We start from the raw sequence: 43,511 nt of genomic DNA on the forward strand, positions 1-43,511 counted from the left end.
ACTACAAACCTTTAATTATTTACCCTGTTCTACTTACTTCTATTTCCTGATCACACGCAAAGCTTAAAACTTCCTTTCACGTATGTATAATGGGCTAACTTCCAGGAAGGCTAACAACACTCACAACTTTTGCTCAAGTTAAGTGCATAAACACCATTTTTAACAATTCTGCACGGGTAAATGGTTTCGTTAAATATCCCGATGCACCCACTAATCTAGCTTTTACTTTATCTACTATTCCTTTAGACCCGGTAACGAAAATAATTGGCGTATTTTTAAACATAGAATTATTGCGGATAATGCGGCACAATTCATAACCATCAATCCCCGCCATATTTAGATCCAGCAAAATTAAGTCTGGTTTGTGCCTAATAATTGACATAGCAGCTTTTAAGGGGTCATTAATGGCTATGACAGTAAAATTCTCATTTTCTAAAAAATAAGTAATTTCTTTTAAAATTGTGGGGCTATCATCTACAGAAACAATTTTGTAAAGTTTTTCTGGGGTGACGGTAGCAGGGGTTACTCTTTGAGGAACAGAGTTCGTGTTATTTAATTCTTTATTGGTTGTTTTTGTATGAGTGGAAATTTGTGGCGATCGCTTGACAATAGCGACATTTTCTATCTCTATAATTGGGGTGATGGGTGTAGCGTTGCTACTGAGTTCTATGACTCTATCGACTAGCTTTTTCTCTAATAAAGCGGTTGTGTATTGAGGCGTTGATGGTAATTCTGCCACTATCTTGGGTAACTGATCAAATGGTGGATCTGGTTCATGTAAGATAATCTCTCCAGTCACAATGTAAGGGTATAAATATTGTGCTAGTTGTAGTTCATCTTGATTCATAATCACGGACAGATGACGCAGACTAAAACCCTTCATCCAGTAAGTTAATGTTGGCTGGAGTTCAGTTGAATTTTTACCAGGGATTGTATTATTTAGTAGTAAATAAGGACGTTGATGAGGAGAGGTAATCCTAGGTACATAAGTCTGCCAATTTTGCAATCTCGTTTGACACCTTTCTATAACTTTATCAACATCTAGGAGGCAAATTACAGGTAATCTCTGTAACGAATCGCTTAATTGATAATTACCAGTTTTAATGAGCAGAAATGATTCAATTACTTCTTTGACTAATTGTTGAATCAGTACAGTAGCTTGTTCAGTATCTATATATCTTTGATTAACAAGCCATTGGATAGCTTGATAATCCTGTGGCTGAATAATATCAAGATTTTGATTTTCGTTGATTTGATTGTATAAGTCAGTTTCAAATAGCAAGCGTAACTGTACCCGGACTTCCACAGTTACTAGGGGTAATTGTTGACTCAGGCGACGCAGATGACGTTCTAATCTGTCAAAGGGTTCTACAGAATGGGTAGCATAACTAATTGTCCCATTTTCTACATAAATTGACCAAGTAACGAAGTTACTTACAGCTTGCAAACAAGTGGTGTCTAAACAACTCGATAGTTGTCTTAATAAATTCTGAGGACGTATTGCTGCAAACGTACCGAAATAATTCATATGAAGAAGAGGACATGGGACAGGTGACAGGTGACAGGTGACAGGTGATAGGGGATTGGGGACTGGGAGATAATTTGTAGAATTAAGTCTGTCTGAGTGCTTAATTAATAGTTGGTAAAATTGCGAACTCTATATTTGAGGGTAATATTTTTTTAACAAATTTGGCTTTTAAGTTCTCTTAATCACAACAGGTGTTTTTAAACATGGTAGTTAATATGATTTTGAATTTAATTTCTATATAGAAAAATAAAAATCCCACACAAAATCTTTAAAAATTTATGTAGGCAAATGCTAATTATTTATTATATTCTGTGTTTGCTCTATATAAATTTTGGTAGATGATTAATGTCTTCAATTAGAACCCTTCATCATATCTTTATTTCATCTACATCCTGATTAAGATTTCCTTAAATATGTAGAACTTGCGGTAAAAATGGTCTGTTTAATGAAGAGTGAACCAGCTACCATCAAACATCTACCTGTGGTCTTGTCGGCTGCGGCTGTGGAAAATATATACTTTGAAAAAAGGAACATAGAGCTTTGGACTATAACATAACACAAAACGTTATGAGTGATACATTAACACTAGATGAAGTAGTAGAGTTTGCGGAAAATCCAGAACCACGTTGTCCTTGTGTGTTGTTACTCGATACATCTGGTTCGATGCAAGGGGTGGCAATAGAAGCTCTCAACCAGGGCTTGCTGAGTTTGAAGGATGAATTAGTCAAAAATTCCATAGCAGCCAGACGGGTAGAAATTGCGATCGTTACCTTTGATAGTCATATTAATGTCGTACAAGATTTTGTCACAGCCGATCAATTTAACCCCCCCATTTTGACAGCGCAAGGATTAACCAGTATGGGTGCGGGCATTCATAAAGCCTTGGATATGGTGCAAGAGCGTAAATCTTTGTATCGTGCCAATGGTATTGCCTATTATCGCCCTTGGGTGTTTATGATTACAGATGGTGAGCCACAAGGTGAACTAGACCATTTAGTAGAACAAGCAGCAATCCGCCTGCAAGGAGATGAAACCAACAAACGCGTTGCCTTTTTTAGCGTGGGTGTAGAAAACGCGAATATGATGCGCCTCAATCAAATCGCTGTACGGACACCCTTAAAACTGAAAGGACTGAACTTTATTGAGATGTTTGTTTGGTTATCGACTAGTATGTCAGCAGTTTCCCATTCGCAGATAGATGAGCAAATCGCACTACCGCCCATTGGCTGGGGTTCTATCTAAAATAGCTTGCGGATTGCGGCTTGACACTTTCACAGCTAGCTGACAAAACAAATATATGAAAACATCAAAACAGAACCCTCATTGGCAGGTAGTCGCCGCCTCTGTCTGTGGTACAAGCCACGTCAAAAATAAGCAGCTGTGTCAGGATGCTCACCACTGGCAACTTTTGCCTGATAACGTGTTGATAGCAGCGGCCGCAGATGGCGCAGGTTCTGCCAGCCAGGGGAAAGTCGGCGCGATGGTAGCTGTAGAAACAGCCATAGAAAACCTATCGCTCAAAGATATAACTAGAGATTCCCTAGCTGATGATGAAACTGTGCAATTGTTGTTAACTGATGCCTTGCTAGCCGCTAAAAAAGCCGTGGAAGACGAAGCCGAGGCTTGCCAAAAACCGCCCCAGGATTTAGCAACTACCTTAATTATTGCGATCGCCTCACCCGAAATGGTAGCAGCCGCACAAATTGGTGACGGTTTAGCAGTGGCTAAGGATCACATGGGCAACTTACTAGCACTGACCATACCTAACAACGGCGAATATATCAACGAAACGACTTTTTTAACTTCACCAGGTGCTTTAGATACAGCGCAGATGAGACTATGGCGCGAAACCATAGTCAACATTGGACTCCTCACCGATGGACTACAAATGCTGGCTTTAAATATGGTTGTTGGTGAACCTCACAAACCCTTCTTTTTTCCTTTATTCGATTTTGTTGAAAAAGTAGAGGATAAAACAGAAGCGAAAGAACAGTTAGTCAGGTTTTTAGGTTCTGAGCGAATTACACAACGTACTGACGATGATTTGACGCTGATTTTAGCTGCCTTCAACCATTTGTGAGGCAAAGGGGGCAGGGTAGATTTTTCACCAGTCCCCAGTCCCCAATTCTCAATTCTCAATAAAACCCTTAACCGTGATTGCTCATGAAGGTACTACGTTATCTTCCCCAGGAAGAAATTTCCAGCCTCAGCGTCAGTTTAGGCCGTGGTGGTGAAGCCTGTATTTATGCCGTGCCATCCGCAGGCGATTTAGTAGCGAAGGTTTATCATAAACCTACAGTTGCTCATGCCCATAAACTACGGGCGATGCTTGCCAATCCACCAGAAAACCCAACGGCGAATTTGGGGCATATTTCCATTGCTTGGCCTCAAGAATTATTGTGGGGGACAGATGAAAATAAAGGCATTGTTGGCTTTTTAATGCCTCGCATTCGCGGAATGCGTCCCATTATCGATTTCTATAACCCCAAGACTCGCCGCCAACACTGTCCATTATTCAGCTATCAGTATCTTCTCCGCACAGCTCGCAATTTAGCGGCAGCTTTTGCATCTCTACATAATAGTGGTTACTGTGTGGGTGATGTTAACGAGTCTAATATCCTCGTCAGCGATACAGCCCTAGTCACCTTGGTAGATACAGATTCTTTCCAAGTGCGTGATCCAGAAAACGATGTGGTTTATCGTTGTCCGGTGGGTAAACCAGAGTTCACCCCACCAGAGTTACAGAATAAAATCTTTGCTCACCACGATCGCGATCTGAGTCATGATTTATTTGGTTTAGGGGTACTGATTTTTCAATTATTAATGGAAGGAACACATCCTTTCTCTGGCATTTATCAAGGTATTCCCGAACCACCGCCCTACGAAGTCAGAATTGCCGCCGGACATTTCACCTACAGTAAAAAGCGAAAAGTCCCCTATCTACCTACACCCATTGCACCACCTTGGGAAATCCTCCATCCCAGGTTACAAGAACTGTTTGTGCAGTGTTTTGAGGATGGACACTATGCCCGCCAACAGCGTCCCCATGCTCAAGCTTGGTTGTCTGCCCTCGCGGAAGCTGAAGACTCCCTAACTACTTGTAGTGTTCATCCCCAGCATCGCTATAGCAACCACCTACACAGCTGCCCTTGGTGTGAAAGGGCGGTACGCTTGGGTGGTAGAGATCCATTCCCTTCAGTACAGGCAATAGAAAAAAAGGAACATTTGCGTCCCCGCGTCACAACCAAAAAAAGACGCTACACTCAACCGACTCCACCGATTGGCTTACCCCTGCCAGTCATGCCTTTGTATCAAACAAACTGGCAGATACCCACCTCTAGCTTTGCACCTCAACGCCACCGACGCAGAAAAAGACTGTATCCGATAGTATGTTGTTTGTTGGGATTTGGGGCTTTGGGATATTTGGACGTGATGATGAAATTGACGCGTCCCTTGGTGTCTCAGAATAACTATGCCCAGCAAAGCTTCATGACAAAGCCAGCAACTAGTGACATTACCTTGAGTTTTGCTGATTATTACCAGCAAGGTCATGCTGCTTACCAAGTGCGAGACTATAAACAGGCAGTAGAAAAATTTACCGAAGCCATCCAACAAGAACCCAACAACGCTAAAGCCTATGTTAACCGAGGTAATGCCCGCTATAACCTGAAAGACTACGACGGCGCATTAATAGACTACAGTGCCGCTTTGCAACTAAATCCCCAAGAAACCAAAGCTTTTGTGAATCGGGGTAATGCTCGCTATATGCTGGCAGAATATAGCAACGACCCTGATAAAGAATATAAACTAGCGATCGCAGATTTTAACCAAGCCCTCAGTATTAACGAGAAAGAAGCTGAAGCCTATATCAGAAGGGGCATTGTCTACTCTCAGATAGCTAAATATAGCAGCGACACTCTCAAAGAATATCAAGAAGCGATCGCAGATTTTGATCAAGCACTTAAACTTAATGCGGCCAAATCCGAAGCTTATTTTCAGCGTGGTTCTGTCCGCTATCTCATCGCTCAATATAGTAGCGAGTCTCTGCAACAATACCAACAGGCGATCGTTGACTTTGACCAAGCATTAAAAATTAACGACAAACTCGCCAAAGTTTACCTAAAAAGGGGTATGGTTCGCTATGAACTTGTCCAACTAATGGATAATAAATCTAAACCAGATTATGTCCAAGCTGTTGAAGATTTAAAAATAGCTGCCCAACTTTCCTTAGAACAAGAAGATACAGAAGTTTATCAGCAAGCACTCAGTAGCATCTGTATCGTTGAAGAAAGCAAATGTAATGCTTTATTGCAAAGTTCTGTCATGTTGGGATATGCCAGCAACAATTAGGAATTGAGGATTGGGGACTGGGTATTGGTAATGCCTTCTATTCAAAGACTAGAAGACCAATTCACTCATCCTCAATTTTCAGAAACTGACAATTATTTTTTATAGAGTGTGTTGCGGCGACAACGCACCCTCAGACGTTTCCAGTGCGTTATAGACGTTAGTGGACTGTCTAGACTAAGAGGATGTTTGAAAAGTCCGAGAAGGTATAATTTGTCATTTTGAGCGGAGCGAAGAATCTAGGTTTCAGGCGCATACTGAGATATTTCACTTCGTTCAATATGACACAGAAAGACCCTTTTCAAACAAGCTCTAAGTAGAATAGGGTAAATAATTAAAGGTTTGTAGTAAGAACTTTAGTTCTCTCCGTTCCCTGCGGGACGCTCCGCGAACAAAAAAGGACTAAAGTCCTTACTACGAACTCAATCCTAGTTTTTTTACATTACTTAACATAGTTTGGTTTTTTCAAGTCGCGCCACTTATTCTAGCCTTACCACACCATTTTTAGTGGATATTTTATTTTTTGGCGGACTCAATCTCTGGTGCAATGTATAAGTTAAGAAAGTAGTAAATTTGTCTTTATAGATGCAATTTATCAAATCTCCAACTCAAAGATTATCTGAATTCTATTAAATTATGTCTTAATTCCGCTTGAATTTTTATTACTATATTTATTGTTGAATCGTATTTTAAAAAGACATAAATACCGGAGTTATTGCTAGGTAAAGTTTAATGGTGTTGCATGAAAACATTCATTAAATTTCTCTTTTGTCTGATTAATTTGTATTTATTAAGCTTTTACATATCTCAGACTTTTATTTACTATTTCTTTATTTAATTACCTCGAATAAAAGTTAGATTATGTACGGAGAAAGATACAAAATAAATGAATTTTTCTCCCATCCATGTGCATCCTCTTCATTCTGATAAATTTTCCATAATACTTGACCTGCACATCTCCGAGGTAATTGCATGAAAGCGGTAATTTTGGCCGGAGGGCTGGGTACACGCCTCAGTGAAGAAACCAGCATCAGACCCAAGCCAATGGTTGAGATTGGTGGTAAACCAATTCTCTGGCACATTATGAAAACTTATTCTTCCCACGGCATTAACGACTTTATTATTTGTTGTGGTTACAAAGGTTACATCATCAAAGAGTATTTTGCTAACTACTTCTTGCATATGTCTGATGTAACTTTTGATATGCGTTTTAATCAGATGAATGTTCATTCTGGTTATGCTGAACCTTGGCGTGTCACCCTAGTTAATACAGGTGATAACACTATGACAGGTGGACGCTTAAAGCGCGTTCGAGAACATCTTGGTAATGAAACTTTTTGCTTTACTTATGGCGATGGTGTCAGTAATGTTAATATTACCGAACTAATTAAGTTACACCAAGAACAAAAGACCCTAGCAACACTCACAGCCGTTCAACCAGCAGGTCGTTTTGGGGCAATTTCCCTAGGACAAGAACAAACTAAAATTACTAGTTTCCGAGAAAAGCAAGACGGTGATGGTGCTTGGATTAATGGTGGTTATTTCATATTAGAACCAGCCGTCATTGATTTTATTGCTGATGATGCTACAGCTTGGGAGAAAGAACCATTAGAAAAGTTAGCAGATTTAGACCAGCTATCTGCTTTTAAACATAATGGTTTTTGGCAACCAATGGATACATTAAGAGATAAAAATTACTTAGAAGAGCTATGGAAAAATAATCAAGCTCCTTGGAAAGTTTGGTAATACCGCAAAGGGAAATTCAAAATTCAAAAATAATTTAATTTTGAGGTTTTGATTTTCATCAAGTTATACTTTTTACCTATATGAGTAGAAAGGCACATACACAGAGAAGTAGACAAAAGTCAAAAGTGAGAGAAATTTTTACTTTTCCCTTTTTATTTCCTGAGCTGCCTTCTGCCTTATTTCAACATTAATGCAGTAATACCAATGTACGATTTTGCTATTGTCGGTGGGGGAATAGTGGGGCTATCTACGGGGATGGCTTTAGGTCAACGCTATCCCCACGCGCGGATTCTAGTGTTAGAAAAAGAAAGCCAATGGGCATTTCACCAAACTGGCAATAATAGTGGTGTGATTCACTCTGGAATTTACTACAAACCAGGGAGTTTCAAAGCAAAGTTTTGCCGTGATGGTAGAGACTCAATGGTGGCATTCTGTCAAGAACATGGCATTGAGCATGAGATTTGTGGCAAGGTAATTGTAGCTACAGATGAGCAAGAATTACCACGCCTAGAAAACCTCTATAAACGTGGTGTAGATAACGGCATTAAAGTCCAAAAAATTAGCCCCGAAGCAGTCAAAGAAATTGAACCTCATGTTAGTTGTGTAGGTGGAATTAAAGTTTTTTCAACTGGGATTGTTAATTACAAGCAAGTTTGTTTAAAGTACGCCGAATTAATTCAACAGCAGGGAGGAGAGTTACGGCTTAATACCAAAGTGCTGAAAATTGCCCCCAGTGGTGACAATCATGTACTGGAAACCAACCAAGGTAACTTTGAAACCCGTTTTGTCATTAATTGTGCCGGATTGCATAGCGATCGCATTGCTAAATTAGGTGGAGTCAACCCCAAAGCAAAAATCGTACCCTTCCGGGGCGAATATTACGAACTCACCCCAGAAAAACGGTATCTGGTGAAAACTCTGATTTACCCAGTTCCCAACCCCGATTTTCCTTTCTTGGGCGTTCACTTTACCAAAATGATTGATGGTAGCGTCCATGCAGGGCCGAACGCCGTTCTCAGCCTCAAACGTGAAGGCTACCACAAAACCGACTTCGACCTGAAAGACTTTGCTGAGGTGATGACTTACCCTGGTTTTTGGAGACTCGCCGCCAAACACGCCGATGAAGGTATCCAAGAAATCATTCGTTCCTTTAGTAAAGCGGCTTTTACCAGAAGTTTGCAAAAACTCATTCCCGAAGTACAAGAGTCGGATTTAGTTCCCACCCATGCAGGGGTACGCGCCCAAGCCTTAATGGATGACGGCAGACTAGTAGATGACTTTTTGATTGTACCTAGTCAAAATGCGATCCATGTTTGCAATGCACCCTCCCCGGCTGCCACCTCTTCCCTAGAAATTGGCAAAGCGATCGCCGCACAAGTTCCAGAGCGATCGCACTTAGAGAATGTAGTTATTGCATAGATAAGAAACAGGGGAAAGGCTGAAGGACAAAGGAAAAATTTTCCCCAGTCCCCAGTCCTCTGTCTCTAGTTATTTAATTGTGACTTTTGACTTTTGACTTTTGACTTGATTTGTCCCCAATATACAGAAATTGACACAAATGAAAATCTTAGTAACTGGAACAGAAGGCTATCTTGGTTGTTTATTACCCTCTTTGTTAGCCGGACGAGGACACGAAGTAATTGGTATAGATACTGGGTTTTATAAAGTTGGCTGGCTATACAATGGAACTGAAATCACAGCCAAAACCCTTAACAAAGATATTCGCAACATCACCCCTGAAGACTTAGAGGGTGTAGAAGCGATCGTCCACATGGCGGAACTCTCCAACGACCCCACAGGACAACTATCACCCAACATTACCTACGACATTAATCATTTAGGTTCTGTACGTCTGGCAAACCTAGCGAAAACAATGGGTGTGCGCCGCTTCGTCTATATGTCTTCTTGTAGTGTCTATGGAGTAGCTACCGAAGGTGATGTCACAGAAGCATCCCCTGTTAATCCCCAAACAGCCTACGCAGAGTGCAAAACTTTAGTAGAACGAGATGTCACACTCCTGGCTGATGACGACTTCTCTCCTACCTTCATGCGGAACGCCACAGCCTTTGGTGCTTCCCCCAGAATGCGCTTCGACATTGTGTTGAACAACTTGTCTGGCTTGGCTTGGACTACTAAAGAAATCAAAATGATCAGTGATGGTACACCTTGGCGGCCATTAGTTCACGCCTTGGATATTTGCAAAGCCATAGCTTGCGCCTTAGAAGCACCCCGCGATATTATTCACAACCAAATTTTTAACGTTGGTGATACAGCCAACAACTACCGCGTTAAAGAAATAGCCCAAATCATTGCTGATACCTTCCCCGGATGCAAATTATCCTTTGGTGATAACGGCGCAGATAACCGCAGTTATCGGGTATCCTTCGAGAAAATCAACACCATCTTACCTGGATTTAAGTGTGATTGGGACGCTCAACGCGGCGCGAGACAGCTATTCGATTTGTTCAGTCAAATTGATATGACTGAAGATACTTTCTTATTTAGAGGATTTACACGTTTAAAACAACTAGAGTATTTGATTCGTACTGAACAAATCGACCAAGATTTCTTCTGGAATATCAAGTAACTACCAATTCTGATTGTTTAAGGTCTTGATCCCTGATTTCTGGAGGCAATCAGGGATCTCACAACCCACAAAAATCAATCATTGTATGAGCAAATTGTTGACTATTGCCATTCCTACTTATAATCGGGCTGAGTTACTTGATAAACAGTTAACATGGCTAGCCAAAGCTATCAAAGGTTTTGAATCAGATTGTGAAATCTTAGTTTCTGATAATTGTTCTAGTGATAATACTGGAAACATCATCGAAAAATGGCAAAATCAGCTAAATAACATTACATTTAAAGCTAATAAGCATCCAGAGAATTTAGGCGTAATGAACAATATTATGTACTGCCTAAATTCAGCAGAAACTCAATATGTCTGGGCTATTAGTGATGATGACATTATTCAAGAGAGAGCCATCGCATATGTTATCAATAAGCTGAAACAACAGCATAAATTATCATTATTGTTTCTCAATTTTTCAGGACATAATAAAATCACTGGTCAACCAGTCTACCCTCCAACTATCATCGGTAATCGCTGGTTTGATGCTGACTGTGAAGATGGTTGTGCAGATGGTAAAGCAATTTTTGAACATTGTTTTGCTAAAAGCGTTGGGACAGTAATTTTCCTGGCGGCTAGTATCTATCGTACTGATTTAGTCAAACAAGCACTACAAAATTGGCCGGATGCTGCTAGTAATTGGATATCTTTAGCATATTTATCTGGTTATTGTGCAGCGCATGGTGATGTAATTGTCACTAAAGATAACTTTTTAGAATTCATTATTGGTGTGACTTATTGGAAAAAAGAATCAAAAGCTGCACTATTAATGCAATACAAACACATACCTGAAGTAATTTTAAAGCTGCAAAAATGTGGATATTCTCAGCATTTTTGCCGACAGATGCTTTTACGCATTTCTCAAAATGTGGATACTAAGGTATTTTTAAGTGCATTTAGAAAATGGCCTGTATCTGCTCTCAAAACAGTTATTCCATTGCTAGCTATAGTTGGTTTATCTGTTTTTGATATTATGGCTTTTCCAGAAGTGAGAGTTGTTGAAGCCAGTCAAGCATTTACGCAAGAAGTGCGAACTAATACTGACCACCCCTAAAGAGTCAGAACTAATGAAATGAACTAATAAACCAAATGTAGGTAAACTTCCTGTTGCAGAATTTATCTAGTGTAAATACTAAATGATTAGTCAAATAAGGTCAGAAGCCGGGTAAAAGTATAACCTTATTCAACAAGGTTTTACTGCCCACTATGGTAACAACACTCATTACTCATTACTCAATTTTTATTCCAGCCAACTATGATTTTTACAACTACAGAACTCAAAGACGCATTTATTATTGACTTAGAAGAAAAATCAGACAACCGAGGCTTTTTTGCTCGGACTTTTTGCGCCCAAGAATTTGCCGCCCACGGTTTAAAACCAGTAGTTTCTCAGTGTAACCTTTCTTATAACTATCAAAAAGGTACATTACGGGGGATGCACTATCAACTCAAACCCGCAGCCGAAACTAAATTAATTCGTTGTATTAAGGGTGCTATTTATGACGTAATTATTGATATGCGTCCTGAATCACCAACATTTTTATCGCACATTGGTGTAGAACTGACTTCAGATAATCACAGAGCTTTGTACGTACCAGAAATGTTTGCTCATGGTTATCAAGCTCTGACTGATGATGCAGAAATTGTCTATCAAGTAGGTGAATTTTACACACCTGGATACGAAAGAGGACTACGTTATAACGACCCATTTTTTAATATTGATTGGCCTTTAGAAGTCACAGTCATCTCTGAGAAAGATGCTAACTGGCCGTTATTAGAAAATATCCCTATTGGTAGCCCTGACCCAGTGGAAGTAGTTTGTTAAATAAAAGAAATTAACGGAGATTTTTAGATGATTATTATCGATCGCGCTTTACAAGCTCGTGCTGCTGCTGGTAATCCCGTAAGAGTGGGGATGATTGGTGCTGGTTTTATGGGTCGGGGAATTGCCAACCAAATCATCAATTCCGTTCCTGGGATGGAGTTGGTGGCAATTTCTAACCGTAGTATTGATTTAGCTCAACGAGCTTATACAGAAGCGGGTATTGAAGAAATCCATGTTGTTAATAGTGTAGGTGCATTAGAAACTGCGATCGCTCACGGTCAGTATGCCATTACCGAAGATGCTAAACTTATCTGTCAAGCGGAAGGCATCGATGCCATTATTGAAGTGACTGGTGCAGTGGAATTTGGCGCACATATTGTCATGGAAGCGATCGCTCATCGCAAACATATTATTATGATGAATGCCGAACTTGACGGCACTGTAGGCTCTATTATCAAAGTCTACGCTGATAAAGCCGGCGTGATTCTCTCCGCTTGTGATGGCGACCAGCCAGGGGTAGAGATGAATCTTTACCGCTTTGTGAAGAGTATTGGTCTGACTCCTCTATTGTGCGGTAACATCAAAGGCTTACAAGACCCCTACCGCAACCCCACCACCCAAGAAGGATTCGCCAAGCGTTGGGGACAAAAAGCCCACATGGTGACAAGCTTTGCCGATGGGACAAAGATATCATTCGAGCAGGCGATCGTTGCTAACGCCACAGGGATGAAAGTTGCTAAACGGGGAATGTTGGGCTATGACTACACAGGTCATGTGGATGAAATGACCAATATGTACGATGTCGAACAACTCAAAGAACTAGGTGGGATTGTCGATTATGTAGTCGGAGCAAAACCCGGCCCTGGGGTATTCGTCTTTGCAACCCATGACGATCCTAAACAACAGCACTATCTCAACCTCTACAAATTAGGTGAAGGCCCCCTCTATAGCTTCTACACCCCCTATCACCTCTGCCATTTTGAAGTTCCCCTCTCTGTAGCCCGTGCGGTGCTATTCCAAGATGCGGTGATGTCTCCTTTAGGTGAACCCATCGTAGACGTAGTGGCCACTGCAAAAATTGACCTCAAAGCTGGGGAAACTCTTGATGGCATCGGCTACTATATGACCTATGGACAATGTGAAAATTCCCCTATCGTCCAACAACAAAACCTTCTACCTATGGGTTTAGCAGAAGGCTGCCGCCTGAAACGAGATATTCCTAAAGATCAAGTCCTCACCTACGATGATGTAGAACTACCAGAAGGCAGACTTTGCGACCAACTCAGAGCCGAACAAAACAAATATTTTGCCCCAGAAAAAGTTTTGGCAACAGTTAGCTAGCATCTAGATTTAATTGGCAGTATTAAGTCCAAAAAATAGCCCCCCTTTGTACAAGGGGGGTTCAGGGCATCTTAATATCATTTTCTTTTCCAATAAATGTATTTTATTGGTGATTAATTAATAAGTTTAGAGAAACTATGAAAATCGCTCTAGTGCATGATTATTTAACCCAGCGTGGTGGAGCAGAGCGGGTCTTTGAATTGCTTTGTAAACGCTACCCAGAAGCAGATATTTTTACATCTTTATATGACCCACAAAAAACTATCGACGTTGGCGATCGCATAGTTAATACAACTTTTTTGCAAAAAATTCCTGGTGCAACCAAATATTTTCGCTTAATAGCCCCTTTATATTTTCCAGCCTTTCGGGCGTTAGATTTACAAGACTACGATTTAATTATTAGTAGTAGTACCAGTTTCGCTAAAGCAGTTAGAAAACGGCAAGATGCAAAACACGTTTGCTTTTGTCATAACGTCACCCGCTTTTTATGGGATACAGAAACTTATTTACGAGAGTATAGTGATTATCGCTATTTTGCTCCATTAATTACAAAAGTATTCCAATTAATGAGAGATGTAGACCTGAAATATGCTCAAGAACCTGATATCTACATTGCCAATTCCAGCACTGTGGCTCGCCGGATTGAAAAGATTTATGGTAAACCAGCAATGATGGTTAACTATCCCATTGATACCAGTAACTTTGTTTTTTCTGATACCAAAGATGAATACTATTTAGCATCAGCACGAATGATTAGTTATAAGCGACTCGATGTTATAGTTGAGGCATTTAACTGGTTAGGATGGCCGCTATTAATCTCAGGTGATGGGCCAGAAAGAGAACGATTAGAAGCTAAAGCATTAGATAACATTAAATTTTTAGGTCATGTGAGTGACAGTCAACGTAAAGACTTATTTTCTAGAGCAAAATCTGTCATAGTTGCCGCCCTAGAAGATTATGGTTTAGTGCCGGTAGAGTCTAATGCTAGTGGTACACCAGTCATTGCTTATGGTGCAGGTGGTGTATTAGACACCCAAATACATGGGGAAACTGGAGTCTTCTTTAAAAGACAAACTCCCGAATCATTACAAACTGCGTTAATAGAGTCCGGAGGAATCTCCTGGAATTATGAAAATATCCGTAATCATGCCGTGAATAATTTTTCAGAACAAGTTTTCTTTAGCAAAGTTGAACGAATTATTGCCCAAGTTCAGTACGGAGTAATGAGTGCTGAGTGCTGAGTAATGAGTAATGAGTTTTGAGTAATGAGTAATGAGTAATGAGTTTTGAGTTTTGAGTAATGAATGAGTGTACTCTTACTCGGTACTAATGCACTTCCTACAAACCCAGTTTTGAAACTAGGCGGCCTTTCAACTCAGCACTCAGCACTCAGCACTCATCACTCACAAGTAGTTGGTGTAGCGTCTCACAGATAAGGATAGTAAACGTGGTTCAAACTAGTCTCAGTACCAATATAGTCAATTCCGCTAATGACACAGAACCAAGTTATGGACAGATTATTGCTGTATTTATTCGCAGATTTCCTTGGTTCTTAGGAGCATTTGTCACCACCATTGCTCTAGCGGCTGTCATCACTTCTAGAACCAAGCCAACCTACAGAAGTAGTATGCAGCTATTGGTAGAACCAAACTATCAAGGTAAAAAAGATGGAACTAAAGCTGACAATCTATTTCTCGAACCTGATGTGCAGATAGATACTGCCACTCAACTTAACCTGATGCAAAGTTCAGGGTTGATTCAAAAAGCAGTTGATAAACTCAAATCTGAATATCCAGATATTAGCATTGCTGAGATTAAAAGTGCTTTAGCCTTAGAGCAACTCAGAGCTAAAGACGATAATGTGGCTACAAAAATTTTCCAAGTAGACTATACAGACGAAGACCCAGAAAAGACTCAAAAAGTATTAACTGCTATTCGTCAAGTGTATGTGCAATATAACAAAGAACAGCAGGATTTTCGCCTCAAAAAAGGGTTGCAAGTTGTTAGAGAACAGTTGAGTAAAGCCAGCGAAGAAGTTAATGCAGCTGAAACTAACTTACAAAGATTTCGCAGAAATCAAAACTTAATTGACCCAGAGGCACAAGCAAAAGCTCTAGAAGATAGTTTAAACAATATTGAGCAAGAACGTCGCACTACTCGTTCTCAGTATCAAGAGGCTGTGGCCAAGCAAAAATCTTTGGAAGAACAACTTAATCGTTCTCCTAGAAATGCTTTAGTAGCTTCTCGTCTGAGTCAGTCTACTCGCTACCAAGGCTTACTCAACGAAATTCAAAAAACTGAACTGTTGTTGGCTCAAGAACGCTTACGTTTTACAGATGAGACTCCTAGCGTGCAGAAGCTGAAAGAACAACTGCAAAGCCAAAAAGAATTATTGCAACAGGAAGTAGGCAGAACATTAGGTGTTAGGTCTGCTAGTGCTTTTAATTCTGGAGAACCGCTTCTAGAACAGGGACAGTTTGGTGACATTGACCTGAACCTTGCTAGTCAACTAGTAGATACCCAGACAACTATAGTTTCTTTAACTGCCCGTGACCAAACTTTGGCACAGAAAGAAAATCAGATACGTCTGGAAATTAGACGCTTTCCGCCTCTATTGGCTTATTACAATCGGATTAAACCACAGTTACAATTTAGCCGGGAAAGGTTAGAGCAGTTGTTGCGGGCAGAACAACAACTACGGCAAGAACTAGCCAAGGGTGGTTTTAACTGGGAAGTTGTAGAAGACCCCCAAGTAGGCATGAAGTTGGGGCCAAACCTGAAGCAAAATCTCTTGCTAGGTGCAGTAGTTGGACTAATGTTAGGAGGCATCGCTGCCTTTATTCGAGAAGCATCTGATGATTCTGTTCATACTACGGCTGAGTTAGAGAAACAGGCTGCTTTGCCTTTGTTGGGAACTACGCCTAAACTACCCCCTGCTAGAACCAGAGAATCTATCATTAAATTACCTTTTGGTAAGCCAGAAATACCTGCACCTTGGACTGTTGAGGTTTTACAATCTCCTCCCCGTTGGGAATCATTGGATCTGATTTACAAAAATATCGAACTTTTAAATTCTGTCACTAGCTTAAAGTCTTTGATGATTTCCTCCCCTATGATGGATGAGGGTAAATCAGGTTTTGCGTTGGGTTTAGCGATGAGTGCAGCGCGGTTACACAAACGGGTACTGCTAATTGATGCTAACTTACGCCATCCCAGTTTGCATGAACAGCTAAATCTGCCCAATGAGCAAGGACTTTCTACCCTATTGGCTAGTGAAATCACCTTACCTCATCAGATTGGCACTCATTCTCTTGGCTCAACCTATATCGATATTTTGACTGCTGGTCCTAAACCTGCTGACCCCGCAAATCTTTTGAGTTCACCCCGGATGATGGAATTGATGAACGCATTTGAGGAGAACTATGATTTGGTAATTATCGATGCGTCACCTGTTCTGGGTTTAGTAGATGCGATGCTTACCGCTTCTTCTTGTCGGAGTGTGGTGTTGGTAGCCAGTATGGGTAAGGTCACGCGCACCCAAATTGCTGAAGCTACAGCTATGTTGACTAGGTTAAACCTCATTGGGATTGTCGCTAATGGGGTAGCTAACTCTGGTAGTACGTATGTACAGTACGCCAAAGAATATCGATTTGCACTGCAACAAGCGGTGGAGAAGTAGGGGAGTTACATCAGTTAACTGTTAACTGATGATGCCCATTAATAGTTTTGCTAGTGCGATCGCCTATTCATGGGTGCGATCGCACATATTTTTTGTTTGGGTATTGATATAAATCAAAACGAAATTACTAAAATACAGTCATATAATTTTTAGCCTTTTATGTTAATAAAACATTTCCCAAATTGACTGTTTTATTTGTAATAATTAAACTTTTTTAGTGTTAAAAATAAATCTATTTTAACTACTCAATCATTAGGTATATTTATATCAGCTTTATATTTAGCTGAAAAAATACTATCTATTTAAAGAATAAATAAAGAATTAGCCTAGATATATAGTCATTTCCACAGAGTCTTATATCCTAGAAATTGAAATTGATATCAGGTGGCTCAAAGGTGATAGTGCAATAGCTTTCTTAGATTTATTAAACCAAGTAGATAGACCTAATTAAACACAATTACAAAGTTATGAAGGTCGTAATGGGGTAAATTACCTCTACATCTCCCCAACATCCCTTATTTGTATGAGAGAAATCTAAATTTACCAGTGAACTTTCTAATTATGTTTACTACTAACATAAGTAGCTCGTTATCAAGTCATAACTGGTAGTTAGCAACTTGGGTGACTACCTATCTACTTAAAATCTAGGTTGTTTGTACATCTCAAACCCAGCAGAATTACTAAACTGAGATACTTACTGTTCATTTAATTTAAACCAGGATATTTTTACACGCAAGTATCTACAGCTTTGAGCAAAACACCAAATTACCATCGAAGTCTTTGGCATTGATAGCCTTTGATATTAGCTCAGTGATTTAATTTGTATAAATCCAAAGACATATGACAAGCACAATAGTTCCAACTTTTGATCATTACTATCCTGTAAACCCACAACAACAAGAGCCTCGTTCTTCACAATACACGCTTCAATGGCGGCGAGGTCAACTGTTGGTAAAGTCTTTCAGCAAATTACCACAGCCATATTTTCCCTCTCTCAATAATCAGCAATTATTAATAGAGTGTTTAAAACATTCACCAGTCGATTTGGTAAGTATAGATGCCAAACTTGGTAAAACTGTGTTAAGTTTCTGGGCTGAGTCTTGTGAACAAGCTCATAAACCCATATTTCTCCGCATATCCTCTGGCTCTAAATTATTCAAACGAGGTAGCCAAGGTGCAATGTGGTTGCAATTAATAGACAGAGTAATTGCTGGCGTATTGCTGCTGTTTTTGAGTCCAATCATGGCAGTATTAATGATACTCACGCAGGTTTACTCACCAGAGTCACTATTTACTCGTGAATGGCGTGTGGGAGAGAAAGGCAAATTATTTCGTGCAATCAAATTTTCCATCCCGACTCAGGAGAATAGCAAAGCTTTTGGGCTTTGGCTGCGTAAATCTGGTTTAGAACATCTACCAAAATTATGGAATGTACTGCGGGGTGAAATGAGTTTGATAGGAACGCGTTGTTGGACTTTGGAAGAGGTCATAACTCTAACAGTAATTACCAAGTCATGGGAAATGGAGACAGAATCCCAGATATTACAACTAGATAGCCAAACTCTTTAAAAGTTATCAGTTGCATTCAGTAATTCGGCGCAAATCGATCGAACTATGTTCAGTAATGTAACATTATTGTAATCGATTTCGTAGTAAGGACTTTAGTCCTTACTACAGAACTTTAATTATTTACAAAGACTTACTTATCTCAGTGAATAACTCGGTTATTTTTGTGTTTATCGTCTGATACTTTATCGCATCTTTAAATATACAAGTTTTCTTGAGAATACGTCTAGTAATTGGTAAATCTTACTGTTGCAATTAATTACGGCAGAAATTAGTTAACTAGTACAGGCTGTACATATAGCGTTTCCTACATCAGTTAGGTGAAAGCAGACAAATTTGGGTATCAGCAGACAAAGAAACGCTATATAGCAAAATTATTTTTAGAAAATACTCATGATTTTGAAAATACCTAAACCACTCGGAAATCTATTGAAGGCTACTAGCTTGTGGAAAGATAATTATTTAATTTTGCAAGAGTTAAAAAAGTTTCGCAAAATAGCAATTTTAGCCGTGATATTTTCTGTGCTAGCGGCGGCGTTTGAAGGTGTGAGTATCGGATTTTTACTTTCGTTTTTACAAAGTTTAACTAGCCCTGATACTCCACCAGTCAAGACTGGTATAGAATGGTTTGATATTTTAGTATTGGGTGCTAAAGAAGCGCAAATTAATCGCTTATATCGGATATCCTTCCTAATTTTATTCAGCACTTGGTTACGAGCAGCCTTTAATTATTTTAGCCAAGTATATACAGAATTAGCACAATTACATCTTGGCGATCGCCTGCGAAAGAGTATTTTTGAGCAACTGCAAGCTATGCAGTTGAGTTACTTTGCTAAAACTCGCTCTGGTGAACTAGTTAACACCATTACCACAGAAATTGAAAGAGTCAAGCAAGCTTTTGGCGGTTCAGCATTTTTATTCACTAGGGGGTTGACAGTCATTGTTTATTTAATCTCAATGTTTGTCATGTCCTGGCAGTTAACAATACTTTCGATTTTGTTATTTTCATTGTTAGCAGTTGGCTTATCTAATTTGAATGCCAGAGTCAGAGAAAGCAGTTTTGGGTTGTCAGTAGCCAATGGTAATTTTACATCCTCAGCCGTAGAATTTATTAATGGGATTCGTACAGTCCATGCCTTTGGCACACAAGATTTTGAGCGCGATCGCTACAACAAAGCCAGCAACCAAGTCCTCAGTTCTGCGACTAAAGTTATCGTCACCTGGACACTAGTTAGACCAATAGCTGAAGCTATAGCTACCACTGTTTTAGTCGTGATGATTATCCTAGCTTTTACTATGTTTGTAGCTCAAGGTAAGCTGCAAATTTCATCTCTATTAACCTTTTTCTTTGTATTGTTCCGACTTGTGCCATTTATTCAAGACATTAATGGTACGAGAGCATTTTTAAGCAGCTTGCAAGGTTCTGCTGATACTATCCAAAGCCTCTTGAGAACTGATGATAAGCCTTACTTTAAAAATGGCAAAATCAAATTTCATTCCTTAAAGCGATCAATAGATTTAGTATCTGTAGATTTTGGTTATAGTGCCGATAATTTCATATTGCATAACGTTACTCTGAGTATTGAAAAGGGTAAAACTACAGCTTTAGTCGGTTCATCTGGTGCTGGTAAAACAACATTAGCTGATTTGATTCCTCGCTTTCATGATGCGACCGAAGGTTATATTTATTTAGATGATATTGATATCAAGAAATTTGATATTAATTCCCTCCGGCGCAAAATAGCTGTTGTCAGCCAAGACACATTTATTTTTAACAATTCTGTTTGGAATAATATCAGCTATGGTTCACCAGAAGCTACTCCAGAGCAAATTAAAGAAGCAGCAAGCCTAGCTAACGCCTTAGAATTTATTTTAGAAATGCCCGAAGGATTTGACACCCAACTAGGAGATAGAGGTGTACGCTTATCTGGAGGACAAAGACAACGATTAGCAATTGCGCGGGCTTTATTACGTAACCCAGAAATTTTGATTCTAGATGAAGCAACAAGTGCCTTAGATTCTGTTTCTGAACGCTTAATTCAAGAGTCTTTAGAAAAGCTGTCTGTGGGTAAAACAGTAATTACGATCGCTCACCGATTATCCACCATTGCCAAGGCAGATAAAGTAGTCGTCCTAGAACAAGGACGCATCATAGAACAAGGTGGCTACCAAGAATTATTGGAAATCAAAGGTAAGCTGTGGAAATATCATCAAATGCAACATGAATCAGGTCATTTAGGCTAATTATGAACCACAATCGACTAGATTTTTTCTGAAATGTCCCTCTCAAGTAAGTACCATAAATAACCCAATGACTTTTGTAACTCCTGAATTAGATCACAATCCCTTAGTTGTAGTGTGTGGGGCAGATAACAACTACGCTATGCCCCTGGCTGTAACACTCTACTCTGCGCTGGTAAATCTAGAAAAGGGGTGTACACTCTACCTTTACATCATTGACGGCGGTATTACTGATCAGAGTAAGCAACGCATTCAGCGAGTGCTTAACGTTGAACACATTGATTTACACCTTCAGTGGATTTCTCCCAGTAATTTGACATCACTGAGTCATATCAAAACACCTGATTGGGTATCAGTCGCTACCTATCTGAGATTACTAATTCCCGATATCCTACCAGAGATATTTAAAAAAGCTATTTACTTAGATAGTGATTTATTGGTCAAGGGAAACCTAAAAAACTTGTGGAATCAGGAAATAGCTAACTATGCTTTACTTGCTTGTACTGATCTTGTGATTCCATGTGTATCTTCAAGCTTAGGCATTATTAATTACAAAGAATTAGGGCTAACGCCTGATACACCTTATTTCAACGCTGGAGTCTTGGTAATGAATTTACCAAAATGGAGAGAGGAAGAGATTAGTGAAAAAGTATGGCACTACTTCAGCGAAAATGCAGACTACGTGAGGATGGGAGATCAAGAGGGACTAAACGCTGTTCTTGCTAATAAATGGGGAAAGCTTAATCCTAAGTGGAATGTTATATCACATATTCTGTGTTATGAAAGCTGGAAAGAATCACCCTTTAAGGAAGAGATTCGTCATATCAAAGATGAACTCATCCACAAACCTGATATCGTTCATTTTGCTGGCGTAGCTAAACCTTGGAAGATAGGATGTGACCATCCAGCACAATTGCAGTGGATTGACCATCTCCAAGCCAGTGGATGGTTTCAAACTACAGAAAGTATTATCTGGTTTAGCAAATGGTTTCTGCGATATTACTCCTGGCAACTGAAAGTCTTAATTAGGAAATTGATATTTGCCCTAGGATTAGGAAAATTCTGGGAATCATTAAGGGCTTATGTACTACAGACTTAATTTGTTTGGTTCATCTGTTAAGAAATACAGGTGATAGGTGACAGGTGACAGGTGACAGGGAAAGAGTGTTTTTTTCATTTTTTGCTAGTTGGTGGCTGATATTTTGCAACATTCTTAATAATCGTCAGGTGGCAATAACAACGAAGTAGAAGTAAGGGCTTTAGCTAATTTTCAGCATTGCCCACCTGACAAAATTTACTACTCAGCACTGTTTTTTAGAAGTTATTTAGCTATTACATCTCTCGGAAGAAATTATTATGAAAGTCTCCGTTATTATTTCTAACTATAACTACGCTCGCTATCTCTCTAGAGCAATCAACTCTGTTCTATCTCAAACCTATTCAGATATTGAGCTAGTGATAGTAGATGATGGTTCTTCAGACGATAGTCGTGATGTCATCACCCAAATTCAAGCACAAGCTCCAGATAAAATCAAAGCTATCTTCCAAGCGAATCAAGGACAAGGAGGTGCTTTTAATGCTGGTTTTGAGGCTGCTAGTGGAGAGATTATTGCCTTTTTAGATGCCGATGATGTTTGGCAACCTCATAAAATTCAACGGATTGTTGAGGTGTTTAATACATCAGATGTAGTTGGTGTGATGCACCATTTGGAGATAATTGATGGCGATGACAATACAATCAATAATGCTTCTACCCAAGGGGCAAAACTGAGTGAGGATTTAGCCTCAGTCATATTAAATACAGGAAATGCTTGGTGCTTTCCTCCTACATCTGGACTAGCCTATCGCCGTGAAGCGTTACAAAAAGTTTTTCCTATCGACCCTGTTAAATGGCGGATTTGGGCAGATGGTTGCATTATTTACTGCACAGCTTTCTTAGGCAAGATTAAAACATTACATGAAAATTTAGGGAGTTATCGCATACATGGTGCAAACAATCACATCACCAAAGGTGCTGTAACTAATGAACAAGAAGCCAAATCCCAGGTAGGGATTGAGATGACCAACCAATATATTAACGACTTTTTAGTACGTATTAGTTATCCCGGAAGAGTTGACTTATCTCGCAACCTCCAGTATCGACGCACCAAGTATTATCAGCAATCTAAATGGGATAGTAACGAGGTGTGGTCAATCTCACGGTTGATATTAGGTTGGCCTTTTTACACCGGACAAGAGCGAGTATATTACCTAGCTCGGTTTTTATTTAAAAGTGCAAAGTTTTTGGCTCGTCCAACTGTTCATACGGAAAGCACAACAATTTAGTAGTAAGTCTGATTATTAGTGATGAAGATTATGAGTCAAGCAAATCCTTATCGTCCAACAATCGCACCACTTGCAGAAGGAGTTACACGCCCACTCTGGTCTGTGATGATTCCTACTTACAATTGTGCAGAATATCTGCGTGAAACTTTAGCTAGCGTGTTGGCTCAAGATCCAGGCTCTGATGTTATGCAAATTGCAGTGGTTGATAATTGCTCCACAGAAGATGATCCAGCCGCAGTCGTTGCGGAACTGGGTAAGGGTCGCGTTGAGTTTTATCGACAACCACAAAATGTTGGTCTAATTAACAACTCTCATACCTGTTTTGAATTAGCACGCGGTCATTTGATTCATCTTCTCCATAGTGATGATTGTGTGTGTGATGGTTTTTACCAAAAGCTGGAGGGAGTTTTTAGCGAAAATCCACAAATTGGTGCTGCTTTTTGCCGCAGTATTTATATTGATGAGCATAGCAATTGGCAAGGATTTTCTACTTTAGAACTGCCAGAAAGTGGTGTGTTACCTAATAATTGGGTGGAGCGAATTGCCGAGCTTTGCTGTATTTCAGTCCCATCAGTTGCAGTAGTCCGCCGTGAAGTGTATGAACATCTGGGGGGATTTGACAAACGCTGTGGCTTGAGTGGTGATTGGGAGATGTGGGTGAGAATTTTTCATAACTACCCGATGTGGTTTGAAGTTCAACCTTTAGCTATGTGGCGTAGACACTTTTTGTCTGCTACGCGAGTTAATGCTAAAAGTAAACGCTTCATTCAAGAAACCTTTGATACTGTAGAAACGATTTTTACATCTTATTTACCCAAAGCTATCAATGGCAAAATTCACAAAAAAGCCAAGCTCAATTGTGCATTTTTATCTTTAGATTTAGCGAAAGCCTTGTTAGCTCAAGATGAAATGTCTGAAGCGATCGCGCAAATTAAAACAGCACTCAAGTATAGTTTTTCTTTCCCTGTGATGAGAGCGGTGGGTAGAATCATCCTCTGGGATGGGACGCGATCGCTATTAAAAAGATTAACTGGTACTCCAAGACATAAAACAAAAGCTACTTCCGAAGCTTTCAGCTATCTGAAATCGTCTTAGAGAAACACTTATAAGACTTACGTAATAGTTCTAATTTAACTTAGTCACAAAGGTCACTAAACAATGCGAGTATCTGTTTGCATCACAACGAGAAATCGCCCTCAATACTTAGAAAATTGCCTGCGATCGCTATGGGATTCTGATACTAAGCCTCACTCAGTAGTTGTATCAGATGATTCACCTGATTTAGAAGTACAAGAGCGCAATTATCAGATTGTTCAACAATATCCTCACATCACCTATCTGACCGGCCCCCGAATTGGTGTTTGTGCTAACCGTAACAATGCTGTAAATGCCATTCTTAGCTCTGAAACTGACTTCGTAGCTTTTATTGATGATGATATTTGTGTAGAACCAGACTTTATTACGCGTGCGATCGCGCAATACACAGAAATATCTCCAGAACAGAGAAATTCTACCATCCTGTCGGGCATCAGTCACAGTCCTGAAGGATGTGTAATGGCTTCTGGCAAGTTGTCTTTTCGAGGCTATTTCTGTGCTAGTGACATACCTGAAACAGTAGCAATTCATGCCACTATTTTCCCTCGTCAGTTTTTTGACCAAGAACAGTGGGATGAAAATATCTTTTTTGGCTACGAAGATGCAGAATTATGTTTACGGGCTTTGAAGCGGGAATACAAGATTTTACACTGCCCAGAATTACGAGTGCTGAATACTGGGGACAACGGTAAAAGTTCTTTGATGGTGTCGGACATCGGCACTTTAACTTACTACGAAATTTCTATAGAAGCAGCTAGGCTCTACGTCGGCATTAAACGCTATAAAAATTTATTTCCTAATTTGTTAAAGCTAGCGGTTTTTTGTTTCGTATATTTCTTGCATATGACCGTATATCTATGGAGACGCAGCTCACTGCAAGCCTGGCCAGAAATTATCCGTCGTTCCCATGTTGAAAGGTTATGGCAGTCGTCTCAATTGAAGTGGGGATGAGGGGAATAGCCCTCTTTTATCACTTTCGGGAGAGAATAATCTGGAATGCTTACAGCATAAGACTTTTACCAAAAACCATGATTTCAACCATTGTGTTAGAAAATAAACGCTCAAATGCCCGTTCTATCTACAGTTCAAGATTTGGCTTTGATTTTTATTTTCCCAGAGTAACAAAAGAGGGATAGAGGAGCAGGGAGCAGCGGGCAGGGAGCAGAGGAGATTTTATCCCAGTCCCCAATCCCCAATCCCCAGTCCTTTTATAACAGGATATTTAATTGTGAAACTATGTATTGTTACGCACAATGTAATTAAAGGTGATGGTCAGGGACGGGTCAACTATGAGATTGCTTTAGAAGCAATTCGTCGTGGTCATCACGTTACTTTATTAGCTAGTCAGGTAGCTTTAGAACTAGAGCAGAGTGACCAAGTTAATTGGGTTGCTATTCCGGTGAAAGGATTGCCAACGGAATTACTCCGCAATATCATTTTTGCTATTTTTAGTACAAATTGGTTGCGTAAACATCGCGCTGAGATTGATTTAGTCAAAATTAATGGTGCAATTACTCATGCTCCTGGTGATGTAAATGCAGCGCATTTTGTCCATAGTTCTTGGTTAAAATTCTCCTCTAGTAAGGCGGCACCGAAGTCACGCCGAGTTTTATATAACTTTTACCAGTGGTTGTACACAGCTTTAAACGCACGTTGGGAAAAAAAGGCTTTTCGTCAGGCACGGGTTGTGGTGGCGGTTTCTAATAAAGTGGCAAAGGATTTGCAAGCTATTGGCGTATCACCGCAGAGTATTCAGGTGATTGTTAATGGTGTGGATTTGCAGGAATTTTCACCAGGAAATAGCGATCGCCTGCAATGGGATTTACCTGAAGGAGTCCCCCTAGCATTGTTTGCAGGGGATATTCGACTCTCTCGCAAGAATTTAGATACAGTCCTCAAAGCCTTAGTACAAGTTCCTGATTTACATCTAGCGGTAGCGGGAATTACGGAAGGTAGCCCATATCTTCAGTTAGCGGAATCTTTGGGATTAAAAGAGCGCGTGCATTTTCTAGGACTGCGCCGTGATGTTCCCGACCTGATGAAAGCAGTAGATTTTGTCGTGTTTCCTTCACGATATGAGCCTTTTGGCTTGGTAGTGATTGAAGCGATGGCTTCCGGTTTACCTGTGATTACCGCTAGTAGTACAGGTGCAGCCGATTTAGTAAAACCTGAAGCTGGGATAGTTTTGGCAGACTCAGATGATGTGGAAGGTTTAGCCAAAGCTATGTTTTCTTTGTCGAGCGATCGCCATTTAAGACAAACAATGGGTGAATCGGCTAGAGCGATCGCCACACAACATAGTTGGACAAGAATGGCACAGTGCTATGTGGATTTATTTGAGGAGTTAAAGAACTGATGAAAATCACAGTAATCGTTCCCACTTACCGCCGTACCCAAGACCTAGCACGCTGTTTTGCAGCACTACAAAAGCAAGCGCGGCCAGTTGATGAGGTAGTAATAGTAGTCCGTGATTCCGACTTTGAAACTTGGCAGTTCCTCACCAGCTTTGACCCGCAACTTTTGCCATTACGCGCTACCACAGTCAGCATTCCGGGCGTAGTAGCAGCAATGAATGCTGGTTTGGATGTTGCCCAAGGAGATATTATCGCCTTTACCGATGATGATGCTGCTCCCCACAGTAATTGGTTAGCACATATTGAAGCCCATTTTCTCGCAGACGATCGCATCGCTGGAGTGGGTGGACGCGATTGGGTATATCATGGCAAAAACTTAGAAGATGGAGTTTGCCCAGTCGTCGGTCAAGTGCATTGGTTTGGGCGCATCATTGGTAATCACCATATAGGTATAGGTGCGCCGCGTGAGGTGGATGTCCTCAAGGGAGTCAACATGAGCTTTCGCCGCGCCGCTATTCAACAACTGCATTTTGATCGGCGGATGCTTGGTACAGGCGCACAGGTTCACTTTGAGGTAGCTTTTTGTCTCTCCCTCAAGCGGGCTGGTTGGAAACTCATCTACGATCCCCAGGTGGGAGTCAATCATTATCCAGCGCAACGATTTGATGAAGATCAACGCCACCAATTCAATCCCATTGCTGTAGTTAATGCTGTACACAACGAAACTTTAGCATTGCTAGAACACTTGTCGCCCTCTCAAAAATTAGTATTTTTGTTCTGGGCAACATTCGTCGGCACAAGGGACGCTATGGGTTTTATCCAATGGTTACGCTTTCTCCCCAGTGAAGGCCTGTTAGCAGGACAAAAATTACTAGCCTCTTGGCGCGGTCGTTGGCAAGCTTGGCAGACTTGGCAAGGGTGAGAAGACAGAGAGTAGGGGGCAGGGAGACAGTAACTAATGTCCAATGCCCAATTACGAATTACGAATTATTTGGAGATTTTCAGTGGTTCAGATACATACGCTTCCCAATAGTCCACCGAAACAAAACTTGAGTTTTGGAAAGCAACCGCCGTTAGCTTGGGCGGCTATACTATTCCTCGTGCTGTTTTCAGCAGTGTGCATTTTCGGAGGTGCGGCTGGCATTCTGCGGACAGCTTATGTGATTATTTCCTTCGCTATTGGTATTTTCCTATATGTGCGATACCCCTTACTTTACACAGGTTTTACCTGGTGGATTTGGTTTGTAACGCCGTTTGTGACTCGTTTAGTTGATTATAAGAGTGGTTGGGACCCTACGCGTTTTATGCTAGTGTCGCAATACTTGGTGACATTATTAACATTACATACTTTTTTAAAAGAACTGCCGAAGTCACTGCGCCAAGGCAGTTTACCCTTTGTTTTAGCATTCCTAGGGGTGTTTTATGGCTTTCTCGTAGGCATAATTAAAACATCACCCTTTACTGCGGCGCGGGGACTTCTAGATTGGTTAACTCCTATTACTTTTGGTTTTTACCTATTTATCCACTGGCGAGATTATCCCCTCTACCGTCGTACCATTGAGCGTACTTTCCTCTGGGGAGTTTTGGTGACAGGAATCTATGGAATTTACCAGTTTTTAGTTGCTCCTGAGTGGGATGTATTCTGGCTAGTAAATACAAAATTGACTAGCATGGGTGATCCTGAACCGTTGAAACTACGCATCTGGAGTACGATGGCTTCCCCTGCACCCTATGCAGCTATGATGATGGCCGGGTCACTATTATTATTTAGTAATAAAACATTTCTTCGGATTCCGGCTTCTGCGATCGCTTACTTGGCTTTCTTGCTCACAACAGTCCGGACATTATGGGGCGGATGGTTTATAGCATTTATTACTTTTATCACTTCATTAAAGGCACACCTGCAAATGCGCCTTTTTATCACTATTTTGCTCATGGCAATTTGTATAATTCCACTAACGCAAATAGAACAATTCTCTGAGACGATCTCTGATCGGTTTGAAACGTTTTCTCAGTTGGAGAAAGATGACAGTGCTAAAGTAAGACAAAAAATATATGAAGATGGTCTTAATAGTGCTTTAACTAATGGTTTAGGTAACGGTGTAGGTAATACTTTTATTGTTAATAAAAAAGGTATCTTAGAACCGATTGTAATTGACAGTGGCATTCTGGATATGTTCTTTACATTAGGTTGGTTTGGAGGTGTCTTTTATTTAGTAGCAATATTTATGGCGTTTGCAAAATCGTTTCAATATTCTGAATACCGTTTTGATACTTTTATGGCTGCTTCTAGAGCTATTAGCCTCGGTATGTTGTCAACACTATTAGGCAATAGTGGGATGTTGGGAATGCCTGGTATGGTGCTTTGGGGTTTTATAGCTCTGGCTATGGCAGGGCATAAATATCATGTACGTTCACGAATCGATTAGGGACTGGGGACGAATGAAAAAGCAGGGGAGCAGGGAGCAAGGGAGCGGGGAAAAAATCACCTGCCTCTTATCAAGTGTGTAGTAGTCTATCAAGTTAGTTTTGAGGGTTCGTAGTAAGGACTTTAGTCCTGATTTTTCTAAGGACTAAAGTCCTTACTACGAACTTGCTTATGCCTCAATTCACATTTGATGACCTAGTAGAGACGTAGCAATGCTATGTCTCTCTACAACATTATTTTTCACCAGATATCTAGTATAGTTAATTGCTTTTTCAAGACGCGATAAATCGCGTCTCTACATGAGGGTTTTGTGCCTCGATTTTTTAGATTTTGGATGGCATCTCAATATATGTTGCTGAGTTCTTGGCAATCAACTCACCATATACTACTAAAGTTTCTTGATTCACACGCCCAACGGTCAGCCATTCTAGATTTTGTTGTGCTTGCTTCTTCCACTGGTACAGTCTATGAGGATTCCTGAGTAAGTCTGCTAAAGCTTTTGCTAGAGCCTGACTATCTTTAGGTGGAACTAGGATACCTGCCTGTCCACCATCTAAGGCTTCAGGAATACCGTCTACGTTAGTGGCAACAATAGCACAACCGGCTTCTCTAGCTTCTGGGATTACCAGTGGGGAGGGGTCACGGTGGGAGGCGAGAACAAAGATATCAGCTGCTAAGAGGTAACGTTGCGGCTCTGGCTGAAAACCTTCAAAATGGATGCGATCGCTAAAACCTGTTTTTTGGGCTTTGTCTGCAAAAGTTTCTCTGTCTGGGCCATTGCCTACCAAATAGAGATGTGTTTGGGGAAATTCTGCGGCGATTTGTACGAAAGCATCAATTAACTCACTAATGCCTTTGCGTTGATACATCCCGGCTACTGTAGCGATCGCTGGCTGTTGTAATTCTACAGGCTGGTACTCTTGAATATTACGGGTGCGGACGCTACCTAATGTCCCATTAGATATCACCCGTAATTTATGCTCTGGAATCCCCCGCCGTGCCATTGATTTAGCAACCGCCTTGCTGACAGCAATTACCCGATCGGCTATTCCCATCAGTACCGCACTGCTTTGGAATTCGTTGTGTACTGTGGCAACTAAGCCATAACTATCAGCAGCTTTGAGAAATCTCCCTAATACAACCCCTGTCATCATATGAGCATGGACAATATCCGGCTGAAATTCTTTGATAATGGCTCGATAACGTCTAACCGCATTAATTAAATTGATTGGTGTCCTCGTTTGATCTAATTGAAAGTGCTGGACACCATAATTTGCTAATAATATTTCATATTCTCCGCCAGCAGATGCAACAGCCACTTCATGACCGTTTTTTGCTTGCAGACAAGCTAAGTCTACAGCTACATTGACGATGCCGTTACCAATTTCTCGGACGTGGTTCAAAATATGTAGTACACGCATTTACTTGCCAGTGTTTAGTTACAGTTTGAATGAGTAAAGAGTGCTGAGTGCTGAGTGCTGAGTGATGAGTAAGGAGTAAGGAGTGCTGAGTAAGGAGTGCTGAGTAAGGAGTTTTTCTCCCCCTGCTTCCCCTGATCCCCCTACACCCTCACTCTTCACCCCGGTAGGCGATACATCATCACTTTGCCTTTGGCATTTTCTTCTACAAATACTAGATACTCACCATTTGAGCGTTGAAAAGCACGGATGCCATAGGGTATATCCACCCAGCCACTTTCTCCGTTGACTTCTGGGCCTGGTTTCAATATTTGTAGTTGTTTTCCTGTGGTGGCGTTATAGGCATAAACTTCCGCCATTTTACTAGCTACTGCAAAAACTCTGTCTCCTGCTACATCCATTGATTTGATATGCAGTTTGGGGCTAGTGTTGGTTTCATAAGGCAAGGCTATCCGCCAACGTAGATTTTTTTTCTTACTCCAGTTGTCGTAGCGAACTATCTCTGTACCAACTAACCCCCAATCACCATCTAAGTTGGGGCGATCGCTTGTATACCCTCCCAGATACATAACATCCTGTTTGGGAATATACTTAATCCTGGTTAGGGTTTTGAAAGGTGCTGGCATGGGTATTCTTTCCCCAGTACCTTGACCATAAATCGGACAACCATGAGTGTCTAATTTCTGATAAGGATAATGTTTGATGTAGCCAGCTTCGGCTGCTTGCCAAATATCTCCTTTGCTGTCAACTTCCCAACCCCAGACAGAAGGATCTTCTTCACCTAGAGTTTTGTATTCATTGCTTTGAATTGAACCATCACCATTGACATCTCGCCATAACCAACTACCGTTTTTGGGTTGATTAGCTGGCCAGTTGAGATGGTTCTTGCCAAATATCCCGCAAGGAACGGCAATTTCACCATCAAAACGGTAAATTAATAGACGTTCTGCCATCATTTCTGAGGAGAGATAAAGTAACCTTTTTCCTCCAAGGCGGCGGACGAAGGCGGCTGTGGGTGTGGTATGTAGTCTGCCATCATCGGGATAGCGGAATTTATCTAGGGTATATGCTTTATATGTCCATTCTTTGCCGTTATTTTTGCTGTAGTCCATGACGAAGTGTTCATTTTTAGTAAACACATCTTTACCGTCACTATCAGGATCGGTATCGGCATTATCTACGAATTGCAAACCCAGTAAACGCCACTGGAGTTTTCCTGATGGAGAGAACATCCTTAAATCTGCACCAGTGCTATTGAAACCATTATTGCTAATATAGATATTACCTGCTGTATCTGTACCGACTCCGGTAATACCGTAAAGTTTTGAATCTTTGATTTCACCACGAATCCCGCTATAAATGCCGCCTTTATCGCCAAACGTGCCAATCTGCACTGGTTTTTTGGCAATGTTGTAAATTAATATTTGCTGACGCTGGTTATTTTCTGCAACTAACAGTTTATCTTGTGGAGTTACTGCGATCGCCGTTGGCTGCACTACATCGGTAATCTGTTGGGGTAATTGCTTGCCTTGGGGGGTATAACGTACAATTTTGGCAGCAGTTTTATTCTTTTTGTTTTGAATAATCCATAGATTATTTTGCCGATCAATAGCGATCGCACCTGGATTCGTCACGCTAAAACTGCGTAGTTCCTGCATGGTGTCGCTGTTGTAAACCCGGATGCGATCGGTAGCTACATCACTTACATATAACTCGTTACCGATAGTTGCTAATCCAGTGACTTCATTTTTTGTATTGATAATGAGCATACTCTTATCCCAACCACGCCCCCCAGCAAATGGGGCTGGTTTGCCAGATAAGGTATAGCGTCTGACACAGTACCAAGTCGTTCCCTTGGGGGGATAATCATCCTCTGGTTTCCCTTCAGGTGATTGCTGCATACCTACATAGAGGTATTGTTTATTGGCTGTAATTGCTATTCCTCCCAGCCTTCCCCAGCCATGTAAGTCATCAACTTTACCGATGACATCACCATTCTTATAAATACCTACTTCCCTACCAGCTTCATCCCAATGACTGTTGATATAAACTGTGCCATCTGGGACAACATACATCCCAGCCATTTGAATCTGTACCCACTTTTTACCGCTAAAGGTATTACCCAGCCAAGATGTTTTGTAAGCTGGTTTTGCTGATACCTGATAAGTAGTGGCTGGTACTGTATTTAAAGTCCCAGATATGGGATTGCCTATGGGAGCAACAATCACTGCCATAGCTAAGACTAGTATAAAAAGATATATTTTTAAACCACGAAAATTTCTATTACGAGAGAGTTTATTGATATATTGACTACAATTTTGATACAAGTTACTCAACTGTGTTCCTAATCTTTTTTCCATAGTTAGGTTGATTTTTAAATTACTTTTAATTCATCAATACCTACAGTTCAAATAAACTATCAATTTTTTATTGATTTGAACCTGATGAATTCTATTTCTGGTAGAACACGTACATAAGCTAACAGATGATTAATAGGTTTTTATTATATTCACTAGATTTTTATCAAAAACTTACATTTTTTTAAAGACAATATTCTAGGAATATTTTTCATGTATTAATATTTACTATGTAGGGTGCGTCAGTGCGATAGATTCTAACTACACCAAAAAAATACTTATCCTGACGCACCCTACTAACTTGGGATAATTGATTTTTTGGAATTCCCTTACATCTCCTTCTTGTGGAACACTCATTTACAAACCATAGATAGATTCTATCTTCTGTATTTTTCAGTATTATCAGCTACGATTGATGAGTGAGGAAACTGAATGAATGTTGAGATATCTGCACTTTTGGAGAAAGTGCAAAAAATGTTTAATGGCTTCATAGCCTTACTACCGAATATCATCCTGGCGTTAATTGTATTTGCAGTATTTATTTTTATAGGTAGGCAAATTAAGCGTCTAGTCAAACGCTTAACTCGTCATCGCCGTTATGCTCGTAATTTGGGTATGGTGTTGGGAAGATTAGCACAAGGTGCTACGGTTTTAGTGGGGTTATTTATCTCCTTATCTATTGTGATTCCTTCACTCAGAGCAGGGGATTTGGTGCAGTTGTTGGGAATTAGTGGGGTAGCAATCGGTTTTGCATTTCGGGATATTCTGCAAAATTTTTTAGCGGGTATTTTAATTTTATTGACAGAGCCTTTTCAAATTGATGATCAAATTGTTTTTAAAGGCTTTGAGGGGACAGTAGAAAATATTGAAACACGGGCTACCACTATTAGAACTTATGATGGTCGCCGGATTGTCATTCCTAATTCTGAGTTATTTACTAATTCCGTGACTGTGAATACTGCCTTTGAGCATCGGCGATTGGAATATGATATTGGTGTTGGCTATGGGGATGATTTAGAGCAGACTAAGCAGTTAATGCTGGAAGCTATACATAGTGTAGATGTAGTGTTAAAAGATCCAGCCCCAGATGTATTGGTGATGGAACTGGCTGAAAGTACCGTGAATATCCGTGCTAGATGGTGGATTAAACCGCCTTTTAGGTTAGATGCACTAGAGTCACGGGATAAAGTCATCTCTGCAATCAAGCAAAAACTGTATGTGGAACATGGCATTGATTTGCCCTATCCTACCAGACAAATTTTATTCCATGACCAAACCGAAGAAACAGACGGCGATCGCTCCCGTCAACGTGAAGGATGGCCTGCGGGTAAGACAGAAGTTCCCAAACCTCGCAGTATTAGCGGTTCGCTGCGACGGTTGGCTGAGGGGGGTAACGGTAAAGTAGACACTCCCACAGCCAAGGAACAGTCATGAATAACGTGCGGTTGAGAAAGTTATGGGATGCACTCCATTCTAGCTACTGGTTTTTACCCAGCTTGATGGTTTTGATGGCGATCGCTCTATCATTTATTATGCTCACCCTTGATCGCTCCATCGGGTTTGGGGATTGGAATTTAATTTATACAGGCGGCCCCGATGGTGCCAGAGAGGTACTTTCCGCCATCGCCGGCTCGATGGTAAGTGTAGCGGCTACAGCTTTCTCAATTACTATTGTCGCACTGCAACTAGCGGCTGCTAACTTTGGCCCCCGATTGCTACGCAATTTTATGCAGGACACAGGTAATCAAGTAGTATTAGGTACATTTATTGCTACCTTTATTTACTGCTTACTGGTACTGCGGACTATCTACGGTGAGGACTATAACCCGTTTGTCCCCCATTTGTCGGTGACATTTGGCATTGTGTTAGCTATCTTCAGTATTGGGGTGTTAATTTACTTCATCCATCACGCCTCAACAATCATTCAAGCTTCCCATGTGATTCATAGTGTGAGTGAGGATTTCAACAAAGCCGTTGATCGTTTATTCCCCGAAAAAATTGGCATAAGTCCACCACCAAACCAACAACATACAGAATTACTTCCCGATGATTTTGAGTCCTTGGCTTGTCCGGTTGGTGCTAAACACAGTGGTTATCTGCAATTTATCGATGACGAACAATTACTGAAGGTTGCCTGTAAGCATAATCTACTACTACGGTTGGAATTACGACCAGGAAAGTTTGTGATTGAAGATAGTATTCTCGTCCTGGCTTTCCCTGGTAAACGAGTCAATCAAAAACTTATTGATGAAATCAACAAAGCTTTTATCTTGGGTAGAGAACGCACCGAACAGCAAGATGTAGAGTTTCCGGTTAATCAGTTGGTAGAAATAGCAGTACGTGCGCTGTCTCCGGGAATTAACGATCCTTTTACGGCTATCCGGTGCGTTGATAGATTGTGTGCGGGGATGTGCTATTTAGTCCAAAGAAAATGTCCTTCACCCTATCGTTATGATCGCGATCGCCAATTACGCATCATCGCTGAACCCGTCACCTTTGCTGGAGTGATGGATAGTGCTTTCAACCCCATTCGCCAGTATGCCCGTACTGATGCAGCCGTGACAATTCATCTTTTAGAAGCGATCGCCCACATTGCCCAGTATACCCACAATCCCGAATACCTAGCTGTCCTGCGTCGTCATGCTGACATGATTGAACGGGGAGGAAAAGAAGGATTACCAGAACCACAAGACCGCCAAGACTTGCAAGAAAAATATCTCAGCGTCATTCAAGCTGTAGAGCAAAATCATTGGATTTCAACCAATTACTAATTCGTAATGGACTAACGTCCATTACGAATTGTTAACAATTCCCCATGTGGTATGTAAAATGGTCAGCATATTTTGCTTCTTGTGTTGCCCATGACCATTACTAAACGTCATCTACCAAAGTTGGTAAGTTTTGCTAAAAATCCCAGTCTTTCCCAAAAATTAATGCTCATTGGGTTAGCCATTACCTTGTTCTTCATTTTCCTAGCTTTCTTTGCGCCTGTACTGCAATCTTGGGGATGGCTACAAAATCCGAAAGAATTTCTCTCGAACCCTATACAAGAAGCACCATCAGCTAAACATTGGTTTGGTACTAGCCGTTTAGGACATGATGTGTTCTCTCGGACGATATTTGGCGCACAAGCGGCTCTGCAAGTGGTGATTTTAGCTACTGCACTGAGTATGATAATTGGTGTACCTCTGGGGATGCTGAGTGGCTACCTTGGTGGTAGGTTAGATAAGGTATTGCTGTTTTTGATGGATAGTATCTACACCCTACCAGGACTACTGCTTTCAGTGACACTGGCGTTTGTGGTAGGACGAGGGATATTAAATGCTGCGATCGCTATTAGTATTGCATATGTACCTCAATATTACCGTGTCGTCCGCAATCATACGGTTAGCGTCAAAACAGAAGTGTTCATTGAAGCGGCTCAAGCAATGGGTGCTTCTACTTGGGTTGTGCTTTCTAGGTATCTATTCTTAAACGTCATTCAAAGCGTACCTGTACTCTTCACTCTGAACTCCGCCGATGCAATTTTGGTATTAGGTGGTTTAGGCTTTTTAGGGCTAGGCTTACCGGAAGAAGTTCCAGAATGGGGATACGATTTAAAACAAGCTCTAGAAGCCTTACCTACAGGTGTTTGGTGGACTACCCTGTTCCCTGGTTTGGCGATGACTTTTATGGTGGTAGGGTTATCACTACTTGGTGAGGGGTTAAATGAATTTGTCAATCCCCGATTACGAGGAGAAAATGGAAACCGGAAATAGTCAACCCCTTATAGGGAATTCAAAATCCTGCCCTCGAACGAAGTGAAGGGTCAAAATTCAAAACAAGAACTCTTAATTTTGAATTTTAGCGTTTTGAATGGGATACATAACTTTATTAATGATTGAGAGATTAGAGTGAAAGATAACATTTCTTTAATTGCGGCGGCGGCTGGTGGATTTATGCTTTCGGTGGCTTTGGCTGGCATTTTACGCGGTGCGCCAGTTACAGCTTGGCAAGAACACTCAAATGTTCGTTCTAATATTGTCACTGATTTAAGAATCACACCTAAAAAGACCGATAACTTAGAATTTTTTGGTCGAGAAACACAAAAAAGCTAATATGCTTTTGTAAATTACCCCAAGTCGGGGAATTTCTGATCAGCTTAGTCAAAGCTAGCTGAGAGTTTGCGGTGTGAGGATGGAAAAGTGGGGAATTCTCAAGTAATTGGGATTGACTTGGGGGGAACAGCGATTAAATTAGGGCGATTTAGTCAAGAGGGTAGTTGTCTGCAATCTTTGACTGTCGCCACTCCGCAGCCTGCGACACCGGAGGCTGTGTTTGCTGTTATGGTAGATGCGATCGCACAAATTGACCCGGATAATCAAACTATAGCTATTGGTGTGGGTACTCCTGGCCCGGCTGATGCTACAGGACGCATTGCTCAAATTGCGATTAATTTACCAGGGTGGCAAAATATACCTCTGGCCGATTGGTTAGAAGCTAAAATTGGCAAGCCGACTATTATCGAGAATGATGCTAATTGTGCAGGTGTCGCTGAGGCTTGGTTAGGTGCTGGCCGCCAATTTGACAATTTTATTCTGTTAACCTTGGGGACTGGTGTTGGTGGTGCAATTATTCTCAATGGCAATTTGTTTGTGGGACATCAAGGTGCGGCTGGAGAATTGGGGTTAATCACACTTCAACCAGATGGGCCAATGTGTAAGAGTGGTAATCAAGGCTCTTTAGAACAATACACCTCAGTCAAAGCTATTCGTCGCCTGACGGGGAAAGAACCTGCGGAATTAGGAATGCTGGCGCAATCAGGAGATGTCAAAGCTTTAGCATTTTGGGACGAATATGGCAGATATTTAGGTATTGGTTTAACTAGTTTAATTTATGTTTTAACACCAAAAGCGATTATTCTTGGTGGTGGTGTTAGTGCTAGCTTTGAGTTTTTCGTACCATCTCTCAAAGCAGAAATTGCACAGCGCGTCATGCCAACATCTCGCGCTGGGTTACAAATTCTTCCAGCACAATTAGGTAACTCAGCAGGTATGGTAGGTGCTGCTAAATTAGCATGGAAACTAATTCGTAATTCGTAATTCGTAATGGGCTGCGCTTAGAGCGCAGCTATGCCGCAGGCTTTACGTAATTTGTAATTACCAATAATTAATGACTGATGACTAGTGACTAAGAAAAAGAATAGCCTGTAGTCTTCTGCACGTATTGTAATACTTTATTATATGACTCTGGGTTGCTTGCAGGATTAATAACGATGGGGATAGTACCATCAGGCAACCAAAAAGTTATCCTGCCGTTGGTTTCTTGACAAAAGGAACTAATACAATTGAGGTTAATTACATATTCGTTTCTTTCATAAAAAATTTTTACCCAATAGGCATTTTCTACTTCCAACCCCGTTACTTTGTCTAGATAATCTAGAATTTTTTGATAATCTGCTAGATTATTTTGGGGGATAATCACAATGGGAATAGCACTATCAGGCAACCAAAAGGTAACTCTGCCGTTTTTTTCATAACAAAAGGCATTAACACGGTCAAAATTGATCACATATTGTTTCCTCTCATAAATAATTTTTACCCAGTACGTCACAACCTCTCCTCAAGTCCCAAGTTTATGAATGATGCTTACCCTGTATTTCATGAAGTCTACTAATACTAATTGGAAAATGATTGTGATAGATAGACTTGGAATGCTATAGTCAATAACTATTTTTCTCCAAGAAACTACGCTAACAAAATCAGGTTGGAAAAGTTTGCTCAACAGGGGGAAAACCCGCACAGCAACGCCAGTTAATTGCAGATGGTAAATCCGTCCAATATACTGACTTAACTTTTCGCACAATCTCAAATCCAAAATGGTAGACTTCCTAAGTTAATGTTGTTGTGTGTAAATTCAAAATGCCAAAAATGGATTTTGAATTTTGGATGGTAGATGCCCTTTAGCTACTGTAGGGTATTGAGAATTGTTTAAGATACCTCTACAGGTGTTTGAAAATTAGCAGTGGGATGATTGCGAGCGATCGCAGCCTGCATGAAGCCTTTAAATAAAGGATGGGGGTTGCTAGGGCGGGATTGGAACTCTGGATGGAATTGACACGCGATAAAAAATGGATGTTGCGGCAATTCTACAATCTCTACTAAGCGTCCGTCAGGGGAAGTTCCACTGATTACATAGCCAGAATCTAATAATAACTGGCGATATGTGTTATTAAACTCATAGCGATGGCGATGCCGTTCATCAATGACTTCTGCTTGATATAGCTGGGATGCCAAACTATTGGGGAGAATATGGCAAGGATATACACCCAAGCGCATTGTTCCGCCTAAATCTACGACATCTTGTTGGTCTGGTAACAGGTTAATAACTGGGTAATTAGTAGATGGATCAAATTCTGCACTGTTAGCAGCTGTTAAATCGCCAACATTTCTAGCCCATTCAATGACAGCACATTGCATTCCCAAGCATAAACCGAGGAAGGGGATTTGGCGATCGCGGGCGTATTTAATGGCGGCAATTTTGCCATCTACCCCACGCGTGCCAAAACCTCCCGGTACAAGTACACCATCTACCCCTGCAAGGTATTTTTCTGCTGATTCGATTTCCAAATCTTCTGAGTTCACCCACCGCAGGCGTAAATCTCCGTGTGTGGCAAAGGAAGCATGACGTAGTGCTTCAACGACAGATAAATAGGCATCACTCAGCCGGACATATTTACCAACAATAGCGATTTCTACAGTGTGTTTGGGACTGTATAATCTTTCTACCATCGTTTGCCATTTTTCTAAATTTGGCTGGCGTTGTTCCATCTGCAACAAGTCTAGAGCTTGTTCTGCCAGTCCTTCTCGTTCTAGAATTAGTGGGACTTCATAGATACTGCTAGCATCTTGGGCAGTGATGACACACCCTACAGGCACATCACAAAACTCTGACATTTTTTGCTTTAATCCCATTGGGACGGGGCGATCGCTCCGGCATACTAAAATATCAGGTTGAATGCCGATGGATCTCAGTTCCTTGACTGAATGTTGCGTCGGCTTGGTTTTCATTTCTCCCGCCGAAGCAATATAAGGTACTAGGGTAACGTGCATATACAGCACATTTTGCCGTCCTACCTCTTTGCGTAGCTGACGAATAGCTTCCAAAAACGGTAGTGATTCAATATCGCCTACAGTACCGCCAATTTCCGTAATCACTACAGATGGGTTAGTAGCTTGAGCAACTAATAAAATCCGTTTTTTAATTTCATTAGTAATATGGGGAATCACCTGTACAGTGCCGCCATTGTAGTCACCACGACGTTCACTCGTAATTACAGCTTGATAAATTGAACCAGTCGTAACGCTGTTGAGCCGCGACATCAAGGTATCAGTAAAGCGTTCGTAATGTCCCAAGTCTAAATCGGTTTCTGCACCGTCTTGGGTAACAAACACTTCCCCATGCTGAAAAGGACTCATTGTGCCTGGATCAACATTAATATATGGGTCGAGTTTCAAAATCGACACTGAATAATCGCGTGATTTGAGTAAACGGCCCAGACTTGCTGCTACAATGCCTTTGCCAATACTGGAAACCACACCCCCAGTTACAAAGATAAACTTAGTCATAGTAGTTTGAGTTGCCATCGACTGCTAAAAATACCTTCCGAAAAAACATCCCGACATTGTGCCACAGTCAGATCAATTCAAAATTCTTGCATTCAAAATTCAAAAATCCACATTTTACAAGGGGTTTATGAATTTGAATCTGTTGCAGAATTTTTGTGAATTGGTATGACATAGTGAATTATCTGTGATCCTGCTGTGAAAAAATTCCTACTCCCAGTAATCTTAAGCTGCTTTATCTCCTCCTCTGTAGCATTGGCAGAACCTAATCCATCTCTGAAAGTTGTTTATCCCCCAACCAACCACCAGACTAGTGCAGAAAAAATCTTTTTTATTGGCACAGCACCACCTAATGGACAAGTTCTCATTAATGGTACGCCAATTACCCGCAGTCAGTCTGGCCATTTTGCGCCAAGTTTCCCGTTAAAGTTGGGAGAGAATATTTTTGAGATACGTCACCAAGATCAAGTGCTTCAGATTAAGGTGAACAGAATCAGCACCCAGCCTGAGATACCCCAAGGGTTAGCCTTTGCTCAAGGTTCTCTAACTCCAGTCGCCGACATTGCCAGACTACCGGGAGAACTAATTTGTTTTAGCGCAGTCGCACCCCCTAACGCCAGTGTCTCTGTGAAATTGGCAAGTCAGACTGTGGCACTTTTGCCTCAACCACAACAGGCACAACTACCCAGCAATTTGGCAGCCTTGACGGGGCAGAATCAACCCACTACCCAGTCTAGCGTGGGAAAATATGAGGGTTGTACTACATTTCCAGCACCTGCTTCTGATTCCTTTACCCAAATTGTCGGCAATAACATCATCTCTGGTACTGTTGTCCCAGATTCACGTCAAAATATCGATCTGGGTCAACCGGAATTTCAACTCAGGCTGAATGGTAAGACGATAACTCAACCAGGAACTGGCAAAATTACCATCCTCTCACCGGCGCAGTTACCAGTGGCAGAGGTGACAGTAGAGGCTGGTGTGGCTCGTACTGGTGCTAGTACCGATCATTCTCGACTTACTCCACTACCCCAGGGAACACGGGCAACTGTCACAGGAAAAGAAGGTGAATGGTTGCGTTTAGACTATGGTGCTTGGATTAATAGTAAGGAAACCCGCATTTTACCAGGAGCTATTCCGCCACGCTCAATTATTCGCAGTGTCGGATATCGAAGACTTCCCGGTGCAACAGAGATGGTTTTCCCCCTACAAACTCGTGTACCTGTGAGTGTGCAACAAGGCAATAACTCTTTTACATTGACACTCTACAACACCACTGCCCAAACTGATATCATTCGCCTGGATGATGACCCCCTGATTTCTCGCCTAGATTGGCAACAGGTAGCCCCAGGACAGATTCAATACACCTTCAACCTCAAAAAAAATCAACAGTGGGGATATAAGCTGAGATATAACGGTACAACCCTGGTTTTAGTTTTGCGTCATCCGCCTGTTATCAAGCAAAATAAGCAAAAACCCCTATCTGGTATCAAGATTCTACTAGATCCAGGGCATGGTGGTAAAGAATTTGGTGCAGTTGGGGCGACTGGATATTTAGAAAAAGATGTGAATTTGGTTGTTTCTAAGCTGTTGCGGGATGAATTAGTTAAAAAGGGTGCAACAGTTGTGATGACGAGAGAAACAGATCAAGACGTTTCTCTGCCAGAGCGTCAAGCAATTATAAATCGAGAAGAGCCAGCGATCGCACTTTCGATTCATTACAACGCTCTACCCGATGCTGGTGATGCGGAAAATACTAAAGGTGTGGGTATGTTTTGGTATCATACCCAAGCTCATAGTATTGCTATTTTTATGCAAAACTATCTAGTAGAGAAACTCGGTAGACCTTCCTACGGTGTATTTTGGAATAACTTAGCATTGACACGCCCCGCCGCCGCGCCGTCAGTATTATTAGAGTTGGGCTTTATGAGCAATCCCAATGAATTTGAGTGGGTGAGTAATCCCCAGGAGCAGAAAAAGTTAGCCAAAACTTTAGCAGATGGAATAACTGAGTGGTTTAGAAGCGTTAAATAGCATATTTGAGCAACGTGCAACGTAAATAAAAATGTTGATGGTTGACGGTTGACTGTCGGGAGTTGATTATGCTGAAAAATGCCAGAAAATATCCAACTGCTATCTTGACGACTCTAGCTTTGATCGGGATTGTAATCAGTACAAATACTCAAGCGATCGCTCAAACTCCATTAAATCAGTCTTCATGCACTCCAAGATTCAGATAGTAGTGTTCGCGCTCATGCTGCTAATGCACTGGGAGAAATTGGCACACAAGCAAAAGATGTTGTTCCGGCTTTGACTAATGCACTGAAAGACCCAGATAATGATGTGCGTATTTATGCGGCTTATGCTCTAGGAGAGTTTGGTATGGAAGCAGAAGCAAAAAAAGCTGTTCCGGTGCTGATTAACGCACTCCAAGATTCAGATGGTCGTGTTCGCGCTCATGTAGCCTATGCGTTGAGCAGAAGAATTGAAGATTATGTCCGCACTTTAATTCTGGCTCTACAAAATCCTGACCCTCAAGTACGCGCTCAAGCGGCTGATACTTTAGGGAAGCTTAACCGTTATGCAAAAGATGCGTATCCGGCGGATCTGTTTGAAGATGTTTATCTGGCTCTGAATAACGCAAGCAAAGATCTAGATAGTTATGTTCGCGATCGCGCAGTTTATGCGATTATTAGCCTGGAGGAGAGAGAAGCCACAAGTGTATTTTTAGTAAAAAAAGCAACATCTACTCATGTCAGCAACAACCCACCGATTATGTGTAAAATCCCAGTAATCAGGTCTGTACTGAGATGGAAATGCCCCTCAGTAGTATGGTTGAATAGTTGACTCACTTGGTAGGGTGCATCAGTGTGTGAAAACCTCGCTACACCAGGAAATTATTCATACTGACGCACCCTACATTTCGCATATTTTTTTAGTTGGAAGTCTCTAAATAACTTCTAAGAGAACTCCACAAAAAAGATGATCCAAGTTCAACCAAATCAAAGCGACTTTTCTTGCCCCC

At 41.0% G+C, this 43,511-nt stretch carries 32 protein-coding genes; 27 read left to right on the forward strand and 5 right to left on the reverse strand.

The genetic code is table 11. The annotated features are described in order from the left end of the window. Positions 1-133: 133 nt before the first annotated feature. Positions 134-1,528 (reverse strand): response regulator, encoded by a 1,395-nt coding sequence (locus VB693_RS24115; protein WP_323268480.1) that lies wholly within the window; start codon positions 1,526-1,528, stop codon positions 134-136. 567 nt (positions 1,529-2,095) lie between these two features. Here VB693_RS24115 and VB693_RS24120 point away from each other — a divergent pair. The 20 genes from VB693_RS24120 (at position 2,096) to VB693_RS24215 (ending at position 29,108) form a co-directional block, all read left to right on the forward strand. After that, entirely contained in the window at positions 2,096-2,770 is a 675-nt protein-coding gene (locus VB693_RS24120; protein ID WP_190695526.1) for a vWA domain-containing protein, read from the forward strand. A gap of 55 nt (positions 2,771-2,825) precedes the next feature. Next, complete coding sequence (locus VB693_RS24125; RefSeq protein ID WP_190695528.1) at positions 2,826-3,608, forward strand: PP2C family serine/threonine-protein phosphatase; 783 nt, start codon at positions 2,826-2,828, stop codon at positions 3,606-3,608. An 83-nt stretch (positions 3,609-3,691) separates the two neighbouring features. Next, entirely contained in the window at positions 3,692-5,878 is a 2,187-nt protein-coding gene (locus VB693_RS24130) for a tetratricopeptide repeat protein (RefSeq protein ID WP_323268481.1), read from the forward strand. A 969-nt stretch (positions 5,879-6,847) separates the two neighbouring features. Continuing rightward, a complete protein-coding gene (rfbF, locus tag VB693_RS24135; protein ID WP_190695532.1) occupies positions 6,848-7,621 on the forward strand; it encodes a glucose-1-phosphate cytidylyltransferase in 774 nt (257 codons plus the stop codon). Between the two features lie 204 nt (positions 7,622-7,825). Next, a complete protein-coding gene (lhgO, locus tag VB693_RS24140) occupies positions 7,826-9,040 on the forward strand; it encodes an L-2-hydroxyglutarate oxidase (protein WP_323268482.1) in 1,215 nt (404 codons plus the stop codon). 139 nt (positions 9,041-9,179) lie between these two features. After that, positions 9,180-10,208 carry an SDR family oxidoreductase gene (locus VB693_RS24145; RefSeq protein WP_323268483.1) on the forward strand — a complete coding sequence of 343 codons (1,029 nt, stop codon included), beginning with the start codon at positions 9,180-9,182 and terminating at the stop codon, positions 10,206-10,208. Positions 10,209-10,293: 85 nt separating this feature from the next. After that, positions 10,294-11,307 (forward strand): glycosyltransferase family 2 protein, encoded by a 1,014-nt coding sequence (locus VB693_RS24150; RefSeq protein WP_323268484.1) that lies wholly within the window; start codon positions 10,294-10,296, stop codon positions 11,305-11,307. 201 nt (positions 11,308-11,508) lie between these two features. Beyond that, on the forward strand, positions 11,509-12,078 hold the full coding sequence (rfbC, locus tag VB693_RS24155; RefSeq protein ID WP_190696582.1) for a dTDP-4-dehydrorhamnose 3,5-epimerase: 570 nt from the start codon (positions 11,509-11,511) through the stop codon (positions 12,076-12,078). Positions 12,079-12,105: 27 nt separating this feature from the next. Beyond that, complete coding sequence (locus VB693_RS24160; protein WP_323268485.1) at positions 12,106-13,419, forward strand: NAD(P)H-dependent oxidoreductase; 1,314 nt, start codon at positions 12,106-12,108, stop codon at positions 13,417-13,419. Positions 13,420-13,556: 137 nt separating this feature from the next. Continuing rightward, complete coding sequence (locus tag VB693_RS24165) at positions 13,557-14,660, forward strand: glycosyltransferase (protein ID WP_323268486.1); 1,104 nt, start codon at positions 13,557-13,559, stop codon at positions 14,658-14,660. A gap of 206 nt (positions 14,661-14,866) precedes the next feature. Then, on the forward strand, positions 14,867-17,098 hold the full coding sequence (locus tag VB693_RS24170) for a polysaccharide biosynthesis tyrosine autokinase (protein ID WP_323268487.1): 2,232 nt from the start codon (positions 14,867-14,869) through the stop codon (positions 17,096-17,098). An 840-nt stretch (positions 17,099-17,938) separates the two neighbouring features. Beyond that, positions 17,939-18,667, forward strand: a complete 729-nt coding sequence (hepC, locus tag VB693_RS24175) for a heterocyst development glycosyltransferase HepC (protein WP_323268488.1) — start codon at positions 17,939-17,941, stop codon at positions 18,665-18,667. A gap of 390 nt (positions 18,668-19,057) precedes the next feature. After that, positions 19,058-20,908 (forward strand): heterocyst formation ABC transporter subunit HepA, encoded by a 1,851-nt coding sequence (gene hepA, locus VB693_RS24180; RefSeq protein WP_323268489.1) that lies wholly within the window; start codon positions 19,058-19,060, stop codon positions 20,906-20,908. A gap of 67 nt (positions 20,909-20,975) precedes the next feature. Beyond that, on the forward strand, positions 20,976-22,004 hold the full coding sequence (locus tag VB693_RS24185; protein WP_323268490.1) for a glycosyltransferase family 8 protein: 1,029 nt from the start codon (positions 20,976-20,978) through the stop codon (positions 22,002-22,004). A gap of 257 nt (positions 22,005-22,261) precedes the next feature. Beyond that, positions 22,262-23,230 carry a glycosyltransferase family 2 protein gene (locus VB693_RS24190; RefSeq protein WP_323268491.1) on the forward strand — a complete coding sequence of 323 codons (969 nt, stop codon included), beginning with the start codon at positions 22,262-22,264 and terminating at the stop codon, positions 23,228-23,230. A 30-nt stretch (positions 23,231-23,260) separates the two neighbouring features. Beyond that, complete coding sequence (locus VB693_RS24195; protein ID WP_323268492.1) at positions 23,261-24,325, forward strand: glycosyltransferase; 1,065 nt, start codon at positions 23,261-23,263, stop codon at positions 24,323-24,325. A 63-nt stretch (positions 24,326-24,388) separates the two neighbouring features. Continuing rightward, complete coding sequence (locus VB693_RS24200; RefSeq protein WP_190695568.1) at positions 24,389-25,276, forward strand: glycosyltransferase family 2 protein; 888 nt, start codon at positions 24,389-24,391, stop codon at positions 25,274-25,276. Positions 25,277-25,553: 277 nt separating this feature from the next. Beyond that, the gene (locus VB693_RS24205; RefSeq protein ID WP_323268493.1) at positions 25,554-26,681 is read left to right on the forward strand and encodes a glycosyltransferase family 4 protein; all 1,128 of its coding nucleotides are present in this window, start codon (positions 25,554-25,556) and stop codon (positions 26,679-26,681) included. Then, entirely contained in the window at positions 26,681-27,601 is a 921-nt protein-coding gene (locus VB693_RS24210) for a glycosyltransferase family 2 protein (RefSeq protein ID WP_323268494.1), read from the forward strand. The genes VB693_RS24205 and VB693_RS24210 overlap by 1 nt, the downstream gene beginning before the upstream one ends. A 43-nt stretch (positions 27,602-27,644) precedes the next feature. Further along, entirely contained in the window at positions 27,645-29,108 is a 1,464-nt protein-coding gene (locus VB693_RS24215) for an O-antigen ligase domain-containing protein (RefSeq protein WP_323268495.1), read from the forward strand. Between the two features lie 322 nt (positions 29,109-29,430). On the opposite strand, the gene VB693_RS24220 is transcribed toward VB693_RS24215, so the two are convergent. Further along, positions 29,431-30,528, reverse strand: coding sequence for a glycosyltransferase (locus VB693_RS24220; RefSeq protein ID WP_323268496.1), 1,098 nt, complete (start codon positions 30,526-30,528; stop codon positions 29,431-29,433). Positions 30,529-30,683: 155 nt separating this feature from the next. Beyond that, positions 30,684-32,885 (reverse strand): hypothetical protein, encoded by a 2,202-nt coding sequence (locus tag VB693_RS24225; protein ID WP_323268497.1) that lies wholly within the window; start codon positions 32,883-32,885, stop codon positions 30,684-30,686. 429 nt (positions 32,886-33,314) lie between these two features. Between VB693_RS24225 and VB693_RS24230 the strand changes: the two genes are divergently transcribed. From VB693_RS24230 to VB693_RS24250, 5 genes are all read left to right on the forward strand, one after another. Next, on the forward strand, positions 33,315-34,316 hold the full coding sequence (locus VB693_RS24230; RefSeq protein ID WP_323268498.1) for a mechanosensitive ion channel family protein: 1,002 nt from the start codon (positions 33,315-33,317) through the stop codon (positions 34,314-34,316). After that, positions 34,313-35,653 carry a DUF2254 domain-containing protein gene (locus VB693_RS24235; RefSeq protein WP_323268499.1) on the forward strand — a complete coding sequence of 447 codons (1,341 nt, stop codon included), beginning with the start codon at positions 34,313-34,315 and terminating at the stop codon, positions 35,651-35,653. The genes VB693_RS24230 and VB693_RS24235 overlap by 4 nt, the downstream gene beginning before the upstream one ends. A gap of 90 nt (positions 35,654-35,743) precedes the next feature. Next, positions 35,744-36,640 (forward strand): ABC transporter permease, encoded by an 897-nt coding sequence (locus VB693_RS24240; RefSeq protein WP_323268500.1) that lies wholly within the window; start codon positions 35,744-35,746, stop codon positions 36,638-36,640. A gap of 135 nt (positions 36,641-36,775) precedes the next feature. Then, entirely contained in the window at positions 36,776-36,979 is a 204-nt protein-coding gene (locus VB693_RS24245) for a hypothetical protein (RefSeq protein ID WP_190695597.1), read from the forward strand. 87 nt (positions 36,980-37,066) lie between these two features. Beyond that, complete coding sequence (locus tag VB693_RS24250) at positions 37,067-37,963, forward strand: ROK family protein (RefSeq protein WP_323268502.1); 897 nt, start codon at positions 37,067-37,069, stop codon at positions 37,961-37,963. A gap of 88 nt (positions 37,964-38,051) precedes the next feature. Here VB693_RS24250 and VB693_RS24255 read toward each other — a convergent pair whose 3' ends face one another. Beyond that, complete coding sequence (locus VB693_RS24255; RefSeq protein ID WP_190695604.1) at positions 38,052-38,474, reverse strand: hypothetical protein; 423 nt, start codon at positions 38,472-38,474, stop codon at positions 38,052-38,054. Between the two features lie 377 nt (positions 38,475-38,851). After that, the gene (locus VB693_RS24260) at positions 38,852-40,489 is read right to left on the reverse strand and encodes a CTP synthase (RefSeq protein WP_323268504.1); all 1,638 of its coding nucleotides are present in this window, start codon (positions 40,487-40,489) and stop codon (positions 38,852-38,854) included. Between the two features lie 195 nt (positions 40,490-40,684). On the opposite strand from VB693_RS24260, the gene VB693_RS24265 reads away from it, so the two are divergent. Both VB693_RS24265 and VB693_RS24270 read left to right on the forward strand, forming a co-directional pair. After that, positions 40,685-42,520: an N-acetylmuramoyl-L-alanine amidase gene (locus VB693_RS24265; protein WP_323268503.1), complete on the forward strand. Its 1,836-nt coding sequence runs from the start codon at positions 40,685-40,687 to the stop codon at positions 42,518-42,520. 174 nt (positions 42,521-42,694) lie between these two features. Beyond that, the gene (locus VB693_RS24270) at positions 42,695-43,333 is read left to right on the forward strand and encodes a HEAT repeat domain-containing protein (protein WP_323268505.1); all 639 of its coding nucleotides are present in this window, start codon (positions 42,695-42,697) and stop codon (positions 43,331-43,333) included. Positions 43,334-43,511 lie beyond the last annotated feature (178 nt).

The sequence above is a fragment of the Anabaena sp. UHCC 0399 genome (genome assembly GCF_034931465.1).
GTDB classification, from domain to species: domain Bacteria; phylum Cyanobacteriota; class Cyanobacteriia; order Cyanobacteriales; family Nostocaceae; genus Trichormus; species Trichormus minutissimus.

What these genes read in the sequence shown, in the direction of transcription:
- VB693_RS24195 (WP_323268492.1), top strand. Translation starts at nt 23,261, where the DNA reads ATGAGTCAAGCAAATCCTTATCGTCCAACAATCGCACCACTTGCAGAA.
- VB693_RS24215 (WP_323268495.1), top strand. Translation starts at nt 27,645, where the DNA reads ATGCCCAATTACGAATTACGAATTATTTGGAGATTTTCAGTGGTTCAG.
- VB693_RS24240 (WP_323268500.1), top strand. Translation starts at nt 35,744, where the DNA reads ATGACCATTACTAAACGTCATCTACCAAAGTTGGTAAGTTTTGCTAAA.
- hepA (WP_323268489.1), top strand. Translation starts at nt 19,058, where the DNA reads ATGATTTTGAAAATACCTAAACCACTCGGAAATCTATTGAAGGCTACT.
- rfbF (WP_190695532.1), top strand. Translation starts at nt 6,848, where the DNA reads ATGAAAGCGGTAATTTTGGCCGGAGGGCTGGGTACACGCCTCAGTGAA.
- VB693_RS24230 (WP_323268498.1), top strand. Translation starts at nt 33,315, where the DNA reads ATGAATGTTGAGATATCTGCACTTTTGGAGAAAGTGCAAAAAATGTTT.
- VB693_RS24145 (WP_323268483.1), top strand. Translation starts at nt 9,180, where the DNA reads ATGAAAATCTTAGTAACTGGAACAGAAGGCTATCTTGGTTGTTTATTA.
- VB693_RS24160 (WP_323268485.1), top strand. Translation starts at nt 12,106, where the DNA reads ATGATTATTATCGATCGCGCTTTACAAGCTCGTGCTGCTGCTGGTAAT.
- rfbC (WP_190696582.1), top strand. Translation starts at nt 11,509, where the DNA reads ATGATTTTTACAACTACAGAACTCAAAGACGCATTTATTATTGACTTA.
- lhgO (WP_323268482.1), top strand. Translation starts at nt 7,826, where the DNA reads ATGTACGATTTTGCTATTGTCGGTGGGGGAATAGTGGGGCTATCTACG.
- VB693_RS24190 (WP_323268491.1), top strand. Translation starts at nt 22,262, where the DNA reads ATGAAAGTCTCCGTTATTATTTCTAACTATAACTACGCTCGCTATCTC.
- VB693_RS24210 (WP_323268494.1), top strand. Translation starts at nt 26,681, where the DNA reads ATGAAAATCACAGTAATCGTTCCCACTTACCGCCGTACCCAAGACCTA.
- VB693_RS24225 (WP_323268497.1), bottom strand. Translation starts at nt 32,885, where the DNA reads ATGGAAAAAAGATTAGGAACACAGTTGAGTAACTTGTATCAAAATTGT.
- VB693_RS24185 (WP_323268490.1), top strand. Translation starts at nt 20,976, where the DNA reads ATGACTTTTGTAACTCCTGAATTAGATCACAATCCCTTAGTTGTAGTG.
- VB693_RS24115 (WP_323268480.1), bottom strand. Translation starts at nt 1,528, where the DNA reads ATGAATTATTTCGGTACGTTTGCAGCAATACGTCCTCAGAATTTATTA.
- VB693_RS24200 (WP_190695568.1), top strand. Translation starts at nt 24,389, where the DNA reads ATGCGAGTATCTGTTTGCATCACAACGAGAAATCGCCCTCAATACTTA.
- VB693_RS24150 (WP_323268484.1), top strand. Translation starts at nt 10,294, where the DNA reads ATGAGCAAATTGTTGACTATTGCCATTCCTACTTATAATCGGGCTGAG.
- VB693_RS24165 (WP_323268486.1), top strand. Translation starts at nt 13,557, where the DNA reads ATGAAAATCGCTCTAGTGCATGATTATTTAACCCAGCGTGGTGGAGCA.
- VB693_RS24220 (WP_323268496.1), bottom strand. Translation starts at nt 30,528, where the DNA reads ATGCGTGTACTACATATTTTGAACCACGTCCGAGAAATTGGTAACGGC.
- VB693_RS24125 (WP_190695528.1), top strand. Translation starts at nt 2,826, where the DNA reads ATGAAAACATCAAAACAGAACCCTCATTGGCAGGTAGTCGCCGCCTCT.
- VB693_RS24130 (WP_323268481.1), top strand. Translation starts at nt 3,692, where the DNA reads ATGAAGGTACTACGTTATCTTCCCCAGGAAGAAATTTCCAGCCTCAGC.
- VB693_RS24235 (WP_323268499.1), top strand. Translation starts at nt 34,313, where the DNA reads ATGAATAACGTGCGGTTGAGAAAGTTATGGGATGCACTCCATTCTAGC.
- hepC (WP_323268488.1), top strand. Translation starts at nt 17,939, where the DNA reads ATGACAAGCACAATAGTTCCAACTTTTGATCATTACTATCCTGTAAAC.
- VB693_RS24260 (WP_323268504.1), bottom strand. Translation starts at nt 40,489, where the DNA reads ATGACTAAGTTTATCTTTGTAACTGGGGGTGTGGTTTCCAGTATTGGC.
- VB693_RS24120 (WP_190695526.1), top strand. Translation starts at nt 2,096, where the DNA reads ATGAGTGATACATTAACACTAGATGAAGTAGTAGAGTTTGCGGAAAAT.